This window comes from Gluconacetobacter brunescens (assembly GCF_048695475.1).
Classification (GTDB): Bacteria; Pseudomonadota; Alphaproteobacteria; order Acetobacterales; family Acetobacteraceae; genus Gluconacetobacter.
Map to the genome: position 1 here is coordinate 339,494 of NZ_JBLHEN010000003.1, position 57,014 is coordinate 396,507.

Annotated in this window: 49 protein-coding genes, 1 tRNA gene and 1 riboswitch (1 of these 51 cut by a window edge); of the genes, 25 read left to right on the forward strand and 25 right to left on the reverse strand. The window is 64.3% G+C overall.

The window, feature by feature from the left end; all coding sequences use genetic code 11:
* Positions 1-196, reverse strand: partial view of a family 1 encapsulin nanocompartment shell protein gene (locus ACMAUO_RS19665; protein ID WP_420358591.1) — the start only. It extends 620 nt beyond the left edge of the window; only the first 196 of its 816 coding nucleotides appear in the window; the start codon lies at positions 194-196; its stop codon lies beyond the left edge, outside the window.
* An 11-nt stretch (positions 197-207) separates the two neighbouring features.
* A complete protein-coding gene (locus ACMAUO_RS19670) occupies positions 208-1,242 on the reverse strand; it encodes a Dyp-type peroxidase (RefSeq protein ID WP_420358592.1) in 1,035 nt (344 codons plus the stop codon).
* Between the two features lie 278 nt (positions 1,243-1,520).
* Between ACMAUO_RS19670 and ACMAUO_RS19675 the strand changes: the two genes are divergently transcribed.
* Genes ACMAUO_RS19675 through ACMAUO_RS19685 form a run of 3 tightly spaced genes read left to right on the forward strand, consistent with a single transcriptional unit; the run spans position 1,521 to position 4,112 of the window.
* On the forward strand, positions 1,521-2,954 hold the full coding sequence (locus tag ACMAUO_RS19675) for a cytochrome ubiquinol oxidase subunit I (protein ID WP_420358593.1): 1,434 nt from the start codon (positions 1,521-1,523) through the stop codon (positions 2,952-2,954).
* A 2-nt stretch (positions 2,955-2,956) separates the two neighbouring features.
* Positions 2,957-3,976, forward strand: a complete 1,020-nt coding sequence (gene cydB, locus ACMAUO_RS19680; RefSeq protein WP_420358594.1) for a cytochrome d ubiquinol oxidase subunit II — start codon at positions 2,957-2,959, stop codon at positions 3,974-3,976.
* Positions 3,963-4,112 (forward strand): DUF2474 domain-containing protein, encoded by a 150-nt coding sequence (locus ACMAUO_RS19685; protein WP_420358595.1) that lies wholly within the window; start codon positions 3,963-3,965, stop codon positions 4,110-4,112. The genes cydB and ACMAUO_RS19685 overlap by 14 nt, the downstream gene beginning before the upstream one ends.
* A gap of 4 nt (positions 4,113-4,116) precedes the next feature.
* On the opposite strand, the gene ACMAUO_RS19690 is transcribed toward ACMAUO_RS19685, so the two are convergent.
* From ACMAUO_RS19690 to exbB, 3 genes are read right to left on the reverse strand one after another with little or no spacing between them, the layout of a single operon-like run.
* Positions 4,117-4,965: an energy transducer TonB gene (locus ACMAUO_RS19690; RefSeq protein WP_420358667.1), complete on the reverse strand. Its 849-nt coding sequence runs from the start codon at positions 4,963-4,965 to the stop codon at positions 4,117-4,119.
* Positions 4,966-4,988: 23 nt separating this feature from the next.
* A complete protein-coding gene (exbD, locus tag ACMAUO_RS19695; RefSeq protein ID WP_420358596.1) occupies positions 4,989-5,420 on the reverse strand; it encodes a TonB system transport protein ExbD in 432 nt (143 codons plus the stop codon).
* A gap of 6 nt (positions 5,421-5,426) precedes the next feature.
* Positions 5,427-6,167, reverse strand: a complete 741-nt coding sequence (exbB, locus tag ACMAUO_RS19700) for a tonB-system energizer ExbB (protein ID WP_420358597.1) — start codon at positions 6,165-6,167, stop codon at positions 5,427-5,429.
* A 172-nt stretch (positions 6,168-6,339) separates the two neighbouring features.
* Here exbB and ACMAUO_RS19705 point away from each other — a divergent pair, with 172 nt between their 5' ends.
* The 4 genes from ACMAUO_RS19705 to ACMAUO_RS19720 all read left to right on the forward strand — a co-directional run bounded on the left by ACMAUO_RS19705 (position 6,340) and on the right by ACMAUO_RS19720 (position 10,879).
* The gene (locus tag ACMAUO_RS19705) at positions 6,340-7,023 is read left to right on the forward strand and encodes a Fe2+-dependent dioxygenase (protein ID WP_420358598.1); all 684 of its coding nucleotides are present in this window, start codon (positions 6,340-6,342) and stop codon (positions 7,021-7,023) included.
* 158 nt (positions 7,024-7,181) lie between these two features.
* On the forward strand, positions 7,182-9,470 hold the full coding sequence (locus ACMAUO_RS19710; protein WP_420358668.1) for a TonB-dependent receptor: 2,289 nt from the start codon (positions 7,182-7,184) through the stop codon (positions 9,468-9,470).
* A gap of 11 nt (positions 9,471-9,481) precedes the next feature.
* Positions 9,482-10,186 (forward strand): tetratricopeptide repeat protein, encoded by a 705-nt coding sequence (locus tag ACMAUO_RS19715; protein ID WP_420358599.1) that lies wholly within the window; start codon positions 9,482-9,484, stop codon positions 10,184-10,186.
* Positions 10,187-10,456: 270 nt separating this feature from the next.
* On the forward strand, positions 10,457-10,879 hold the full coding sequence (locus ACMAUO_RS19720; protein ID WP_420358600.1) for a hypothetical protein: 423 nt from the start codon (positions 10,457-10,459) through the stop codon (positions 10,877-10,879).
* A gap of 44 nt (positions 10,880-10,923) precedes the next feature.
* Here ACMAUO_RS19720 and ACMAUO_RS19725 read toward each other — a convergent pair whose 3' ends face one another.
* The 9 genes from ACMAUO_RS19725 to ACMAUO_RS19765 all read right to left on the reverse strand — a co-directional run bounded on the left by ACMAUO_RS19725 (position 10,924) and on the right by ACMAUO_RS19765 (position 20,618).
* On the reverse strand, positions 10,924-11,340 hold the full coding sequence (locus ACMAUO_RS19725; RefSeq protein ID WP_420358601.1) for a c-type cytochrome: 417 nt from the start codon (positions 11,338-11,340) through the stop codon (positions 10,924-10,926).
* A 3-nt stretch (positions 11,341-11,343) separates the two neighbouring features.
* Positions 11,344-12,936 carry a flavin monoamine oxidase family protein gene (locus tag ACMAUO_RS19730; RefSeq protein WP_420358602.1) on the reverse strand — a complete coding sequence of 531 codons (1,593 nt, stop codon included), beginning with the start codon at positions 12,934-12,936 and terminating at the stop codon, positions 11,344-11,346.
* Between the two features lie 194 nt (positions 12,937-13,130).
* A complete protein-coding gene (locus tag ACMAUO_RS19735) occupies positions 13,131-15,131 on the reverse strand; it encodes an FUSC family protein (protein ID WP_420358603.1) in 2,001 nt (666 codons plus the stop codon).
* Between the two features lie 208 nt (positions 15,132-15,339).
* The gene (locus ACMAUO_RS19740) at positions 15,340-16,101 is read right to left on the reverse strand and encodes a class II aldolase/adducin family protein (protein ID WP_420358604.1); all 762 of its coding nucleotides are present in this window, start codon (positions 16,099-16,101) and stop codon (positions 15,340-15,342) included.
* Entirely contained in the window at positions 16,067-17,149 is a 1,083-nt protein-coding gene (locus tag ACMAUO_RS19745; protein ID WP_420358605.1) for an isopenicillin N synthase family dioxygenase, read from the reverse strand. Before ACMAUO_RS19745 ends, ACMAUO_RS19740 begins: the two co-directional genes overlap by 35 nt.
* Before the next feature lies 1 nt (position 17,150).
* On the reverse strand, positions 17,151-18,014 hold the full coding sequence (locus ACMAUO_RS19750) for a sugar phosphate isomerase/epimerase family protein (RefSeq protein WP_420358606.1): 864 nt from the start codon (positions 18,012-18,014) through the stop codon (positions 17,151-17,153).
* Positions 18,015-18,025: 11 nt separating this feature from the next.
* Positions 18,026-18,232 (reverse strand): hypothetical protein, encoded by a 207-nt coding sequence (locus ACMAUO_RS19755; RefSeq protein ID WP_420358607.1) that lies wholly within the window; start codon positions 18,230-18,232, stop codon positions 18,026-18,028.
* Between the two features lie 147 nt (positions 18,233-18,379).
* Entirely contained in the window at positions 18,380-19,138 is a 759-nt protein-coding gene (locus ACMAUO_RS19760; RefSeq protein ID WP_420358608.1) for an amino acid ABC transporter ATP-binding protein, read from the reverse strand.
* Positions 19,128-20,618: an ABC transporter substrate-binding protein/permease gene (locus tag ACMAUO_RS19765; RefSeq protein WP_420358669.1), complete on the reverse strand. Its 1,491-nt coding sequence runs from the start codon at positions 20,616-20,618 to the stop codon at positions 19,128-19,130. The genes ACMAUO_RS19760 and ACMAUO_RS19765 overlap by 11 nt, the downstream gene beginning before the upstream one ends.
* 369 nt (positions 20,619-20,987) lie before the next feature.
* Here ACMAUO_RS19765 and ACMAUO_RS19770 point away from each other — a divergent pair, with 369 nt between their 5' ends.
* Positions 20,988-21,860: a dimethylarginine dimethylaminohydrolase family protein gene (locus tag ACMAUO_RS19770; RefSeq protein ID WP_420358609.1), complete on the forward strand. Its 873-nt coding sequence runs from the start codon at positions 20,988-20,990 to the stop codon at positions 21,858-21,860.
* Between the two features lie 199 nt (positions 21,861-22,059).
* Here ACMAUO_RS19770 and ACMAUO_RS19775 read toward each other — a convergent pair whose 3' ends face one another.
* On the reverse strand, positions 22,060-25,056 hold the full coding sequence (locus ACMAUO_RS19775) for an Rne/Rng family ribonuclease (protein WP_420358610.1): 2,997 nt from the start codon (positions 25,054-25,056) through the stop codon (positions 22,060-22,062).
* A 582-nt stretch (positions 25,057-25,638) separates the two neighbouring features.
* Here ACMAUO_RS19775 and ACMAUO_RS19780 point away from each other — a divergent pair.
* Together ACMAUO_RS19780 and ACMAUO_RS19785 are read left to right on the forward strand one after the other, a co-directional pair.
* Complete coding sequence (locus ACMAUO_RS19780) at positions 25,639-26,532, forward strand: N-acetylmuramoyl-L-alanine amidase family protein (RefSeq protein ID WP_420358611.1); 894 nt, start codon at positions 25,639-25,641, stop codon at positions 26,530-26,532.
* A 398-nt stretch (positions 26,533-26,930) separates the two neighbouring features.
* Positions 26,931-28,511, forward strand: coding sequence for a 2-isopropylmalate synthase (locus ACMAUO_RS19785; protein WP_420358612.1), 1,581 nt, complete (start codon positions 26,931-26,933; stop codon positions 28,509-28,511).
* An 84-nt stretch (positions 28,512-28,595) separates the two neighbouring features.
* On the opposite strand, the gene ACMAUO_RS19790 is transcribed toward ACMAUO_RS19785, so the two are convergent.
* The gene (locus tag ACMAUO_RS19790; RefSeq protein ID WP_420358613.1) at positions 28,596-29,006 is read right to left on the reverse strand and encodes a YMGG-like glycine zipper-containing protein; all 411 of its coding nucleotides are present in this window, start codon (positions 29,004-29,006) and stop codon (positions 28,596-28,598) included.
* A 128-nt stretch (positions 29,007-29,134) separates the two neighbouring features.
* Positions 29,135-29,401, reverse strand: a complete 267-nt coding sequence (locus ACMAUO_RS19795; protein WP_420358614.1) for a YMGG-like glycine zipper-containing protein — start codon at positions 29,399-29,401, stop codon at positions 29,135-29,137.
* Positions 29,402-29,800: 399 nt separating this feature from the next.
* Here ACMAUO_RS19795 and ACMAUO_RS19800 point away from each other — a divergent pair, with 399 nt between their 5' ends.
* The 6 genes from ACMAUO_RS19800 (at position 29,801) to ACMAUO_RS19825 (ending at position 36,133) form a co-directional block, all read left to right on the forward strand.
* Positions 29,801-30,847, forward strand: coding sequence for a rod shape-determining protein (locus ACMAUO_RS19800; RefSeq protein ID WP_420358615.1), 1,047 nt, complete (start codon positions 29,801-29,803; stop codon positions 30,845-30,847).
* Between the two features lie 94 nt (positions 30,848-30,941).
* On the forward strand, positions 30,942-31,847 hold the full coding sequence (gene mreC / locus ACMAUO_RS19805; RefSeq protein WP_420358616.1) for a rod shape-determining protein MreC: 906 nt from the start codon (positions 30,942-30,944) through the stop codon (positions 31,845-31,847).
* A gap of 12 nt (positions 31,848-31,859) precedes the next feature.
* Positions 31,860-32,423 carry a hypothetical protein gene (locus ACMAUO_RS19810; protein ID WP_420358617.1) on the forward strand — a complete coding sequence of 188 codons (564 nt, stop codon included), beginning with the start codon at positions 31,860-31,862 and terminating at the stop codon, positions 32,421-32,423.
* Between the two features lie 37 nt (positions 32,424-32,460).
* Positions 32,461-34,374 (forward strand): penicillin-binding protein 2, encoded by a 1,914-nt coding sequence (mrdA, locus tag ACMAUO_RS19815; protein WP_420358618.1) that lies wholly within the window; start codon positions 32,461-32,463, stop codon positions 34,372-34,374.
* Between the two features lie 197 nt (positions 34,375-34,571).
* Positions 34,572-35,723: a rod shape-determining protein RodA gene (rodA, locus tag ACMAUO_RS19820; protein WP_420358619.1), complete on the forward strand. Its 1,152-nt coding sequence runs from the start codon at positions 34,572-34,574 to the stop codon at positions 35,721-35,723.
* Positions 35,720-36,133 (forward strand): DUF3293 domain-containing protein, encoded by a 414-nt coding sequence (locus ACMAUO_RS19825; protein WP_420358620.1) that lies wholly within the window; start codon positions 35,720-35,722, stop codon positions 36,131-36,133. Before rodA ends, ACMAUO_RS19825 begins: the two co-directional genes overlap by 4 nt.
* A gap of 69 nt (positions 36,134-36,202) precedes the next feature.
* Here ACMAUO_RS19825 and glyS read toward each other — a convergent pair whose 3' ends face one another.
* Both glyS and ACMAUO_RS19835 read right to left on the reverse strand, forming a co-directional pair.
* The gene (glyS, locus tag ACMAUO_RS19830) at positions 36,203-38,263 is read right to left on the reverse strand and encodes a glycine--tRNA ligase subunit beta (protein ID WP_420358621.1); all 2,061 of its coding nucleotides are present in this window, start codon (positions 38,261-38,263) and stop codon (positions 36,203-36,205) included.
* A gap of 3 nt (positions 38,264-38,266) precedes the next feature.
* The gene (locus ACMAUO_RS19835; protein ID WP_420358622.1) at positions 38,267-39,139 is read right to left on the reverse strand and encodes a glycine--tRNA ligase subunit alpha; all 873 of its coding nucleotides are present in this window, start codon (positions 39,137-39,139) and stop codon (positions 38,267-38,269) included.
* Between the two features lie 183 nt (positions 39,140-39,322).
* Between ACMAUO_RS19835 and ACMAUO_RS19840 the strand changes: the two genes are divergently transcribed.
* The 3 genes from ACMAUO_RS19840 (at position 39,323) to ACMAUO_RS19850 (ending at position 41,599) form a co-directional block, all read left to right on the forward strand.
* On the forward strand, positions 39,323-40,057 hold the full coding sequence (locus ACMAUO_RS19840) for a DUF2076 domain-containing protein (RefSeq protein ID WP_420358623.1): 735 nt from the start codon (positions 39,323-39,325) through the stop codon (positions 40,055-40,057).
* A 313-nt stretch (positions 40,058-40,370) separates the two neighbouring features.
* Positions 40,371-40,730, forward strand: a complete 360-nt coding sequence (locus ACMAUO_RS19845) for a YidB family protein (RefSeq protein WP_420358624.1) — start codon at positions 40,371-40,373, stop codon at positions 40,728-40,730.
* Between the two features lie 59 nt (positions 40,731-40,789).
* Positions 40,790-41,599: a transglutaminase-like domain-containing protein gene (locus tag ACMAUO_RS19850; protein WP_420358625.1), complete on the forward strand. Its 810-nt coding sequence runs from the start codon at positions 40,790-40,792 to the stop codon at positions 41,597-41,599.
* A 91-nt stretch (positions 41,600-41,690) separates the two neighbouring features.
* On the opposite strand, the gene ACMAUO_RS19855 is transcribed toward ACMAUO_RS19850, so the two are convergent.
* The 5 genes from ACMAUO_RS19855 to ssb form a co-directional block, all read right to left on the reverse strand.
* A tRNA-Lys gene (locus tag ACMAUO_RS19855) sits at positions 41,691-41,766 on the reverse strand.
* 89 nt (positions 41,767-41,855) lie between these two features.
* Entirely contained in the window at positions 41,856-42,341 is a 486-nt protein-coding gene (locus ACMAUO_RS19860; protein ID WP_420358626.1) for a peptidylprolyl isomerase, read from the reverse strand.
* 56 nt (positions 42,342-42,397) lie between these two features.
* Positions 42,398-42,907 (reverse strand): pantetheine-phosphate adenylyltransferase, encoded by a 510-nt coding sequence (gene coaD / locus ACMAUO_RS19865; RefSeq protein WP_420358627.1) that lies wholly within the window; start codon positions 42,905-42,907, stop codon positions 42,398-42,400.
* Positions 42,900-45,704 (reverse strand): DNA gyrase subunit A, encoded by a 2,805-nt coding sequence (gene gyrA / locus ACMAUO_RS19870; RefSeq protein WP_420358628.1) that lies wholly within the window; start codon positions 45,702-45,704, stop codon positions 42,900-42,902. Before gyrA ends, coaD begins: the two co-directional genes overlap by 8 nt.
* A 174-nt stretch (positions 45,705-45,878) precedes the next feature.
* A complete protein-coding gene (ssb, locus tag ACMAUO_RS19875) occupies positions 45,879-46,457 on the reverse strand; it encodes a single-stranded DNA-binding protein (protein WP_420358670.1) in 579 nt (192 codons plus the stop codon).
* 336 nt (positions 46,458-46,793) lie between these two features.
* On the opposite strand from ssb, the gene uvrA reads away from it, so the two are divergent.
* The 3 genes from uvrA (at position 46,794) to speE (ending at position 51,424) form a co-directional block, all read left to right on the forward strand.
* Positions 46,794-49,673: an excinuclease ABC subunit UvrA gene (gene uvrA / locus ACMAUO_RS19880; protein WP_420358671.1), complete on the forward strand. Its 2,880-nt coding sequence runs from the start codon at positions 46,794-46,796 to the stop codon at positions 49,671-49,673.
* Positions 49,674-49,833: 160 nt separating this feature from the next.
* Positions 49,834-50,295 carry an adenosylmethionine decarboxylase gene (gene speD, locus ACMAUO_RS19885; protein ID WP_420358629.1) on the forward strand — a complete coding sequence of 154 codons (462 nt, stop codon included), beginning with the start codon at positions 49,834-49,836 and terminating at the stop codon, positions 50,293-50,295.
* Positions 50,296-50,554: 259 nt separating this feature from the next.
* Positions 50,555-51,424, forward strand: coding sequence for a polyamine aminopropyltransferase (gene speE, locus ACMAUO_RS19890; protein ID WP_420358630.1), 870 nt, complete (start codon positions 50,555-50,557; stop codon positions 51,422-51,424).
* Between the two features lie 109 nt (positions 51,425-51,533).
* Here the strand turns inward: speE and ACMAUO_RS19895 are convergent, their stop codons facing one another.
* Complete coding sequence (locus tag ACMAUO_RS19895) at positions 51,534-51,839, reverse strand: putative quinol monooxygenase (RefSeq protein ID WP_420358631.1); 306 nt, start codon at positions 51,837-51,839, stop codon at positions 51,534-51,536.
* A 126-nt stretch (positions 51,840-51,965) separates the two neighbouring features.
* Positions 51,966-52,053: riboswitch (glycine riboswitch) on the forward strand.
* A gap of 198 nt (positions 52,054-52,251) precedes the next feature.
* Between ACMAUO_RS19895 and gcvT the strand changes: the two genes are divergently transcribed.
* The 3 genes from gcvT (at position 52,252) to gcvP (ending at position 56,798) form a co-directional block, all read left to right on the forward strand.
* Positions 52,252-53,385 (forward strand): glycine cleavage system aminomethyltransferase GcvT, encoded by a 1,134-nt coding sequence (gene gcvT, locus ACMAUO_RS19900; RefSeq protein ID WP_420358632.1) that lies wholly within the window; start codon positions 52,252-52,254, stop codon positions 53,383-53,385.
* A 50-nt stretch (positions 53,386-53,435) separates the two neighbouring features.
* Positions 53,436-53,801 carry a glycine cleavage system protein GcvH gene (gcvH, locus tag ACMAUO_RS19905; RefSeq protein WP_420358633.1) on the forward strand — a complete coding sequence of 122 codons (366 nt, stop codon included), beginning with the start codon at positions 53,436-53,438 and terminating at the stop codon, positions 53,799-53,801.
* 114 nt (positions 53,802-53,915) lie between these two features.
* The gene (gcvP, locus tag ACMAUO_RS19910; RefSeq protein WP_420358634.1) at positions 53,916-56,798 is read left to right on the forward strand and encodes an aminomethyl-transferring glycine dehydrogenase; all 2,883 of its coding nucleotides are present in this window, start codon (positions 53,916-53,918) and stop codon (positions 56,796-56,798) included.
* Positions 56,799-57,014 lie beyond the last annotated feature (216 nt).

Here is a 57,014-nt window from a genome sequence, read left to right on the forward strand (position 1 = left end):
GGATGCCGTGGCCGGGGGCGTCGATCAGCGTGCCGCGCCCCGTGCCGACCCCCGCAAATGCGGTCCCTTTCGGTTCCGCCGTATCGACGACGCGCCGGCCAGCGAGGTGGCGGCGGATGGTGCGGGAGGCTTCTTCCTCGATCTGCGCCCAGGCCGCGCTGGAAATGGGGGCCAGATGTCGGTGGAGATTGTTCATGTCAGATTTCCTTACTTCAAGGAGCCGATGCCGAGCGAGCCGTCATGTGGGCCTGTGGCTTGCTGATCGGTGGATGACGTGGCGAGAGTGGGCTGGCCGTCAGGTTCTGGCGCTTCGGGGGCCATGTCTGGCGCGCTGTCGAGGAACTCGCCGGTGGGGATGAAGAACAGGGCACCGGTTACGGCCGTGCTGACATCGAGGAGCCGGTCGTAATTGCCGGGTGGCTTGCCGACGAACATGTTCCGCAGCATCTGCTCGGTGCGCGCGGGGGAGCGCGCATAGCCGATGAAGTAGGTGCCGAACGCTCCTTTGCCCACTTCGCCGAAGGGCATGTTGTCGCGCACGATCTGCAATTGCTGCCCGTTTTCCTCGATATTGGTGAGGACATTATGGGCATAGCTGGGCTTGGCCGCGTCCGCGAGCTCGATATCCGACACCTTGCGGCGGCCGATGATATGTTCCTGCACCTCGGTGGGGATGGCATCCCATTTCTTGAGGTCATGCAGGTATTTCTGGACGATGACATAGCTGCCACCTGCGAAAGCGGGGTCTTCGTCTCCGACGATGGCCGCGTCGAGCGCGGGTTGTCCGGTCGGGTTCTCGGTTCCGTCCACGAAGCCGAGCAGGTCTCGCTCGTCGAAATATTTGAACCCGTGGACTTCATCCACGATCTCGCCGGCGCCTTCCAGCCGGGAGACGATGGCGGCCGCGAGTTCGAAACAGAGATCCATCCGCGTCGCGCGGATATGAAAGAGCAGGTCGCCCGGCGTGGCGGGGGCGTGGTGCACGCCCCGGATTTCCTGGAACGGGTGGAGGTCCCGGGGGCGGGGTGTGCCGAAGAGTTGATCCCAGGCATGCGAACCGATGCCCGTGATGCAGCTTAACCTCCCATCGGGGATCCGGAAGCCGACGCCGCGCACCAGAGATGAGAGATCTCCCAGCAGATCGCGGACCTGGGCGTTGATCGAAACGCTCTCATTTAATGTTGCGACAAGAAAGATGGCTGCCTGGGTCAGCTTCGTACCAACGGGTTGCGGTGTAGCCAACGGACTGAAACTCCCTGCGGACGGGCTCGTATATAGAACATTCACTGAGGTTCAGCATAGGCAGATGGCTGTTGATGACAAGCGGCCGGGGTGGAGGACATAACCAGACCGGTCAAAATTCGCTCCTGCTTGTAAGCAGGACATATAGTTTCATAAGGAACAGGTCTTGGACGCCCGGTTGGCGGGTGATCTAGCAGAAATACCGGAGCATTGTGGCATGGCTGAGGGGTTCTGTTCTCTGGATTGCGTGCCGATGTTCCGCTTTTAGGAAGGTGTTGATGCAGACCGCTCCTGACTTCGCGCTGCTTCTCGCGCGCTTTCAATTCGCCTTTACCGTAGGCGTTCATATCATCTTTCCGGCCTTCTCCATCGGGCTGGCGGCTTATCTGGCCGTTCTGGAGGGGCTGTGGCTGAAGACCGGGCGGCAGGTCTTTCTTGACCTGTACCGCTACTGGATCAAGGCGTTCTCGATCGTCTTCAGCATGGGGGTCGTGTCCGGGCTGGTCATGTCCTATGAATTCGGGACCAACTGGTCGGTCTTTTCGAAGAAAGCCGGGCCGATTACGGGTGTTCTTCTGTCCTACGAGGTCATGACCGCCTTCTTCCTGGAGGCCGGGTTCCTCGGCGTCATGCTGTTCGGCATGAACAAGGTCGGGCGAGGGTTGCATTTTGCGGCCACCTGCTGCGTTTCGGTGGGAACGCTGATTTCGATGACCTGGATCCTGGCATCGAATTCGTGGATGCAGACCCCGCGCGGCTATACGATCGACCCGGCCACCGGGCGCTTCATGCCGGATGACTGGCTGGCCATCATCTTCAATCCGTCCTTCCCGTTCCGGCTGGTCCATATGGGGCTGGCGGCGTTTCTCTCCGTTGCATTCGTGGTGGGGGCGACCGGTGCGTGGCATCTGCTGAAGGCGCGGCGGGCTGGTGCGATGGCGCGAGAGCCGGTGCGGGTGATGTTCTCCATGGCCATGTGGATGGCCGCGATCGTGGCGCCGCTGCAGATTCTGGCCGGAGATGCGCATGGCCTGAACACGCTGAAATATCAGCCGGTGAAGATCGCAGCGATGGAAGGCGACTGGGAGACCGAGGGGCGGGCATCGGAGCTTCTGTTCGGTATTCCGAACATGAAGACGGAACGGACGGATTATGCCGTGAAGGTGCCGCTGCTTGGCTCGTTGATCCTGACGCACAGTCTCGACGGCAAGGTGCCGGGGATGAAGGATTTTCCCCGTGACCAGCGGCCGCCGTCGCCGGTCATTTTCTTTTCGTTCCGTATCATGGTCGCGCTTGCCATGCTGATGGCGTTGGTAGGGTTCTGGTCGCTGTGGCTGCGCCGGACCAAGGCCCTGTTTATCAGCCCGATCTTTCATCGTGTGGCATTGTGCATGGCGCCTGCCGGCTTCATCGCGCTGCTGTGCGGTTGGATTACCACCGAGGTCGGGCGGCAGCCCTGGACGGTCTATGGGCTTCTGCGGACGTCCGAGAGTGTTTCGCCGATCGTCCTTTCCAGCATGGCGGTGACGCTGGCGGCTTTCGTCGTGGTCTATGTGATCGTGTTCGGGTCGGGTCTGGTGATCCTGCTCCGTCTGCTGGGTCGCGCGCCGGAAGAGGGCGAGCACAATGCCAGCCCTGCCCATGCCGCCGACGTTCTGGCGACCCATACGCATCCGGGCATCGCCGGCCCCATTCCCGGTGAAGGAGCCTGATCATGATGGATTTCGCACATTGGCTTCCTATCGTGTGGGCTGTCATTCTCGTGGCCGCGATTACGATCTACGTCATTCTCGACGGGTTCGATCTGGGCATCGGGATGCTGTTTGCGCTGGAACGCAATCAGGGACGGCGGGATGTGATGATCAATACCATCGCGCCGGTCTGGGACGGGAACGAGACGTGGATGGTCCTGGGCGGCGCCGTGCTCTACGGCGTGTTTCCGGGAGCTTATGCCACGCTTCTGCCGGCCTTCTACCTGCCGATCGTGCTGATGCTGCTGGCCCTGATCTTTCGCGGCGTGTCGTTCGAATTCCGCATCATGACGCGGGAAACCGCGCGTGAGGCGTTATGGGAAGTCGGTTTCATGGCCGGGTCGGGCATTGCCGCCTTCAGTCAGGGCGTGATCCTTGGCGGCGTGATCCAGGGCATTGCCGTTACCAATGGGGAATTTACCGGCGGGGCGCTCGACTGGCTGACGCCCTTCAGTGTTCTGTGCGGGCTGGCGGTCATGTGCGGATATAGCCTGCTGGGTGCGACCTGGCTTGTTTGGCGGACGACCGGTGTGCTGGAGGCGTCCTGCCGCAAATGGGGTAAGTGGCTGGCCATCGGGCTGTTCCTTGGCATCGTGGCGGTCAGTCTGTGGACGCCGTTACTGCATGCGCCTTATCTGCGGCGCTGGACCGACTGGCCGAATATTCTCTTCGTCGCGCCGGTGCCTGTGCTGGTCGTCGTGCTGGGTGCGCTGCTGGCCCTGGGATTGCGTCGCGGCCATTCCTGGGGGCCGTTCCTGTGTGCTCTCGGCTGGTTCTTCCTGTGCCTCTCGGGGCTCGGGATTACGGTCTGGCCGTATGCCGTGCCGCCCAGCCTGACGCTGTGGGATGTCTCTTCGCCGCCGTCGAGCCAGTTCTTTCAGCTTGTCGGTACCGCTATCCTGCTGCCGATCATCCTGACCTATACGATTTATTCCTACCGTGTGTTCCGCGGGAAAGTGACGGAAGCCGATGGTTATCACTGAGATCGTAAAAGGGAATGGAGATGATGCGCCGAAGCGCCTCGGAGCACGGATAGGCTGGTTCGTGATTATCTGGGCGCTTAGCACAGTGGCGTTTTTCGTGGTGGCGTCTCTGCTCCATCTGATGGTTCCCAAATGATGGGTCAGTTCCTGTACTGGTTCAGATAGAATTCGATTGGGACGGTAAGGGTGATCGCATTGCCCGGAATGCTGTCGGGGGGAATCGGTAGGGGTTCCGCCCTGTGTATAAGGGCAAGCGTCTCTTCATCCAGAGTCGCATAGTGCGAACTGGAACTGATTCGTGCCGACAGCACATGCCCTTTGCGATCCATCGCGAAATGCAGCATGGCGGTACCCTCTTCGTGACGGGTTTGGGATTCGGCTGGATAACGCTTGTATTTTTCAAGGCGTGCCAGCAATTCACCCTGCCATGTGACCGGATCATGGCTTGCCTGCGATGACGCAGCACCGGAAACGGGTGTCGCGGAGGATGGTGCGGAAGGGGCATCCGAGGATGGGGGAGCCGTTGTTTCCTGCGCCGGTGGGGTTTTGTCCGGAACCGGCTTTCGTTCATGCGCCGGGGACAGGATCTGTTTTTTCAGCGGGCGGGGCTTCTCGGGTCGCGCCACCGGAACAGGCGGCGTCGGAGCGGGGGAGGGGGGAGCCGTTATTCTGGGCGGTGGATCCGGTTGCGGTGCGGGTTCGGCCATCGTCTGCTGGGGACCGGGCGGTGTGTCCGTTGACGGCGAGGGGGCAGCCACCGGTTCGGGCGCCAGATCAATGGCGATGGCCGCCGGAGGAGAGGCCACCGGGACCGGTGATGCCGGCTTCAGTCGTATCAGGCCCCATATGCCGGCCGATGACAGGACGACCACGATAAAGGCCGATGTTGCCCAGCGAATGGTGTCGTCATGCCGCTCGCGCCGGGCGCGGGCCTGTCGCAGCAGGGAGAACGCGGGCTGACTGCCCGCTGGCGGGGCAGCGTCTGCTATTTCAGCAGGAAATGCGGTGGTGCTCACGGTGCGTTACCTTCTTCCTGGCCCTGGAGATTGACCAGCGCGACCTTGAGGTATCCGGCGGCCCGCAGCTTATCCATCACGCCCATCAGGGTGCCGTAATCGACGGTCTTGTCGGCGCGCAGGAAGATCCGTTCGTCCTTGTTGCCCCTGGTTGCCGTTGCCAGCGCCGCCGGCATGGCGTCGGCCGCGATGTCGTCTTCGCCCAGTGCCAGGCCGTGATCGGCCTTGACGGTCAGGAACACCGGATTATCCGGACGCGGGACCGGCTTTTCGGTCGAGGACGGAAGGTCCACCGGGACATTCACCGTGGTCAGCGGGGCGGTGACCATGAAGATCACCAGCAGCACCAGCATCACGTCGATGAACGGCGTGACGTTGATTTCGCTCGCCTCGTGCGGGCTTTCATCGGCATGGCGGATATGGATCATCGAGCCTCACTCCCCGGCGATGCGGGAGCCGAAATGCACGACCTGCCCGCTGGCGGTGAGCATCTGCATGCGGCCCAGGTCGCGCGAGACCAAGCGCATGACCAGCGCCGTCAGGTCGGCCACCTGCGCGCGGCAGGCGGCGGACTGGCGGGCGAGATGGTTGTAGATCACCACCGCCGGAATCGCCGCCACCAGACCCAGCGCGGTGGCCAGCAGGGCCTCGGCGATGCCGGGGGCGACGACCGCGAGGCTGGTCGCCTTGCTCGCCGCGATGCCGGTAAAGGAGGTCATGATGCCCCACACGGTGCCGAACAGGCCGATGAAGGGCGAGGTGGCGCCGATGGTGGCCAGCAGGCCGGTGCCGCGCATGAGCCTGCGCCCCTCGGCGGCTTCCAGGCGCTCCAGATGCAGGACGATCCGCTCCTTCAGGCCGTCATGGTCGTCGGGGATGTCGTGCGAGCGGGCGCGTTCTTCCTCGGCGGCTGCAACGAACATGTGCCCGACGCTGCGTGTGGCCTGGCTCCGCTCTTCCGCGATCTGGAGGGAGCCGGCTTCGGCAAGGCTTCGTTCGTCCTGATCGAGGCGCCGTTTGAGGCGGAAGAACTCGACGGATTTCGCGAGAAGGACCGTCCAACTCACCACTGATGCAAAAGCCAGCAGTGACATGACCATACGGACAACCGGGCCGGCATTGAGAAACATCTCCCAAGGAGAAAAAGACATCGCAGCGGACGGCAGTGGGGACATGGTGACGAATACCTTCGACAGGGCGGACCGGTGCGCGGTGATGGAGAACCACGCGACTCGATGAAATTTCGTCGGATATATGGCTTACATGGAGAGAATATGCAACTAAGAGTCGATTGCATAAACGCATCGGCGGAATGTCATTCCGTGTCAATTGTTACTGGAAAGATCAATGCTGTTACATATTCCCCAAGTGCTAACGCCGGATGAACTGGCGTATTGCCGTCGGGTGCTGGATTCGACCGCATGGATCGATGGCAAGGTGACAGCCGGGGACCAGTCGGCCAAGGCAAAGGTCAATCTGCAGGTCCCACAATCCTCCGACGCCAGCCGGGAGTTGGGAACGCTCGTATTGCGGGCACTGGCACGGAGCGATGCCTTTACCAGCGCGGCGCTGCCCCTGCGTGTCTTTCCGCCGCTGTTCAATCGGTACGACACGGGCATGTATTTTGACGCGCATGTCGATAATGCGATTCGTCCAGATCCTGAAACGGGCTTTCGCGTACGCACGGATGTATCGTCCACGCTCTTCCTGACCGGGCCGGAAGAATATGACGGCGGGGAACTGGTGATCCAGGACACATACGGGACCCATAGCGTCAAGCTGCCGGCGGGCGATCTGGTTCTGTATCCTTCGACAAGCCTGCATAGCGTTCGCCTCATTACGCGGGGCAGCCGGTGGGCGTCGTTCTTCTGGACGCAATCGATGGTAAAAGATGATGGATGTCGCACGATTCTCTACGAGTTCGACCGATCGATCATGGCGGCCAGGCAGTCGCTGCCGGATAGCAATCCGGCAGTTCTCGGCCTGACATCCACCTATCACAATCTGGTTCGCAGATGGTCGGAGTTGTGATGAATCTGCAACATCCACGCTGGTGAATCGCGCTGATGCGCGTTCGGATAGGCTTTCTTGTTGCGAATGTATATTATTCGCATATAAGGCGCCCTGTCATGAAAAACAGAGTCTCGTAAATGAATGCGGGTGCTTCCAGCCCGCCGAGTGAGGTGACAATGGATCGGTCTGCTCGTGCCAGTTTCCCGATGAAGCGCTTCGGGATGGCGATTATGTTGGGTGTAACAGCCGGGGTCGGGTTAAGTGAAGGAGAGGCCGATGCCCAGGAACTGAAGACTGAGCCTGAGGCGACGGATTCTGCCATCAAGCTGCCGGCTGTTCGTGTGCGTGGTGAGGACACCACGCACGATATCCCTAATACGAATGAGATGACGCTCGACATCAGTCGGATGCCGACCTCGGTGCGTGAGACGCCGCAGACCCTCAGCGTCGTGCCGCAGGAAATCATCAAGGAACAGCGTCTTTATACGTTGGACCAGGCGCTGGCGAATGTTCCGGGAATTACGCTTTCGACCGGTGAAGGGCGCGGCGGCCTGAATGGCGATCAGTTCCGTATTCGCGGCCAGCAGGCGCGTGGCGATATCTATACCGACGGTTTGAAGGATTTCGGTACATATACGCGGGATATCTTTGATATCGAGAATGTCGAGGTTATCAAGGGGCCGGCTGGTGAATATTTCGGCGCCGCCAATCTTGGCGGGTTGATCAACGAGTCTCTGAAAAAAGCCCATGCGGGCACATCGTATAATTACGATCAGGCCTTCGGGAGCGCCGACCTCTATCGTGGGCAGGCTGACGTCAACTACCAGATCAGTGATAATGTCGCCCTGCGCATCAATGGGATGTACAACCAGAGTGGTGTGCAGGATCGGGATTACGTCTTTTCCAACCGCTACGGCGCGGCGGTCGATCTCGGTGTCGGACTGCATAGCAAGACATCCTGGCACCTGAACTGGCGCTGGCTGCATACGGATAGTATTCCCGATTATGGCGTTCCGATGCTCTTGACGGCGAGCGGCGTCTATCGGCCGATTACCAGCGAGGGTCTGAACCGCGATACGACCTATGCACGTAGCGCCGACCGCGACAATTCCGACATCCACAGCATCACGTCTTCGGTGAAATCGGAAATTTCGTCGTGGTTTACATTGACGAACAATACGCGTCTGACGAAATACGAACGTAATTACGCTTCGACGACTCCGGGAGCGTGCAGCAGCGCGGACTGCGTAAGCCAGTTCCTCGCCGGCGGCAATCCGGCCCTGACCTATGGCGCGGGTGGTGGCGCGGCCTATCTGTCGAAGGGCTGGGGCGCAGAAAACGTCCTGATGGGGAATGCCCGCTTCAATACGGGGTTTGTGAAACACGATCTCAAATTTGGTGTGGACGTGAATTACCAGGACGAGAACCGCTATGTCGGGACCTGGTATGGACGCACCAACACCCAGACGATCCGCAACACATCCCATTCGTCGGGTGGCGCATATATTCGCTTCCCGAATTCCCAGATGGCGAATTCCGATGAGCGGGATGTCGGGCTGTTCCTGTCGGATCATATCCAACTGACGAAGCAACTGGCCCTGTTCGGTTCGGTGCGCTGGGATGCGTTCCAGTCCACTTTCGCCGGTTATCAGTTGTCGGCTACGCCCCTGTCACGCCAGAAGCAGGACGCCGACCGGTGGAGCCCGTCGGGAAGTATCGTTTATTCTCCACTCAAGGATTCGTCCTTCTATTTCACTTTCTCGCGCTCCTACAAGCCGATCGGGACCGACGTATCGTCTCAGGTGACCATTCTTGCCAGCGACACGCCGCAGAATGGCGCCGATTTCAAGCCACAGCGCAGCGATCTGTTCGAGTTCGGGAACAAGACCGATTTCTTCAACAAGCGCCTGGGCATGACCATCGCATTCTTCCAGATCAACCAGAACAATTCTTACTATTATGATCAGAACGGCGATGTCGTTACTGGTTTCAGTGACTCGGGGGTTGGTCTTCGGACGCGAGGCGTCGAGCTGAGCCTGACCGGAAAAATCACCAAGAACTGGGATATTTACGGTTCCTATTCCTATATGGACGGTCGGATCAATCATAGCGCAACATATGACGGGAATCAGGCTCCCGGCGTTTCACACAACAACTTCTCGCTCTGGACATCTTACGATGTTTCGGATCATCTGCTTAATTCGGGATGGGGGCGCATCAAAGTAGCCGGGGGCGCACAATATGCGTCGGGCTACTGGGCGAATGGCGACTTCGCCAATACGGCACGTATTCCCTATCAGTTCTCGCTGAATGGCATGTTGTCGTGGGAAATGAAGCACTATCGGGTTTCGTTCAACGCCAACAACATTACCGACCATCTGAATTATGCATCCTCGTTCAGCACGAGCCGTGTGGTTCCTGGGCCGGGTCGTTCCTTCATTGGAAATATTGGCCTGACCTTCTGATGACATCCGATATGTTGGGGAGGGTGGATGCCCTCTCCGGCAATCCGCCAGATATGGTGGATGTCCAGCTTCTGCTGGGGCAGATTCATCTGGACAAGGGGGACGTCTCGCGTGCGTTCGAGATGTTCGTAGCGGCTGCCCGGAGCGGGCAGCCACGCGCCCTGAACATGCTCGGCCGCGCCTATGAACGCGGTTGGGGTGTGGAGCGAAATATACCGCGTGCGCTTGAATATTTCGAAGCGGCGGCACGGGGAGGGGATGGTTGGGCGGAATTCAATCTGGGTGATTTGCATCTGGCCGGTGACGGCGTGCCGTGCGATATCGGTCGCGCTTATGAACATTACCTTCGTGCGGCCCGTCGGGGTATCGCCAAAGCCCTGAACATGCTTGGCCTGATGCATGAGGAGGGCCGCCCGCATGGACCGGACCCCGGCGGCGCACGTCTTTTCTACGAGGCGGCGGCAGAGGGGGGGGATTGCTGGGCATGCCTCAACATGGGGCGTCTCTGCCTGGATGGGAACGATCCTGATGAGGCTGTCCGGTGGTTCGAGCGTTCGTTGCCGCTTGGGTTTCCGCAATATTGGCGGGCATTGGAGACGGTTCTGGCGGGCGTGGGAGGAACGTGCTTTCAGCATATCCTCATCGACGCGCGCCAGCGCCTGAGCGCCCATATGACTACCTTCGATACATCACGTAGGCGTGAGCGAAATTGCTAACATTTTGTATCATGATTTGTATTTTTACTTCTGTTATGGAGAACAACACACGTTTTTTATGAAAGATAGTTGCTTATGTCTTCCGATTATTCTTCACCGGTATCCGGTGCCACTTCGTCTGGCCGGCCGCGGCGGCCATTCACGGTTTGCATGAACCGGTACGGAACACCACTGACCACGGGGTTCTTTCTCGTCTCCACGGTGACGGGTGTTGCCCTCTTTTTCCATTGGGGACCGGGGGCGTTTCACCCCATGCATGAATGGCTCAGCATGGTATTGCTGCTGCCTTTTGTTCTTCATCTTGTGAAGAACTGGAATTCTCTTTTGAATTACGCCCGTCGCGGGTGGCTGTATATTCCGTTTCTGATCGCACTGCTGGCGAGTGCGTATTTCTTCCTCGCGCCGTCATCGGGGAACAAGGGGGGCAACAGACAGGTTGCCTTCCGTGTGGTGAATCTGGTGACCAGGGCGCCGATCGGCCAAGTGGCACCTCTGTTCGGTGCGGATGCGCCGGAAGCGCTGCGTCGCCTGCATGCGCAGAATTTTATGGTGGATTCAGAGACGCTACCGATTGACGATATTGCCAGGGCGAATAACCGGACGACCAATGAGGTGCTCGCGGCCCTGATGCGGGAGCCGGGAGGAGAGCATGCGCGTGGTCATCGGGGCGGCGAGGCCGGTTCGGGGAATTAACGCTGGGGATACTGGAAAGGCGCCCTCGTGGCGTTCTCCTGCCGTCAGTCGTTGGACTGTCGGGCCGTCTTGACCTGATCCGTCGTCACGGTTTCCGGATAGTGATTGCCGAAATGCGTGCGAATATAAGAGGTGACCAGCACCATCTGCTGGTCACTCAGAATGGTGCGGAAAGGGGGCATGGCGCCTCGGCCATTGATGACCATCGTCAGGATATAGTCGGTGCTGCCGATTGCGGGATTGCCGGCCAAAGCCGGGATACGGCCGGCGCCGACCGCCCCTTTTGCATCGGCCATGTGGCATCCCTGGCATACGGTTGCATAGACCTGGGCGCCGGTTTTCGCCCCGGCGACGACATTGATGCCGCCGCCGCCCGGACCGGGCGCGTCGGCCCGGCATTGCGTCGCCAGCGCCATGCCGGACAGCATGGCCAGGGCGGAAGCGACGATCTGTTTTCTCATGTCTCAGGCCTCCTGTGCGCGTTTGTGCAGCCGGGTGATCGCGTCGATCGAGGACAGAAGGGCTCCCTCCATCCAGCAGCCGACATAGGATGCATGCTCGCCTGCCAGCACCACACGATCATCGACCGCGACGAGTGTCTGGTAATGTTTCTTCCGGGTTTCGTCCGTCCATTTGGCGCAGCAGCCCAGGGTCCATGGCACGCGGCTCCATGCGACGGAGGCGCCGTTCATGAAGTTCTTGCGATAGGCTTCGGGGTGGAAGATGCTCCCCTGCTTCATCGCGACCTCCACACGTTCGGTGGGGGACAGACCGGTCAGGCGGAGCGCGCTGTTGGCGTAGGCGAATGCGCCGAGCAAAACGCCGGGGCGGTTGCTGAAATAATCGTAGTTGGGATAGGAAATCAGCGAAATCTCCTGGTTGGTGAAGCTGTGCCCGCCATAGATATAGTCATCTTCCTCCCAGAAGCGGCGTCGCATTTCCAGGCCGACCTTGACCGCGCTGGTATAGGGCACGGCACTGATCGCTTCGCGTAACGGCGGGCTGAGATTGTTGCTGACCTGATTCAGGATGCCGAGCGGGATTGTGCAGACGCAATAATCCGCCTTCACCTCCTGCGTGGTTCCTGTTCCGGTGTCGGTATAGGTGACGGTTACACCGGTTCTGTCCTGCATCAGCCGGGTGACCTTGGCGCCGTAGGTCAGCATCGGGGCGACCTGTCGGGCAAAGGCCTTGCCGATCATGCCCATGCCGCCGACGGGCTGAAACATCGTTGTCTGGAATTCCTGGTTCATGAAGAACGCCATCTGTTTCCAGACCTGGCTGTCCAGGATGTCGTCGAGTGCGAACGGGTCTGATGCTTCGGGCGCGCCGTTCACGCCGCCGCCCGGCGGGCGGACGAAACCGCGATGTTCGGAGGAGGAGAGGCCCTTGGCATAGCGCATGCTCCGGTCCAGCGTCCCCCATTCGCGGAGGGCTTCCTTCAACCGGTCCAGATCCTCGGCCTTGATCTCGTCATCCAGCGCCTTCTTGTCGATTGCCTTGCCGAGCAGTTCGGCGACATGGCCTTCATAATCGGCGGCCAGGGCGTTGAAGCGCTGCGGCTTGCCGCCGAAGGCGTTCGTATTGTGGATGAACGTGTTGTGATTGTACTGGATGAACGGCTCCAGCGCGACCCCGAAGGCCCGGCAGTAATGCAGCAATGTCCTGTGATGGAAGGGAATGCGCCACGGCCCGGGATTGAGGTAGTTGCCAGGCTGGAAAGCGACATGCTGGGTGGCGCCGCCCAGTTCGGTATAGGTGTCGCCTCCATAGAGGGACCAGTTCCGCCCGCCGGCACGGTTCTGATATTCCAGGATCCGGACCTTGTAGCCGGCCTTGTCGAGTTCATGGGCCGCCAGCATGCCGGCCAGACCGCCGCCCAGAACGACGACCGAGGTTCCCGGCCGGGCGCCGGAAAGTTTGGGGGGGCCGGTAAACTGGGTTTCCGCGGCATGGCCCAGGGATGTCATGGCCTGATAGAGAATGCTGCTGCCGCCCATCACGCCGATGGCGGTCAGTAATTGCCGGCGTGTCGGTTTCGACGAAGGGTCGTGCATGGCGTCCAATGTCCTGTCGGATTCACAGAGTGGAGAAAACGGACGAACGGATTGGTGCCTATCATTCCTGAATTGAAATATTTTACAATATGGGACCCGGCGCCAAACAGGCTTTCAGAGCGGCATGGCAGGCCTTGCGTCGGATTGTCGACAGCACCTTATCTACAGGTGCTGGACCACCTGGTGCCGTTGGTTCAGTGCGCTCGTCTGAGGAACAGCAGCATGTTGCGCAGATGGTCGCCGGTGGAGGAGGGGGCGGACAACTGGTCCGAGAACTGCTGCAGGGCCGTCTGATAGGTTTGTGCCGTTGGGGCCGATGCGTGGTCCGTGTTGCGTTCGAGCCAGCTTGTGCTGGCGACGCCGGCCTGCTGGCGCAGATGAAAGAGAATTTCCGTGCAGATCTTCAGGTCTTCCGACCGGCGGAGCCCTTCGAGGCTGGTCTGCTGGCAGAGGATCTCGGCCTTGTTCGATGTGGTACCGGCCTCGCGGCGTGCCCGTTCGGTTTCCTCGCGGTTGCCGGCGCCGCTCGTAACGAGCGCGGCATAGCGCAGATTGGCCAGGAAAGCGCGGCTGACCAGGTTGGGAAGCGAGGCGGTGGATTTTTCCGGCCAGAGCAGGAGGCAGGCGGCCATGCCGACAAGGCTGCCGATGATGTTGTTTTCGGCGCGGGCAAAGCCAAGCAGCCAGCCGGTGTCGGACCCAAGGAGGTCGGTGACCAGCACGAAAAGCTGCGTCATGAAGGTGACGCACAACGTGTAGTTGACGCTGCGTAGCGCGATGGTGGTGGCCGACAGCGGGAAGATCAGGAGCAGGACCATCCATTTCGGGCACAGCGTGCCCGCGATGGCGGCGAGGATGCCGCCTGCGACGCTGCCAGCCACGCGCTCGATGGTGCGGGAAAGGGTGGTACTTCTGCCCGGTTGGGTGACGACGACGACGGCCATCATTGCCCAGTAGGCATAGGGCAGGTGAAAGGCGAGCGTAATGCCGAAGGCGGCCAGCACCGCGACGGACAGGCGGGCGGCATGGCGCACGAAGATCGGGCTGAGAGGCTGCGATGGCGTCGCCGGGGCGGATGGCGTGGTGCCGCGCCGGGGCTGGTCTTTGGCCAGCCACGCCGTTTGTAGATCGGTCAGGGCGGCGGCGTTCCAGGCGGCGGCACGGGCCGACAAGGCATTGGGGTGAGTCCCGAGGCGCGTGCAGGCGCGGATATAGAGGCTGAGACTGTCCGGAACAGGGCTGCCTTGCGGGATGTCTCGTGCGATGCGGCGAAGGGCGGCGGCGGTGACGCGGATGACGCGGGCGGTCTCGGGTGGCAATGGGGCGGAGAACGCGGCGTGTTCGAACGCGATCAGGGTGACGAAGATGCGGTCGGCGGCCTCGACAGCGGGAAGAAGGGTGGCGCGGGTCGGGCTGATCTGCGCGTCACCGGAGAGTTTTTCGACGGAGGAGCGGACCTGTTCTATCCGCCGCCGGATATCGCGGCGCCAGGTGCTGAGTTCCTTCTGCTGGGTGGGGAGGCTGGCCGTTTGAAGATGCGGCAGGCTGAGCAGGCGGAAGGCCATGCTGGCCTGTTCGCGAAACAGGGCGGCGCAGGCCTGCTTCTGCGGGGTGCTGGGATCGACGGGCCAGGCCAGCAGGCAGATCAGCATGGCCCACACCACGCCCAGGGAAAACAGGCCGGCGAGGGTAAGGGCGCCAATCGGAGTCTGGGGATAACAGACGGCGACGACGGCGACGATGGCGGCAAGCACGCTGACCTGGGTTGCCGCAGCCCCCCAGGCCCGGGCGAGCCCGCATAGCAACGCGCAGAGGCCGAGTCCGACGCAGGCAGCGGCGGTGTTGTATCCCGCCAGGGCGGAGATGATGCCGGTGATGACGGCGCCCGCCAGGCCGAAGGATGTCAGGGCTTTGATTCTGGGGCGGAGAAGGCCTCCAGGGTCTGCTAGGCTGGTCCAGAAAGCGGCGAAGGCGGACCATGCCATGAGGGGCATGTTGATATGCCACGCGACGAGCATGACGGTGCTTACCGCGACGCCCGCCCGCAATCCCTCGCGGATGGCGATCTGTTCCGGCGCGATGGCGATGGCACGCGCGCCCAGCCAGTGCGTGATGAGCGAGGGCATCACGCTGTGGGCCAGCGCCTTCAGAAAGCGTGGCTTGCGGGGTAGCGGGGGGAAGAGGCTGTTTTTCATCGGGCCGGCGCAGGGAGTAGACCACGGATGATATAACAAGAATTCAGGAAAAGAGGAGGGCTCGTTTCGAGCCCTTCCATGCCGAAAGATAGGGCCTCGTCAGGCTAGAGCATTTCCACCGAACACAGGTTCGGTAGAAAATCTCTAGTTTATTGTTTTTACGAGCATCTTCACCTGTTCGAACGCACACGTTCAAACAGGATCTGCTCTAGCGGACGTAATCCGGCTGTTCCCGATCCAGCTTGCGGCGCAGGGCGCGCCAGACCAGTTGACCCTGATCCGGGTCGCTCTCGAATTGTGCGCGGGTGCGCAGCAATTTATCTTCGGAGGGCAGGTGCAGCGGCGCACCGGTTGATTGCGCGGAGATCTGGATGCGGCACGCCTGTTCCAGATAATAGGTGCGATAGAACGCCTGGGCGACCGAGACACCGACTGTCAGCAGGCCGTGATTCTGGAGGATCAGGCCGATATTGTCGCCGAGGTCGCGGACCAGACGCTCGCGTTCGCTCAGATTGTCGTCCGCCGCGATGCCCTCGTAGGGATGGAAGCCGACGCGGCCGTGGAATTCGACATTGATCTGGTTGAACGGCAGGATTCCATGCTGCTGCGCGGCCACGGTCATGCCGGCCAGCGTGTGGGTGTGCATGACGCAGGCGGCGTCGGGGCGGCTGCGATGGACAGCGGAATGGATGACGAAGCCGGCGGGGTTCACCGGCCAGCTCGTCGGCTGTTTCGGCAGACCCTCGGCATCGACCACGACCAGAGAACTGGCCGTGATCTCCTCGAACAGCAGGCCGTACGGATTGACCAGGAATGTATGGCCAGGCCCGGGCAGGCGCACCGAGAGGTGGGTGTAGACAAGGTCCGTCATATCGAACAGCGCCAGTAGCCGGTAGGCGGCTGCCAGATCCTCGCGCAGGGACTGTTCGTCCTGTTCAGCCTGCTGGGGGGTGAATATCTGTGTGGTCATGCGTGCTAGTCTTCCGTTTGAAAGGCCCGAAGGTGGCGGTGCCGCGCGCGCCGGCCGGTAGTGCCAGTTCACCCCGTTCCACCTTGCGGACCAGATACTGATAGGTCTGCATGGCTTGAGACCACACGTGATCGCCGATCCTGATGGCTTCATATGCCTCGCCGCCCTTGTCGAACGCCGGCAGGGGGCGGATCTGGGTATGGTAGTCGCAGGCATAGAACAATGGAAAGGAATAGCGTTCGTCCTTCACGCTGCGTACGCGGTGCGCGGTGGCGACGAATATGCCGGCCGTCATGACTTCCAGCATGTCGCCGATATTGACCACGAACGCGCCGGGGATGGGGGGTGCGTCGATCCACTCCCCGTTGCCGTTCATGACTTCCAGTCCGGGTTGGTCGGCCAGCAGGATGGTAAAACATTCATAGTCGGTATGGGCGCCGATACCTGGCGCGTCATGCGCCGCGCCGTCATGGGGGTAATGAATCATCCGCAGTTTGGAGGGTGGGAATCGCGCCATGTCGTCGAATGCACTCTCCGGCAGGCCCAGCGCGAGCGCGAAACCCTGGAACAGCAGGCGCCCGAGGGCGAACACCGCGCGGTAATAGCCCTCGGCCCGTTCGCGAAACAATGGCAGGGTCGGCCAGTTGTTGGGGCCCAGCAGCGGCGTGCCGGACAACACCAGCGGGTTGTCGGCCGGAACCTCGTACCCGATATCGAAGGCTTCCTTATGGTCCGGGCGATCCTTGTTGTAGACTTCCTCGCCTTCCGGCACGAAACCCTTATGGGTCGCGGACGTGCCGATATAATACGTCATCTTGCGGTCCAGCGGCAGGGCGAAGAAATCTTTCGCGGCCGCGCGTACGCCGTCGATCAGGTCCTGTGGCACACGATGGCCGGAGATGTAGAGGAAACCCACGTTGCGGGCGGCATTGCCCAGCCTGTCCGCCACGCTCTGCCTGTCGGCCGGATCGGCGGAATACAGGCCGGCAATATCGATGACCGGAATGGTGGTGAAGGTTTCTCGCCGGGTGGTTGTGTCCGTCGTCATCTCAGATACCTCCTGGGGCCGGGTTGTTCTGCTGGAATGCGTCGAAATGCCGGCGTTCGGTCTCCGCGATCCATCGGTTCAGGTCCCACAGATCGGCCACCGGGGCGTTGGTGAAAGGCAGGGTATGCAGGTAGCCGTCCGGGCCACATTCCGGCGTCAGCGTCGTGACAGCGTAGCCGCGCCGGGCTTGTGCGGCCCACACCTGCGCCCAGACATGTTGGTGGAAAGCGAGGGCTGCCGCATATTCCGGCGCGCCGGGATGAGGCACCTGCGGGCCCTGATCGTAGCCGATCCGGGCCTGGACATGATGGACGCGAGCGATGAAGGCGCTGAAATCATCCAGCGGATCGTCCAGCAGCCGTTCGCATGTGACGACCCAGTGGCTGATATCCAGCGTGAACTGCGCATCCGGACACTGTTTCAACACCTCCAGTGCGATCCACGGTGAGGAGAGAATGCGCGAGCGGTGCGTTTCGAACACGCAGCACAATCCGGCCCGGTGCCCGATCTCGTGTGCCTGATTGATGAAATCGGCCTGCTGGGCCGGGTTCCAGCGGTCGTTGCCGCCCAGCACGTTGACGAAGCGGGGCTCCATGACGGACGCACGCTCCAGTGCGTGGCGGAGGTCGGCCAGATGGTCGGTCATGCTGGCGCTCTGGCGGGGAATGACGCTGCCGCCGGTCAGGGCTATGGCGATATAGGGCACGCCGTCCTGCCGCAGCTGGCGGCCCTTTTCGGCCGCATCCTGCGCGCTGTCAGGGATGCGTGCCTCGATTCCGTCGAAGGCTGCGGCGCGCATTTCCGCGATGACCTGCGGCCAGGGGCGGGCGTCGCCCCAGAGGGTCTTGAACACTGCGAGGTGCATCGCGGCCGCTTTTACCCCTGAGCCGGGTCACGGCCGACCCGGCGTGGCGTCTGGAAAGACGGTGCCTTGTTGTCGTCGCTGCCGGCGAATGAGCGGATGTTGCCGTGCGGGCATGGCATGGTGTTGCCCCCGATGGATCTGGCTTGCTGGGCCTCGCGCAGATGTCGGGTTCTCTGTGCGATCGTGGTGAGGCACAGGGAACCGGGTTGTGCGGTCATGAGGGCTTTCCCGTCGGGGAGGATCTTGTTCCCATTCAAGAACGAAAAGCAGACGGGGGTCGTTGAGGAGGTTTCAAAGTTTACTTTGCAGTCTTTCCTGTCTTGCCATTCGGGAGGCGGCCTGGTCTGCTTCGCGGTGCGGGCAGGTCAGTGGCGGATCATCTGTGCGAGGAAAGTTTGCGCCCTTTCGGTGCGCGGCGCGGCGAAGAATTCTTCGGGGGGCGCGATTTCCAGCACCGCGCCCCGGTCCATGAAAACGATGCGGTCGGCGATATGGCGGGCGAAGCCCATTTCATGGGTTACGCAGACTGTGGTGATTCCCTGCTCGGCCAGATCGCGCATGATGCCGACGATTCCGGAAATGGATTCCGGGTCGAGGGCGGCGGTGGGTTCGTCGAACAGGATGATCTCGGGGTTCATGCACAGGGCGCGGGCGATCGCGACACGCTGCTGTTGGCCACCCGAAAGCTGGATCGGGAATTTTTCCGCTTGCTCGGCGATATTGACCTGCGAGAGATAGCGGCGGGCCGTGGCCTCGGCATCGGATTTCGTGATACCCCGCACCAGGCGAGGCGCCAGCGTGCAATTGTCGAGGACGCTGAGATGGGGAAACAGATTATAGTTCTGGAACACCATGCCGACCGAGCCACGCAGCGCCGTGAGGTTCGTGCGGTCGTCAATGATGCGGCCATCGATCATCAGGATGCCGCTGTCATGCGGTTCGATACGGTTGAGGCAGCGGATGAAGGTGGATTTGCCCGATCCTGACGGGCCGAGCACGACGATCTTCTCGCCCTTGCGGACATCAAGATCGACCCGGTCGAGGGCGAGGTAATCCTTGTAGAACTTGCTCAATCCACGGATCGAGATCCGCGCGGTCGGGTCGGGGGAGGTGCTAAGCTGCATCGGCGGATGCCTTGTTGCGGTCGGCCCAGACGAAACGGCGTTCGATCCGCTTCTGCAGGAACAGGAAGAAGAAGACCATCGCCAGGTAATAGACCAGGGCGGCGGCATAATATTCGGTGAACTGGAACGTGCGGGCTACCTGGATCTGGGTTACGGCCAGTAGTTCCTGCAGCGAGATGACCGAGGCGAGTGAGGTCGTCTTCAGCAGGCTGATGAATTCGTTGATGGTGGGCGGCAGGGCGATGCGTAGCGCCTGCGGAAAGATGACGTGGCGGTATGTCTGCGCCGTCGTCATCCCCAGCGCGTCGGCGGCCAGGACCTGGCCCGGATCGACGGCGCGCAGCGCGGCACGGTTGATTTCCACCTGGTAGGCGGATTCATTGATTGACAGGGAGAGCCACGTTGCCAGGAACGGGGTGAACCAGTGTTCGCGGAAGATGGGGAAAAATTGCGGCAGGGCGTTCCAGATGAACAGCAGTTGCAGAAGCGTCGGAGCCCCGCGGAATACGGCGACATAGAGACCGAGCAGCCTCCTGATGATCGAATCCCGGCCGTTCAGCTTCATGGCCATGGGAATCGAGATGATGATGGCCGTCAGATGCGACAGAATAGCAATCAGCAGCGTCAGTGCGGCACCCTTGAGGAATGCGGTCGAGAACAGGGCGCTGAAGAAGGTGGCGAAATCGAAGCGCGATGGCGCTTTCTGGTTGATGAAGATGCTCTGATGGTCGCCCGAGACTCCCCATTTCTTTGCCATGGCGGTGATTTCGCCCTGTTGGGTCAGGTCGTCGATCGCTTTCTGCAAAAGTTCGGTGTCGTGCGCATTCTTGCGGATATAGACGGCGAACTGGTGAAAATCCGGATAGTCCGGCGTCAGGATGATCGTGACCTTTCCGCCCAGTTGCTTCTGCCGGTAGTAGAGTTCGACATCCTGACTGATGAAGGCATGGACACGCCCGATCAGGACCTGCTGCACCACCTGATCTTCCGTCGGGTATTGTTGCACGATGATCGGCGGCCGTCCGGCGGCGCGCAGGCGATCATTCTCCCGTTCGATCTGGGCGGCGTAACTGGTGCCGGACTGCACGGCGACGGTCTGGCCGGACAGATCGGCCATGTCGCGGATTTTCGGGGTGCCGACGCGGGCGACAGCTACCACGCTGGAATCCAGATAGGCCACCGCGTCATAATTCCGCAGCCGGCCCGCCTGTCGCAGGACGCCGCTGATGACCATGCCGCAGCGCTGGGCGGAGAGGCTGGGGAACAGCCCTTCGAAATCCATCGTCTGGGGAACGAGCGTGACATGCCAGTAGGCCGCGAGGCGTCTGGCGAGGTCGATATCCATCCCGGCCAGGGCATTGGTGTCGGACCCGTTGACGAACGTCATCGGTGGCAGGGTGGGGTTGGTGCAGAGCGTCAGTTGCCCGTTATGCACAAAGCCGGGGAGATCGTCGGCCTGCGCCCGCGCGGCCGCCAGCATGAAGGTCAGGGCGAACAGGGCCGCCGGGAGTATGCGGTGCCATGAAGCGGCGCGCCGTATGGGGCGGTCGGGAACCGGTGCACACCGGGATCCGGATAGAGCGAGGGCAGACAGGCAGGTGCTCGGCAAGCGGGTCCATCCTTCGTATGGTGGCATGAGGCGGAACGGCCACCGGAATCATAGGCGGAATGTTTCGGCTGGCGCCAGCCGGATCGGGACCTCCTATACACCATTTCGGTTGGTTTTTGATTTGCCAAAACCAAAAGAGAACTCCACGAGATTTAAATCGAGCATCTTGTATGCGCGGCTTAGAGAGGATGGAGAATAGGATTGGCCTCGCCTTACACTCGAGCGGAAGGAGTATGGGACATGACGTCGAATCGGTGGTTTATCGACAGCGAAACCGGCGAACTGTCGGATGTGCTCTTGTGCCCACCCGACAATTACATCTGGATACCGAGCAACGATATTGCGATCCAGACCATGGCGAAGGGTGTGCAGATCGATCGGGCCGCCTTGGCTGCGCAGTTCGGTGAACTGGTCTCGGCGCTCGAAGGGGCGGGGGCGGCCTGCCATTTCCTGAAGCCGCGCGCGGGCATGCCCTATCAGGTCTATACGCGCGACAGTTCGCAGACTACGCCCTGGGGCACGGTCGTCACCCGCATGATGCGCCCGGAGCGCAAGGCGGAAGAGGGGGAGATCCGTACGTTCTATCAGCCGGACGATATCTGGAAGAGTGCGACCCAGGGGCATATCGAGGGGGGGGATATCCATATCATCCGTCCGGGTCTGGTAGTCGTGGGCGTGACGGGTGGCCGCACGGACGAGGCTGGAGCGCGTGAGTTCCTGGGATGGTTCGAGGACGCCGGCTGGACGACGCGGATGATCCGCTTTCCGGAACATTTCCTGCACCTGGACGTCATTTTCACAATGGTGACGGAAAATCTGGCCATCGCGGCGACTGACGTGCTGGATGACGAGGATCTTGACTGGTTCCGCGCGCAGGGCATCCGGCTGCTGTCGGTCAGCTACAAAGAAGCGATGCGGGACATGGGCTGCAACGTGCTGGCACTCGGTCGCGAGCGGGTGGTGAGCCCGCGCCACTCGACGCGGATCAACGAGATGCTGCGGGCCGAGGGGTTGACCGTGATCGACCCCGAGTTGAACCAGTTCTCGCAGGGCGGCGGCAGCATCCATTGCATGACAATGCCGCTGCGGCGCGCTTCGCTGGCCACCGGCTGAGAATCGGGCCGGCAGCCCATGTGCCGCCGGAATGTGTGAAACAGCATCTTATAATGCAGACAGGCCCGCCCCCATGTGGGGGCGGGCCTGTGCTGTTTGTGTAGCGGCTTACCCGTCTATTATGCGCAGTCATCCATGGTGCAAATCATCAGGGCCCCGGCGTCCGATTTGGACGCGGGGCCCTGGTTGCGGTGGCGACTTAGCGGCGCCACCAGCCGGTTCGGCGTGCCGGGGCGGGGGTGGCATCGTCGATGACGATTGGCTGCACCACCGGTCCGTCAGCCGTGGCGGCGGGAGTGCTGTCCGCCGTCTCGGCCTTGGGGGCCGCTTCGGCATCGGCAGCGGCCGTTTTCGTGGCCTTTGTCCGTGCCGGGGCCTTGCGAGCGCGCTTGGGTTTGGCGGAAGCCGGCGTGTCGCCCGTGTCGGCTGCTTCCACGGGGGCCGCTTCGACCGCCTCGACCTTGGCGGTCTTCGTGGTCTTGCGGGCCTTGGTCGCTGTCGTCGCGCGCGTTGCCGGCTTGCGGCCGGGCTTCTTCTTTTCAGGCGCTTCCTTCACGACTTCGGCAACCGCTTCCGGTGTCTCGGCCGGGGCCTCTTCGGCCACCTCCGCTACCGGCGCCGCGGCCTTGACCGTGCGTCGACGGCGGGTCCGGGTCGGCGTGGCGGCTGCCTCCGCCGCAGGCTCGGCGTTTTCGGCCGGTTCCTCATGGATTGCGACCGGAACAGGCTCTGCCGTCGCCTCGACCGTAGCGGGTTCAGTTGCCGACGGTTCGGCGTCTACGCTCTTGCGGGTGCGTGGGCTCCGACGGCGGCGCGCCTTGGGGGCTTCCTCGGCAGGTTCGGTTGCAGGCACGTTCTCGGGCGCTGCTTCCACCTCTGTTTCCACCACCACGGCCACCGGCACGGCTTCGGGCTCCGATACCGCCAGTGTCTCGGCGATATCGACAATCTCCGCCGGTTCGGGTTCGGGGGTCGGGCGCCGGGCAGGGAACACCGCTGGCATGCCGGCTTCGGTCGACTGTTCGATCACGTCGAAGATGTCGATGATGCCGTTGCCGAACGGGTTGGCCGGTGTCGGGCCGCGATACGGCGCCTCTGCTGCCTTGGGTTCGCGCCGGTCACGTCGACGGCGCGGGCGGTCACGGCCCTCCTCCTCGCGCTCCCGGGGGGGAGATGCTTCGGCAGCGGGTTCGATCGCCGTGACGACGGGCTCGGCCGTGTCTTCTTCCGACTCATCATCCTCGCCGCCGGCTTCGAGAAGAGCCGACTGCGGCGCGCCATCGGTGGCTCGCTCGCCGTTCCGGCGCCGCCGACGACGCCGGCGGCGCCGGCGATGGTCGGTACCGTCCTCGGCGCCTTCGGCAGCACGGGGGGCTTCCTCGACGGGTGCCGGGGCTTCGGCCTGGATCAGGATCTCGCGCACCACGGGGGCGGGCGCTTCGGTCTCGAGTTCGGCTTCGGCCTCGATCGGTTCGGGAAGAGCGGCCTGCGCTACCGGCTCGAACCGTTCGGTCTGCGGCCGCACGCGCTCGATGCGCAACTGAGGCGGCAGCAGAGAGGCATCGGGCGAGAACACCACGTGCATCTTGTGCCGCTTCTCGATCTCGTCGAGCCAGGCGCGTTTGTTGTTGAGGATATACAGCGCGATCTCGGCGGCCACATGGACCGTGATCTCGGCCGCGCGGCGGCGGGCGCCTTCTTCCTCGATCGCGCGCAGCACGTGCAAGGCCGCGCTTTCGGTGCCGCGGATAATGCCCGTGCCCTGGCAGTGCGGGCAGGGGGTGAAGCTCGATTCCGCGATCGACGGCCGCAGACGCTGCCGTGACATCTCCAGCAGCCCGAAATGCGAAATCGAGCCGACCTGGATTCGCGCGCGATCGGTCCGTAGCGCGTCCTTCAGCCGCCGCTCGACCATCGCATTGTGCTTGCGGCTTTCCATGTCGATGAAATCGATGACAATCAGGCCGGCGAGATCGCGCAGGCGCAACTGGCGGGCCACTTCCTCGGCGGCTTCCAGATTGGTGCGCAGCGCGGTTTCCTCGATATTGCGCTCGCGCGTCGACCGGCCCGAATTGACGTCGATCGCCACCAGGGCCTCGGCCTGGTTGATGACCAGATAGCCGCCCGAGCGCAACTGCACCGTCGGCGACAGCATCGAATCCAGCAGGCCCTCGACATTGAAATGGGAGAACAGCGGCTGGGCGCCGTCGCGCCAGCATTTCACCTTCGGTGCGCTCTGCGGCATCAGCATGCGCATGAAGTCGCGTGCCGATTTCCAGCCGGGCTCGCCATCCACCAGGATCTCGGTCACGTCGCGGGTATAGATGTCGCGGATCGCGCGCTTGATCAGGCTGGCTTCCTCATAGATCAGCGCGGGAGCCACCGAATTCATCGTCAGGTCGCGGATGTCGTCCCACAGCCGCAGCAGATATTCGCAGTCGCGCATGATCTCGGGCCGGGGACGCTGGGCGCCCGCCGTGCGCACGATCATGGCCATGCCGCGCGGGATCTGCAGTTCCGCGATCACGTCCTTCAGGCGCCGCCGGTCGGCGACCGAAGTGATCTTGCGCGAGACGCCGCCGCCACGCAGCGAATTGGGCATCAGCACGCAGTAGCGGCCGGCCAGCGAAATGTAGGTCGTGAGTGCCGCACCCTTGTTGCCGCGTTCCTCCTTGACGACCTGGACCAGCAGGACCTGACGGCGCCGGATCACTTCCTGGATCTTGTAGTTGCGCAGGAAACGGGCGATGCGGCGCTGCACCATGCTCTCGTCGCCGGTATCGGTCTCGCCGCCGACGGTTTCGGGCAGGGGTTCCGCCTCGCCTTCAGGGGCGTCCTCGGCCGGAGCGTCCGCCCTGGTCGGCGTGGCATCGGTGTCATCTTCAGCCTGCGTTTCTTCAGCGCGGGCTTCCTCTTCCTGAAGAGCCAGCAGCTTCTCACGATCCGCGACCGGAATCTGATAATAGTCGGGATGGATCTCGCTGAAGGCCAGGAAGCCGTGGCGGTTGCCGCCATATTCGACGAAGGCGGCCTGCAGGCTGGGTTCTACCCGGATCACCTTGGCCAGATAGATATTGCCTTTGAGCTGCTTCTTGGCCGAAGCCTCGACGTCGTAATCCTCGAGCCTGTTACCATCCATCACGACCACGCGGGTTTCTTCCGCGTGTGTCGTGTCGATCAGCATGCGCTTGGTCATTAAAAACGGAACTCCGGTATGCCCGCTCCTGCCGTCTGTCCGGCGTCCTCATGGGGGACGCGCCATTGCGACGGGGGGGAGGGGCAAAGATAGAAATTGGAGACAATTCGACGGATCCGGAAGCCGTTGCGGCGAAATCCGCGCAGATCATGCCCGCGCGCGTCCCATGTGACGTGCGCTGTACCGGGCTGTCTGCGAACGCGGATCGCGTGGCGTTCATCCATCCTCATCAGGCGGTGACGCGCACCTGCGCATGCGCGGTGCGGCGTCGGAATAAAGGGCATCGTCATCCTGCGCCGGCCTTGCGGTCGGGGCGGAGCGGCATCCGTGGTCCGTGGGTCACGGTGCGGCCTGCCGGATGGGCCCGATCCTGCCGGCCTGGCCGTTTCCCCGGCGCCAACCAGCGCGGACCCATCACGGTGCAAGCATGACCTAACTGAGGCCGCGCTGCAAGCACTGTCACAATCCGCTATATCAGCCTGACGATCAGCGTCAAAGATTCCTCGCAAGCCGTTGAAATGCAGACAAAGGGAGGAGAGGCTGCTATGGTCACGCGCAGGAATGGCCATAAGGGGCGGTTTCATGGATGCTGATCATTCCGAAGGGACGGTGGCCCGGCAGGTTCGGCGCGCGATCCTGTTGGCCACACTGGGTGCGGGACTGGTTGCGCGGGCAGGCGGTGCGGGGGCCGTGGCGCATCGGACGGCTGCGCGTGGAACGTCCGCCCGAAAGCACCCCCTGCATGCTCCGGCGATCGTGGGGCGGGCGGCGGCGCCCCTGCCGTTGATCATGCTCGATCCCGGCCATGGCGGGAAGGATCCTGGCGCGATCGGGGTGTCCGGCACCTACGAAAAGCATATCGCCGAGGCCGCCGCCGCCGAACTGCAACGGCAGTTGCTGGCCAGTGGCGCCTATCGCGTCGCGATGACCAGGGCTGACGACCGCTTCATCCCGCTGGAAGGGCGGGTGGAGATCGCGCATGCGCATAGTGCGTCACTGTTCATTTCGATGCATGCCGATGCGCTGACCGATCGTTCGGTACGTGGGGCCAGCGTGTATACGCTGTCGGGGCAGGCCTCCGACGCCCAGAGCGCGGCCCTGGCACGGACCGAGAACAGTGCCGATCGGTTCGGCGGCCCGCTTGTGCATGCCAATTCGCCTGAGGTTGCGGCGATCCTGGCCAGTCTGGTGACAGAGGAGACGCGGCGTGGGGCTGCCCATATGGCCAGCAGCGTGGTGGAGTCCTTCAGGCCCCGGATCGGCCTGCTGACCCATCCGGCACGTCACGCGGCATTCGTCGTGCTGAAATCAGCCGATATCCCGTCGGTGCTGGTCGAGATGGGATTCATGTCCAACCGGATGGACGAGGCAGCGCTCCGTCAGGCGGGGCATCGGATGATGGTCGCGGGCGCGATGAAGCAGGCGGTCGATCGCTATTTTGCCTCGGCCGGTGGAGTGACCCGTCTGACCGGGTGATGTTCGGCGTCGCAGGTCTTCCAGGATGCGGCCGATATGACGCCGGAACTGGCCGCGCGAAATATTCATGATGTGGTGGCATTGTGACCCGGCTGAGACGTCAGGCGGGTCGCAAGCCTTTTGGGTTGCAATCGATGGCTCAGTCTGTATGGTGCCGCTCATGAAAACGGCGATCACCATGACGGCACGGCTGTCCGGCGCAAATGCGCCGTTGGTATCGCACGCCCATGCCCGGGCTGGCCTTCTCCTTACCCTTCGACTTATCTGCCCCTGAGCGTTCAGGGTCGGCATGATGCCGGCGCGCCCAGGGGGAGACGGCGGGAGCAATCCCGCATGCGAGGAGGCAACGCCCAGAGGGCGTTTGCAGGCGAACATTCCGGACCTGTCCGAGGTATTTCATGACAATCCACCATCCGTCCTTCGGCCGTATTGACGACGACCGGGTCATCATCTTCGACACGACCCTGCGCGACGGCGAACAATCCCCCGGCTTCTCGATGAATCTGGCCGAAAAGCTCCGGATGGCGGAAGCCTTGGCCGAACTGGGCGTCGATGTGATCGAGGCCGGCTTTCCGGTGGCGTCGAAGGGCGATTTCGAGAGCGTGCATCAGATCGCGTCCACCATCCATGGCCCGGTGATCTGCGCCCTGGCCCGCAGCGGCGGCAAGAACGACATCGTCAGCGCGGGCGAGGCCATCCGCCCCGCTGAACGCGGCCGCATCCATAATTTCATCTCCACCTCGCCGCTGCACATGAAGTACAAGCTGCGGATGGAGCCCGAGACGGTGCTGGAACTGATTGTCGCGGGCAACAAGGCGGCGCGTCAGTTCACGGACGATGTCGAATGGTCGGCCGAGGACGGATCGCGTACCGACCCGGATTTCCTGTGTCGCTGTGTCGAGGCCGCGATCAAGGCCGGAGCGACTACGATCAACATCCCCGATACTGTGGGTTATGCAACGCCGGAAGATATGGCTCGGATCTTCGCTGACCTGAAGGCTCGCGTTCCGGGTGCGGACACGGTGATTTTCTCGGCCCATAATCATAATGATCTGGGCCTGGGCGTGGCCAACACCATCGCCGCGCTGGCGGCCGGTGCGCGGCAGATCGAATGCACGATCAACGGCATCGGCGAGCGCGCGGGCAATGCCGCGCTGGAAGAAATCGTGATGGCGCTGCGGACGCGCCAGGATGTGCTGCCCTACAAGACGGGCATCCGGACGCAGAACCTGCTGCGGACCTCGCGGATGCTGGCGACAATCACCGGGTTCGACGTGCAGCCCAACAAGGCGATCGTCGGACGCAATGCCTTCGCGCATGAAAGCGGCATCCATCAGGATGGCGTGCTGAAGAACGCCGCCACCTACGAGATCATGACCCCCGAGAGCGTGGGCTGGACCCGGTCGTCGCTGGTGCTGGGCAAGCATTCGGGCCGCGCGGCTTTCCGCGACAAGCTGAAGGCCATGGGTTATGGCGAGATGGACGAAGCGCATCTGAACGATGCCTTCGCACGCTTCAAGGATCTGGCCGACCGCAAGAAGGTCGTCTACGACGAGGATCTGGTGGCTCTGGTGGATGACGAAGCGCGCGATCATGCCCGCATTCGCTTTGTTGCGCTGGATATCGAGGCCGGATCCCGCCGTCCGGCCCGCGCGGAACTGACGCTGGAAATCGACGGCGAGACCCGCAGTGCCGAGGCGAACGGGCAGGGGCCGGTTGATGCGGCCTTCAACGCCGTGCGGGCGATCTTCCCGCACGACGCCAGCTTGCAGCTCTATTCTGTCGGGGCGGTGACCGAGGGGAGCGATGCCCAGGCGCGCACGACCGTTCGGCTGGAAGAGGGCGGCAAACTGGTTGATGGCCAGGGGGCGGACAGCGATACGCTGGTTTCGGCGGTAAGGGCCTATGTGCATGCGCTGAACAAGTTGCTGGTCAAGCGCGCCCGGACCGAGCCCGAGGCCCTGAGCGTGACCGCCTGATGGCTGGTATCGCGGATTGAGCGGACAGGCGGGCCCTCCCTCGGGAAGGCCCGTTTTTTATGCCGGTTCCCTGTCCATGCCGGGTCAGTAGTCGTAATAGCCCGCAGGTGGCGGCGGGGGCGGAGGCGGCGGATAGCCGGGCGGCGGATAGGATGGCTGCCCGTATGGTCCGTACTGTCCGTAGGCGGGGGCCGCGTATCCCTGCTGCGGATAATAATATTGTCGCGGCCGGTTCGGCGTGGTGGCGGCACCGGTTGCCGCGCCGACCGCGCCACCGGCCAGCGCACCGATCGCGGCCCCGGGCCCACCGCCAGCCAGTGCGCCGATCGCTGCGCCGCCGCCTGCGCCGATCAGGCCGCCGCCGAGCGCACGCTGGCCGGGATCATATGGATTGCTGCACGCCGCAAGCGACAGGGCCAGGACGCCCAATGTCAGGAAACCGGTCTTGCGGACGGAGGCGCGGGTTGAAGGGGCGGGAGTGCGGGAAGGGCTCATGGAATTCTCATGGTTTAAGGACCATACGGGGCCACGGGTATCACAGGGCGCGCCGGGTCGCGCGCGCTCTCTCTATCGTCGGTAGATGGAGAGAGGAAGCAGTGTCGCCAGCGGATTAGAAATCCGGCTCAATATCTACGCCGGGACGGGGGATTGGGCGTGGTGGCCGCCCCTGTGGCGGCACCGACCGCGCCGCCGCCGAGGGCGCCGATGAGGGCGCCGCTTCCACCGCCCGCAAGCCCGCCGATCGCGGCGCCGCCACCCGCGCCGATCAGTGCGCCCGTTCCGGCACGCGCACCGGGATCGTATGGATTGCCGCAACCCGCCAGCGCCAGAAGTCCTGCGCCGAGTAGGGCTGTCCTGGTAAGGAGAGAGGCTTGGGTCCGGATCGTCATGATCGTCTTCCTTGTCGAAAGGGCGCGCTATTCGCCAGCTACGGGGTATCGTCTTCCGGTGCTTTGAGTTTCCATGCAGGTCATGTGCGTGACGGGGCGTTCCGGTGGCGAAAAAAAGGCGGCCGATGCTTTTTCGCCGGCTGTTTCCCGCTGGGGGGAATGGCGGCCTGAACGGGATATGGGAACGGGCCGTCTCTTTTTCATGGCCGGGAGAGGGTGACGGACTGAAAAGCACGAATTAATGTGACTGGGCCTTGCCCGTGTTCTGTAGCCCCGGTAAGCCCTCGGCCTGATCCGATTGATTGGGGGGCGTCGCGACGGACTGCTGTTCGGCAGGTCGTGTGTCGCTCATTTCGGATCATGTGCCGCCGTGTTGTGCTTGTTTGTCGGGAGTTCTGGATGTTTGCTCGTCTGCTGGGTCTATTGTCGGCCGATATGGCCATCGACCTCGGCACGGCCAATACCCTTGTCTATGTCAAGGGACGCGGCGTTGTCCTGAACGAACCGTCGGTGGTTGCCATCGCCGATGTGCGCGGCAAAAAGCAGGTGCTGGCGGTCGGCGAGGAAGCCAAGCAAATGGTCGGGCGCACGCCGGGCAATATCACGGCGATTCGGCCCCTGCGCGACGGTGTGATTGCCGATTTCGAGGTCGCGGAGGAAATGATCAAGCATTTCATCCGCAAGGTGCATAACCGACGGATGTTCGCCAGCCCGTTGATCATCGTCTGCGTGCCGTCCGGTTCCACGGCCGTCGAGCGACGGGCGATCCAGGAAAGTGCGGAGAGCGCTGGCGCGCGCAAGGTGTTCCTGATCGAGGAACCGATGGCTGCGGCGATCGGTGCCGGCCTGCCGGTGACCGAGCCTTCGGGCAGCATGATCGTCGATATCGGTGGTGGCACCACAGAGGTTGCCGTGATCTCGCTGGGTGGAATTGTCTATGCGCGTTCCGCCCGCGTCGGCGGTGACAAGATGGACGAGGCTATTATCTCCTACATCCGGCGCAATCATAATCTGCTGATCGGCGAAAGCTCGGCCGAGCGCATCAAGATTGAGCTGGGTTCGGCCTTGCCGCCCGACGACCCAAACGATGATGGTGGCTGGCGCGAGGTCAAGGGACGCGACCTGATCAACGGTGTACCGCGCGAGGTGGTGGTGTCGCAGGCGCAGATTGCCGAAAGCCTGGCCGAGCCCGTCAGCCAGATCGTCGACGCGGTGACGACGGCGCTGGAGAACACGCCGCCTGAATTGTCGGCGGATATCGTGGACAAGGGCATCGTCCTGACCGGCGGCGGCGCGTTGCTTTATCGTCTGGACGACGTGCTGCGCCGGGCCACCGGCCTGCCGGTCACGGTCGGTGAGGATGCGCTCTCCTGCGTGGCGCTGGGGACTGGACGCGCCCTGGAAGAGATGAAACGTTTGAAGAATGTCCTGACCAGCATGTACTGACGGCGGGCGGAACGCGGGGGGCCGAGGCGATGGACGTCCGGCATAATGAGGGGTGTGACTGGCGCGGGTACGCACGAAGCCCGGCGAATCCGTCGTGATTCCGCTGTCCATCACCTTGCGTCAGGCGCTGGAGCGGCTGGTTCTTCCGATTCTGATCGTTGCGGCGCTGGGGATCATCCTGCTGGGGCAGGCGGATCGCAGCCTTACCGAACGGGTGCGGATGGGGCTGGCCGATATCCTGGCCCCCGCGTACGGGCTGGTTGTCTGGCCGCAGGAACAGGCGCGCACTCTGCTGGGTCGTATGCGCGACATGGGCCGGATCGAGGCCGAAAATCAGCGCCTGCGTGCGGAAAATGCCAATCTCCGGCATTGGTATGATGTCGCGGCCGCACTGGCGGATGAAAACGCGGCCCTGAAGGCCAACCTGCACTGGATGCCCGATCCGTCGCCCTCCTTCGTGACCGGTCGGGTCGTTCGTGATACCAGCGGCCTGTATGCGCGCAGCGTGCTGGTGGCAGCCAATGTCGATGCCGGAATCCATAAGGACGAGATCGTGCTCGATGGTTCCGGCCTGGCGGGGCGCGTGACCGAGATCGGCAGCCGGTCGGTGCGTGTCCTGCTGATCACCGATGCGTCCAGCCGCATACCGGTCAGACTGGAAGTCAGTCACGGGGCCGCTATAATGGCCGGTGATAATTCGGGTACGCCTCGCCTTATCTACTACCCCCAGGACAATCCCCCTATCGAGGGAGAGCGCGTCGTCACCAATGGCGAGATCGACACAATGCCTCCGGGTCTGCCCGTCGGGCAGATCCATTATGTTCGTCCAGGCCAGCCGGTCGTTATTCCCTTCGCGTCACTGGGGCATCTCGACATCGTCCGGGTCTTCGATTATGGGCGCTCCGCTGTCATTCCCCCCGATGCGCCGGGGCGGATTCCGGTGCGGCGCCCGGCCGACTCCCTCTCACTCCCCTTTCCCTCCCCACTCGGCCGTGGATGAGAGTGTGCATGGATGACGCCCGACCAGGCTCCAGAGTTCCAACCAGGCATCCAGCCCCGGCCCAGCCTGTGGCGGCGGCTGGACATGCTGTCACGTCGCGGCCTGCCGGCCGCGCTGACGGCGGTGGCCGTCCTGCTGCTATCCGCACCATTCGGCCTGCCCGGGCAGGCCGAACTGCTGCCGGGCATCCTGCTGTCGTCGGTTTTCTTCTGGTCGGTGTTCCGGCCGGCCTCGATGCCGTCGCCCATCGTATTCCTGCTGGGAATGTTGGTCGATCTGCTGGGGTTCGGGCCGCCGGGTGTGGTGCTTCTGGTGGTGCTGCTCGTGCATGGGGTGGCGCTGTCGGGCCGTTATGGCTTTTCGCGGGCGCATATCCTCGTGCTGTGGCTGGTGTTCGGCGGGGTATCGCTGGGGGCGACGGCTTTGCAATGGGCGTTGATCTCCGCACTGTCGCTGCATCTGGTGCCGGTGATCGCCTTTGCATTTCAGTGGGTGCTCGGGGTGGGCCTGTTTCCGCTTCTCTGCGTGATGTTCAGTACTCTGGGGCGTTCGATCGCCAACCCGGATCGGGCCTGATGGCGGTTTCCGATTTTGTCCGGGTCTGGATGGGCTGATGATCGGGCGGCGCAAAACCTTGCAGCGTCTGATGTCGCGGCCCGATGCCGATACGCCGTCGCGTGGGGTCTTTACGCGACGCGCCCTGGTCGTGCTGGGGGCCCAGATGGCGGCTTTCGGCCTGCTGGGGCAGCGCCTCTATGGGTTGCAGGTCCTGGAGGGCGATCATTTCGCCCGCATGGCCGAGAATAATCGCGTCAGCCGCCGCCTGATTGCCCCGCCGCGCGGGCGCGTGGTCGACCGGTTCGGGATTGCCGTGGCCTCGAACAAAGTCAATTGGCGCGCCCTGCTGCTACCCGAGGAAACCAGCGACATTCCGGGCACGCTGGATCGCTTTTCCGCCCTCGTGCCGATCGAGGCCAGGGACAGGGCGCGCATCGAGCGGGAGATCCGGCACAAGCGGCGTTTCATTCCTGTCATGCTGCACGATTTCCTGTCGTGGGACGACATGGCGCGGATCGAGTTGAACGCGCCCTCGCTCCCGGGCGTGCTGATCGATGTCGGGACCACCCGGAATTATCCGTTCGGGCCGCTGATGGCGCATGTGGTGGGCTATGTCGCCCCGCCGGGCGACAAGGACGTAGCGCAGGACCAGACGTTGGCGCTCCCCGGCATGCGAGTGGGGCGCTCCGGCATCGAACAGACGCAGGACGGGCTGCTGCGCGGCCAGGTCGGTGCGGTGGAAGTGGAGGTCAACGCGGTCGGGCGCCTGATGTCCGAACTGTCGCGGGATGAGGGGCAGCCGGGCGACGAAATCACCCTGACCATCGATTCGGGCTTGCAGCAGGCGGTGCTGGGGCGGATTGCCGACCAGTCGGCCAGCGCGGTGGTGATGGATTGCCGCAATGGCGAAGTGCTGGCCATGGTCAGCAACCCCTCGTTCGACCCGTCGTTGTTCGACAGCGGGGTGAGTCAGACGCAATGGCAGGAATGGGCCACCGACCCGCGCACGCCCCTGATCAACAAGGCGGTGGCCGGCGTTTATCCGCCGGGCTCGACCTTTAAGCCGGCGGTGGCGATGGCGGCGTTGAAAACCGGCACCCTGTCGCCGACCGATCGGATCTTCTGCCCCGGCTATCTCGATGTTGGCGGGACGCGGTTCCATTGCTGGTCGCGTTATGGTCACGGCTCGCTGACCCTCAAGGAAGGGCTGAAATTCTCCTGCGACGTGTTCTTCTATGAAGTGGCGCGGCGGACCGGGATGGATGCGATTGCTGCCGCGTCGCACAGTTTTGGGTTGGGCACGAACCTGGATATCGAGTTGCCGCATACCCGTCCCGGCCTGATCCCGACGCCGGAATGGCGACGGGCGCACGGCCAGCACTGGAATGGCGGCGATACGATCGTCAGCGGCATCGGTCAGGGATTCGTGCAGGTGACGCCGCTCCAGCTTGCGACCTATGTCTCGCGGATCGCCAGCGGACGGGCGGTACAGCCGCATCTGGTGCGCGCGGTCTCCGGCCGATTGAGCGACGGTGCCGATAGTGGCCATTGGCCGGCGCTGGACATGCCGGAACCTTTCCTGAACCAGCTGCGGGCCGGCATGTACGCCGTGGTCAACGAGGAGCACGGCACCGCTCCCAAGGCGCGCCTGGATATTCCTGGGGTGCAGATGGCTGGCAAGACCGGTTCGGCACAGGTGCGCCACGTCTCGCGGGCCCTGCGCGAGAGCGGGCATTTCGATTCGTCTTCGCTGCCGTGGGAATACCGGCCCCATGCGTTGTTCATCTGTTTCGCACCCTATGACGCGCCGCGCTATGCGGCAGCGGTTGTGGTGGAGCATGGCAATGCGGGCGCTGCGGTTGCTGCCCCGCTGGCGCGCGATATCATGACTGATACGCTGACCCGCGACCCGTCGAACCGTAAGGAACCGCCGGGCCAGGTGGTCGCGGAAGTCGAGGACTTCGGCTAGAGCATTTCCACCGAACACAGGTTCGGTAGAAATGCTCTAGTTTATTGTTTTTACGAGCATCTTCACCTGTTCGAACGCACACGTTCAAACAGGATCTGCTCTAGCCATATCCACGAGGCTCTGGACATGGGGGAACCGGGCGCGCATGTGTGGCCGCCGTCCGCGCGGCATCGCGGGCATGACGCGGGATCGAGAGCATGAATTTCCAGAAACGGCTTCTGCGCGCCGAACCCAATTTCCGCATTCTGGCCAAGCTGTGGCAGGTCAACTGGCTGTATGTGCTGCTGATCTGCGCATTGGCCATGGTGGGGTACTGCGCGCTTTATTCCGCTGCCGGCGGGTCGTCGCGCCCGTTCGCGGGACCGCAGACCATCCGCTTTGCCATTGGGTTGGTGATGATGGTCTGCGTGGCGCTGATGAGCCCCCGTGTGCTGACGCGGTTGGCCTGGCCGCTCTATGGTTTTTCGCTGGTGCTGCTGGTTGCTGTGCTGCGCATGGGGCATGTCGGCAAGGGGGCGGAGCGATGGCTTGTTATCGGCGGCGTGCAGCTCCAGCCGTCGGAACTGGCCAAGATCGCGCTGGTGCTGGTGCTGGCGACCTGGTTCCATCGTGTCAGCTACCGGCGCATGGTCAATCCGCTGTATCTGCTGCCGCCGGCTGCCATGGTGCTGGTGCCGGTGGGACTGGTGCTGAAGGAACCCAATCTGGGTACCGCCGTGATCATTGGCGTGGTGGGTGCCACGATCTTCTTCGGCGCCGGAATGCGGCTGTGGCAGATCGCGCTGCTGCTGCTGCCGCTGCCTTTTCTGGGCAAGCTCGCTTACAGCCATCTGCACGATTATCAGAAGGCACGTATCACGACCTTCCTCAACCCCGAGAGCGATCCGCTGGGGGCGGGTTACAACATCATTCAGTCGAAGATTGCGCTCGGCTCGGGGGGCATGTGGGGGCAGGGTTATCTGCACGGCACGCAAGGCCAGTTGAACTTCCTGCCTGAAAAACAGACGGACTTCATCTTCACCATGATCGCCGAGGAATGGGGCTATGTCGGCGGGATTACAGTAATCGGGCTGCTGATGCTGATGGTGATCGGCGGCATGATGATTGCCATGCGAAGCCGCAACCAGTTCGGGCGGTTGCTGGGGCTGGGAATCGCGACCAATTTCTTCCTGTATTGCGCGGTCAACCTGTCGATGGTGATGGGAACGATCCCGGTCGGTGGCGTGCCGTTGCCGCTGATTTCGTATGGGGGTTCGGCCATGCTGACGGTGATGTTCGGCTTCGGTCTGCTGATGTCCGCCTGGGTGCATCGCAACGACAATTTCGGCGAGGGCGGGGATCGGACGTGACCGGGCTGCGGCCGGTTGATGCAGCGACCGCGCTTGCCTATCGGCGCAGCCTGTATCGAGCGGGCGGGATTGCGGTGCGGGTCGGGCAACGCCCGCTGCCGGATGATCCCGGGGGGCCCGCATGGTGGCGGCGGGGAGATGTGATCTTTATCAGTGCCGCCAATCCGGGTGGCCGTCGCCGGCCGGATGGCTGGAATCGTCGTCGGATGCGGGCACTGGCTGGCTGGCTCGCGGGATGCGAAATCCATGAAGGCGAGGGCAGGCTGGGGCAGTGGGCGGAGCCGCTCTTCGCCGTGCGCATGCCGTTGGCACGCGGGCGGGTGATTGCCCGGCGTTTTGGGCAGAATGCTGTTCTGCTCGTGCGGGGTGGAGGCCCCGGACGATTGGTGTTTCTTGAGGGATATCGGTGAAGCCGTTCTTTTCCTGAAGAAAAAGAACGGAAAGACCCCACCCGGCGACGCGGCCGGGTGGGGAGCGGTTCAGCCCTCGATCTGGCTGAAATCCGCGATCAGCACTGTCATGCGCCGCAGCTCCGCCAGCAGGCGCAGCCGGTTCAGGCGTAGGTCGGTGCGGTCGGCATTGACCGTAACGGCTTCGAAGAACCGGTCCAGCACCGGACGCAGGCGGGCGGCCTCGCGCATTGCGTCCGTATAGCGTTCACTGGCGATCGCGGCCTCGACGGCGGGAATGACGTCCAGAAGCATGTTGGCCAGTTCGCGTTCCTCGGGCTGCTCGTACAGCGCCGGGTCGGGCGTGCCGTCATGCGGGCCGTCCTTGCGGTCTTCGATCCGCAGGATGTTGGCCGCGCGCTTGGTGGCCGCCAGCAGGTTTCGCCCGTCATCGGTGGCCAGCATGGCGGCCAGCGCGTCGGTGCGGGCCAGCAGGCGGGTGATGTCGCTGTCCTCGTTGCCGCTGGAAATCGCAGCCAGGATGTCGTGCCGGGCGCCCTCGGCGCGCAGTTGCACGCGCAGACGCTCGGCGACGAAACCGGGCAGAAGGGCCAGGTCGGGTACGTCGCGCAGGGGCTCGGGCAGGGCATCGGCCGCCAGAACGAACAGCCGGACCAGATCCAGCCGCAGCGCGTTCTCGCGGATGATGCGGATGATGCCCAGGGCGGCGCGGCGGAGCGCGTAGGGATCGCCCGAACCGCCGGGCTTCTCGCCTGCGGCGAAGAAGGCGGTCAGGCTGTCGATCTTGTCGGCCAGTGCCACTGCGATCGAGACCGGTGCTGTCGGCACACCGTCATTCTGGCCGCGCGGCATGTAATGCTCGGCGATGGCGGTGGCGACGCTGGCGGGCTCGCCATCATGCCGGGCGTAGTACGAGCCCATCACGCCCTGAAGCTCGGGGAACTCGCCCACCATGCCGGTGGTCAGGTCGGCCTTGGCCAGCAGCGCGGCGCGTTCGGCTTCGGCGACCGGGGCGCCCACCATTGGAGCCAGCAGGCCGGCCAGACGGACGATGCGTTGCACGCGCTCGCCCTGGCTACCCAGGGCGGCGTGGAAGACGATGGCATCCAGCGCCGCGACCCGGCCGGCCAGGGGGCGGGCGCGGTCCAGGTCCCAGAAATGGCGGGCGTCGGCGAAGCGCGCGCGCAGCACCCGTTCGTTGCCTGCGATGGTCAGTGCACCGCCGTCCGTCGGCTGAAGATTGGCGACGAAGGCGAAGCGCGGGGCGGGGGAGCCGTCATCACGGACCAAGGCGAAATAGCGCTGGTTGACGCGCATCGACACCTGCATGACCTCGGGCGGCAGGTCCATGAAGGTGTCGTCGATCCGGCCCAGGAAGGGCACCGGCCATTCGGTCAGGCCCGCGACTTCATCCACCAGACCCGGATCGGCGACGATGCGCAGCCCTTCCTCGGCGGCCAGGCGGGCGGTGCCTTCCTCGATCAGCGCGCGGCGTTCCGCCGCATCGACCAGAACCTGCCGGGCGCGCAGGCTCTCGCGCCAATCGGCGGGGCCGGTCACGGCGAAGGCGCCGGGCGCGGTGAAGCGGTGGCCCTCGGTCAGCCGGTCGGCGCGCAGGCCGTGGCCGTCATCCTCGCCGTCCGCCAGGGTGACATCGACGACCTCGCCATCCAGCAGGCACAGGATGCGGCGCAAAGGCCGGACCCAGGTAAAGGCGCTGCCCTCGCCCCAGCGCATGGATTTGGGCCAGGGGAAACGCCGCAGGAGAGGCGGCAGAATCTCGGCGATGCGAGTTGCAGCCTCGACCGGCGGGACCGTGCGGTTCAGCACCCAGAAACCGTTCTCCAGCACCAGATCGTCCTGGGTGACGCCGTGCTTGCGGGTGAAGCCGGCCAATGCCTTCTCGGGCGCGCCTTCGCGCGGGCCGCGTTCGGCGATGGTGGTGCCCGGTACCGTGCCGTCCAGGGTCAGCGTCAGGGCAATGCGGCGCGGGCCGGCGAAGGCGGTGGCATCGCGCGGGTTCAGCGGTGCCAGGGCCTCGGTCACCAGCCGCAGCAGGTCGTCCGCCCCGCGCGACTGCATGCGCGCGGGGATTTCCTCGGAGAACAGTTCGAGCAGAAATTCGGGCATGACTTATTCCTCGCCGGCCAGCCATGCGTCGCAGCAGCGCCGGGCCAGGGCCCGTACGCGGCCGATATAAGAGGCGCGCTCGCTGACGCTGATCACGCCGCGCGCGTCCAGCAGGTTGAACAGGTGGCTGGCCTTCAGGCACTGGTCGTAGGCGGGCTGGGCGATGCCGGCATCGGCGAGGGACGTGGCCTCGCGCTCGGCATCGATGAAATGGCGATGCAGCATCTCGGTATCGGCCAGTTCGAAATTATGGCGCGAATAGTCCCGCTCGGCGCGCAGGAAAACATCGCCATAGGTCAGGCCCTGGCCATTGAAATCGAGGTCGTAGACGTTCTCGACCCCCTGGACATACATCGCCAGCCGCTCCAGCCCATAGGTCAGTTCGGTGGATGGCAGCACGGTGGGGATGCCGCCGACCTGCTGGAAATAGGTGAACTGCGTCACCTCCATGCCGTCGCACCAGACTTCCCAGCCCAGTCCCCAGGCGCCGATCGTGGGGTTCTCCCAATCGTCCTCGACGAAGCGGATATCGTGTTCCAGCGGGTCGATGCCGATGGCGCGATAGCTGTCCAGCAGAAGTTTCTGGCTTTCCTCGGGCGTCGGCTTCAGAAGCACCTGGTACTGGTAGTAATGTTGCAGCCGGTTCGGATTTTCCCCGTATCGTCCATCGGAGGGCCGGCGGCAGGGCTGGACATAGGCGGCTTTCCACGGCCGCTTGCCCAGCGCGCGCAGGGTGGTGTGCGGCGAGAGCGTACCGGCCCCGACCTCGGTATCGTAGGGTTGCAGGATGGCGCAGCCCTGTGCGGACCAGAACTGATGCAGTTTCAGGATCAGGTCCTGAAAGGACAGGGGGCGAGGCGCGGAGGCCGGGACCATGGACGGGGATGCTCCGGGTAAGCGATGGAAAACGCATGCCATCCGGCACGCACAGGGGCCGCACCATACAGCCATGAGGCGCGGATCGAAAGGCGGCGCGTGGCGGGGCAGGGTGGGGTTGCGAAATCCATGCACGCGGGCCACATCTATGCTTGGCACTCTTGTCGGAGACAGGACGGAAAGATGAATACCGAAGAACGCGACCTGATCACGAAGTTCGTCGCCCGGGTGGGGGGCGCGCCGCAGGGGGGCTTCGGCAGCGTTCCTGCGACAACGCCCAATCTGCCGCCGATCGACCCGGAGGCCGACCAGTATATCGGCCAGATGTTCCAGCAATATCCCGAGGCGCGCTACCGCGTGACCCAGATGGCGGTGGTGCAGGAAGCGGCGCTGGTGGCGGCGCAGAATCGTATCCAGCAGTTGCAGTGGCAGCTTCAGCAGGCGCAGCAGGCCTTGCAGGCGCAGCAGCAGCGCCCCGCTGGCGGTGGCGGTGGCATTTTCGGTGGTCTGTTCGGCGGTGGCCAGCGCGCGCAGGGCGCGCCTCCGCCGGGTTGGGGCCAGCAGGCGGCTCCGCCGCCGCCTCAGCCGCAGCAGGCTTACCCCATGGGCATGCAGCCGGGGATGTTTCCCGCGCGCGGCTCCGGCTTCCTCGGGTCGGCGCTGACGACGGCGGCTGGCGTTGCGGGTGGCATGATGGTGGGCAACGCCCTGACCGACCTGTTCAGCGGCCATCATGACGGCGGGGGCTTCGGTGGGGCCGGAATGGGTGGCGAGACGGTCATCAACAACAATTACGGGGGTGCTCCGGGGGGCGATCCGTTTGGTGGTGGTGGGACCGATGTCGATCCGGGTTTCGATGCCGGTGGTGGCGATGCCGGCGGCGGCGACTGGGGCGGTGGCGGCGACGACAATTTCTGAGCCCTGCCGGTTTCGGCGATGAAGGAAGGCGGCCCGAAATGGCCGCCTTTTTTCATGTTCGGGGTAGAGCTTCCTTTTGCTCACATTGCCGCGAGGTCGATTGATATTAAACATGAATGAGTGTTATTCAGAAAACGGCCACTAAGGCCATTTCCTCTGTGTCGTCTCATCCGCGGGAAACCGGAGCCGAAAGGCTCCGGTTTTTCCGTTTTGGGACCGTGTTCATCCTCAACCATTCGGGAGGATGGGAACAGGGCGGTTTCCGTCGCGTTGCGGGTATCAGGCCACAATGTTTCGAGAATGGAGAGGCACTATGTCCATCACCGATTCCGCAACGACACTTGGCGATTTCCTGACCGGGGCCCGTTACGATCATTCGGGCCTGGTGACCGCGATGCACGAATATCTGGACGGCGTGAAGCGCGAACATGGGCTAAACGGTTTTGCCGAGCGCGCGGCCGCCGCCGGCTATGGCGATATCGTCGCGCGCTGGAAGGCCGACGACAAGGCCGGCCCCATGACCGAGGAGATGCTGCGCACCCTGATCGCGCCGCCTGACCTGGAGCATTTCGCCGCACAGACCGGTCTGTCGGTGCCCGCCGTGGTCACGATCCTGGCGAAGCAGTTGCCGATCGTGATCTACAAGCGGGCGCATGCGGTCGAACCACACTGACTTGACATCGTGAACGGGTACGGGCGGGGTGGTCGGGACGGCCAGGAAGGGAAGACGGCGTGCTGATTCGTGCCGGTTATGACATTGCCCTGACGGTTCAGGCCCCGACACCGATGGTGCTGATGCTTGAGGTCCACCCGGATCGCGAGCCGGACCTGATGACCCCCCAGACCCCGGTCTTCGATCCGCCCGTGCCCACGCAGCGCTATCTCGACGGGTTCGGCAATCGCTGCACCCGCGTGGTGGCGCCCGTCGGTACATTGCGGACCAGCCTGTCCTTCGTCATTGCCGACAGCGGCCTGCCCGACCGGTGGATGCCCGGCGCGCGCGAAGTGCCGGTGGCGGACCTGCCGGCGGATTGCCTGGTGTTCCTGATGGGCAGCCGGTATTGCGAGACCGATCTGCTGTCCTCCACCGCCTGGTCGATGTTCGGCCATCTGGCGCCGGGGTGGGGACGGGTGCAGGCGATCGTCTCGTTCGTGCACCAGCATATTCATTTCGATTACCAGCAGGCGCGCCCGACCCGTACGGCCTATGAGGCCTATCAGGAAGGGGTGGGCGTGTGTCGCGACTATGCCCATCTGGCGGTGACGCTCTGCCGCTGCATGAATATCCCCGCGCGTTACTGCACCGGCTATCTGGGCGATATCGGGATTCCGCCGGTCGATTATCCGATGGATTTCTCGGCGTGGTTCGAAGTCTGGCTGGAAGGCCAGTGGTTCACGTTCGATGCACGGCACAACATGCCCCGGATCGGACGGATCGTGATGGCACGGGGGCGTGACGCGACGGACGTGGCGCTGACCACGACATTCGGGCCGGCGGTTCTGTCCAACTTTTTCGTGACGACGTATGAGGAGATCGGCTGAGGGGCCGGTTTCCCTGGTTCTTTTCTGAAAAAAGAACCAGAAAACTTCTGATCTGCTCAGGATTTTTTAGGCAGGCAGTGTGCCTGAAAATTGGTGAGCCGGGTGGGATTCGAACCCACGACCATTCGATTAAAAGTCGAATGCTCTACCGACTGAGCTACCGGCTCACCGGGACCGCTTGGCGGTGCGGCCCCGGGTACCGGCTTCGGCCGGTCAAGTCAACCGTCAAAGCTGCCGACGAGACGCGGTTTGTCGTTCAGGCCGCGACCGGACGCATGGAAATGATGCGGTCCGGGTCCTGCACCACGCCGCTCTGGCCCGCGCCGCGCTTGACCTGGTCGATATGCTCCATGCCTTCGACCACCTGGCCGACGATGGTGTACTGGCCGTCGAGATGCGGCGAGGGCTCGAACATGATGAAGAACTGGCTGTTCGCGCTGTCGGGGTTCATGGTGCGGGCCATGCCGACGGTGCCGCGCTCGAACTTCGCCGCGCGGGTGAATTCGGCCTTCAGGTCGGGCAGGTGGCTGCCGCTGGTGCCGGTGCCCGTCGGGTCGCCGCCCTGGGCCATGAAGCCGTGGATGACGCGGTGGAAGGGCGTGTTGTCGTAGAACCCTTCGGTGGCCAGCGTGCGGATCCGCTCGGCAGCCAGCGGCGCCAGGTCGGGGCGGAGCTGGATGATCACATGGCCGGTCTTCAGCTCCACGTCGATCAGGTCGGCCTTCGGTGCGGTGTCAGACATCGTTCGTATTCCAGTTTGCTTGCGTGTCGCGCGGCATGGGGGCCGTGCGACCGGCGTTATCCCCCCAGCCGTGCCAGGATGCGCCGGCGGGTGAAGGGGGGAACGAAGCTGGTGATGTCGCCGCCCAGGCGGGCGACCTCCTTCACCAGCCGCGAAGAGATATATTGGCTGCGCTCGGTGGCCATCAGGAACACCGTCTCGATATCCGGGGCCAGATGATGGTTCATGCCGAACATCTGGACCTCGTAATCGAAATCGGTGACCACCCGCAGCCCGCGCACGATCAGGGTGGCCCCGTGGGTGCGCGCTTCCTCGACCAGCAGGTTGCTGAACCCGATGACCGAGATCTGGCTGCCCGTCCGCTCGGCGATGGGACGGGTTTCCTCCGTGACGCAGGTGATGCGCTCATCCAGCGGCATCAATGGCTGCTTGCCGGAATTTTCCGCCACACCGATGATCAGCCGGTCGACCAGCCGCGCCGCGCGTTCGACGATATCCAGGTGACCGGTGGTCACCGGGTCGAACGTGCCGGGGTAGAAGCCCGTGCGCGGCCGGCTGTCAGGCATCGGGGGTCTCCTCGGGCGTGGCGGCCCCTTCCGTCGCGTCGCCGTCGTCGCCCTCGTTATCGTCATCATCCTCCATGACGGGGAAGACGCTGATGACGTGCTCGGTGGTGTCCAGGCGGAACAGCGTGACACCGCTGGCCTGCCGCGACATGACGCGGATCTGGTCGACCGGCACGCGGATCAGGCGGCCGGCATCGGTGACCAGCATGACGTCCGTGCCGCCGATCACCGGCAGGGTCGCCACGACCTCGGTCCCGCGCTTGCCGGACGTGAAGGTCATGTTGGAGATGCCCTGGCCGCCACGGCCGGTCACCCGGTAATCATAGGCCGAGGACCGGCGCCCGAAGCCCGCATTGCTGACGATCAGCAGGATTTCCTCGCCCAGTTCCAGTTCGGCGAACCGTTCCGGGTCGATCACCGAATCGGCAGGCACGGCCTCTTCGTCCGATGCGTCGGCGGGGGCGTCGGTGGTCTCCTCGGTGTCCTCGCTGGCCGCGAGTTCCGCGCGGCGGCGGGCGTTGGCCATGCGCAGATACGATGCGCGTTCCTCGACCGTCGCCTCCACATGGTTCAGGACGCACAGGCTGTTGACCTCGTCGCCCTCGCCGAGGCGGATGCCGCGCACGCCCGAACTGTCACGCCCGGCGAAGACGCGCAGCGTGTCGTCGGTGATCTGGAAGCGGATGCAGCGCGCGTTGCGGGTGGCCAGGAAGACATCCTGCCCCTCGCGGCAGGTCGCGACGCCGATCAGCCGGTCGCCTTCGTCCAGCTTCATCGCGATCAGGCCCGAGGCGCGGATATTGCGGAAATCGCTCAACCGGTTGCGGCGCACATTGCCCGAGGCGGTGGCGAAGACCAGATGCAGGTTTTCCCACAGCGTCTCGTCCTGCGGCAAGGGCAGGACGGCGGTGATCGAATCGCCGCCCAGGTCGGGGAGCAGATTGATCAGCGCGCGGCCCTTGGCCGTCGGGCTGGCCTCGGGCAGGCGCCAGACCTTCTCGCGATAGGCCTTGCCGCCCGACGAGAAGAACAGCACCCATTGGTGGGTATGGGCGTTGAACGACCGCACCACGATGTCGTCGCCCCGGCGACCGGCGGCGGTGCGGCCGCGCCCGCCGCGATTCTGCGCGCGGAAGATTTCCAGCGGCGTGCGCTTGATGAAGCCTTCGCGCGTGATCGTCACCACCATCTGGCCGGGTTCGATCAGGCTTTCATCCGTCTGGTCGCCGGCATAATCGGCGATCTCGGTCATGCGCGGGGAGGCCAGTTCGGCGCGGATCGCCACCAGTTCCTCGCGCATCACTTCCATGCGGCGGGGACGGCTGGCGATGATGGCCAGAAGCTCGCTGATCTTCTCCGCGACCTCGGAGAGTTCCTGCTGGATCTTCTCGCGCTCCAGGCCGGTCAGGCGCTGGAGGCGCAGTTCCAGGATGCCGCGGGCCTGGGCCTCGGTCAGGTGGACCTTGCCGTCGACGATGACATTGCCTTCGTCGAGGATCAGGGCCAGCAGCGGTTCGATATCCGCGGCGTCCCATGCCGTGGTCATCAGCGCCTCGCGGGCGCTGGCGGCGTCGGGGGCGGCGCGGATCAGCGCGATCACGGCGTCGATATTGGCCACCGCGATGACCAGGCCGACCAGCAGGTGGGCGCGGTCGCGCGCCTTCATCAGGTCGTAGCGGGCGCGGCGCAGGATCACTTCCTCGCGGAAGGTGATGAAGGCTTCCAGCACGTCCTTCAGCCCCATCAGGCGGGGCTGGCCGTTATCCAGCGCCAGCATGTTGACCCCGAACGAGGTCTGGAGCTGGGTGAAGCGGTAAAGGTGGTTCAGCACCACTTCCGGCGTGGCGTCGCGCTTGACCTCGATGACGATGCGCATGCCCGACCGGTCGCTTTCGTCGCGGATGTCGGAGATGCCCTCGATCTGCTTGGAGCGCACCAGATCGGCAATGCGCTCCTGCAGGGTCGATTTGTTCACCTGATACGGGATCTCGGTGATGATGATCGCGTGGCGGTCGCGATGCAGGTCCTCGATCTCGGCGCGGGCGCGGATGATGACCGAGCCGCGCCCGGTCTCGAACGCGCTGCGGATGCCCGCGCGGCCGAGGATGATGCCGCCGGTCGGGAAATCCGGCCCCGGCACGATCGTCATCAGGTCTTCGAGCGTCAGGTCCGGCTGGGCGATCAGCGCCAGCGTGGCGTCGATGATCTCGCCCGGATTGTGGGTCGGGATATTGGTGGCCATGCCGACCGCGATGCCCGAGGCGCCGTTGATCAGCAGGTTGGGGAAGGCGGCGGGCAGGATTTTCGGTTCCTGCTCGCTTTCATCGTAGTTCGGCTGGAAATCGACGGTGTCGCGGTCGATGTCGTCCAGCAGGAAGGACGCGGCCTTGGCCAGGCGTGCTTCGGTATAACGCATCGCGGCCGGGGAATCGCCGTCGACCGAGCCGAAATTGCCCTGGCCGTCGATCAGCTTCACGCGCATCGACCAGGATTGCGCCATGCGGACCATGGCGTCGTAGATCGAGGAATCGCCGTGCGGATGGTATTTACCCATCACGTCACCGACCGCGCGGGCCGATTTGCGATAGGGCTTGTCGTGCGTGAACCCGCTTTCGCGCATCGAATAGAGGATGCGCCGATGCACCGGCTTCAACCCGTCCCGCACGTCCGGCAGGGCGCGGCTGACGATGACCGACATCGCATAGGCGAGGTAGGAGGAACGCATTTCCTCCTCGACGGTTACCGGAACGATGTCGGAGGGGGCCGGCGGCTGCGGCGAGTCGGGAATCTCGGTCAAGGCATATCCGTCATGTCAGTGCCATCTCTCTTGCGCCGGGCGCGCCGGATGGCGGGAACTGGTCCGGCGCAGGTTGGGTGAGACCATCCTAGCATAGAGTGCCGGCCGGGGAAGGCCACCCCGCGCCCGGCGACGGGGCCCTGTCAGGCCCCGTCGCCGGGACGGGGTCTCGCCTTAGAACGGAATTTCGTCGTCCAGGTCGCTGCCGCCGCCATGCGGGGCATCCCAGCCGCCACCGCCGCCGGCCGGTGCGCCGGGGGCGCCATGGCCGCCGCCCGCGTTGCCGCGACCGCCGCCGCCGATCTGGCGGGGAGCGGCGGGGGCCGCATATCCACCGCCGCCACCACCATAACCGCCGCCGCCATAGCCGCCACCGGCGTCATCGCCGGACTCGCCGCCACGGTTGCTGTCGAGCAGCACCAGGTCGCCACGGAAACGGTCCACGACCACTTCGGTCGTGTAGCGTTCCTGCCCGGACTGGTCGGTCCATTTGCGGGTCTGGAGCGAGCCTTCCAGGTAGACCTTGCGGCCCTTGCGCAGGAAGCGCTCGGCGACGTCGGCGATGCGCTCGTTGAAGATGACCACGCGATGCCACTCGGTCTTCTCGCGCCGTTCGCCCGATGCCTTGTCGTTCCAGGTGTCGCTGGTGGCCAGCGTCAGCGAGACGATCTTGGCGCCGTTCTGGCTGTTCCTGACTTCGGGGTCCTTCCCCAGATTGCCCACGAGGATGACCTTGTTGACGCTACCCGCCATAGTGCTGCCCTGCCGCTGTCCGGTCCGGGGCCGCGCATCCGGGCGCTGCCCCATCAAAAAAACCGTCCACCCGGACCGGTGCGGTGGGGGGACGGGACTCACGCGCGATCCTAACCCAGATGGCCGCCGGATGATACCTGCATGTGGGGCGCTCCTGCCGGTGGCGGCGTGCCGTGGCGGCATTTTCCGGAGGGTGGATCTTGGCGGCGGCGGCGGAATCCGGCAGAACAGAGTGTGAACGATGCGGCCCGGCATGCCGGCGCAGAAACGGAGATGCGGGACATCATGGCGAATCGATCCAGCCCGGTTGCGGCCGCGCCGACAGAGTCGACGCCGATGCGCGATGCGCCGGTCATCCGGGTGCGCGGCGCGCGGGCGCACAATCTGAAGAATGTCGATGTCGAGATTCCGCGCGACGCGCTGACGGTGGTGACGGGCCTGTCGGGCTCGGGCAAATCGTCGCTGGCGTTCGATACCATCTATGCCGAGGGGCAGCGGCGCTATGTCGAAAGCCTTTCGGCCTATGCGCGGCAGTTCCTGGAACTGATGGGCAAGCCCGATGTGGACGCGATCGAGGGGCTGTCGCCCGCGATTTCCATCGAGCAGAAGACGACCTCGAAGAATCCGCGCTCGACCGTCGGCACGATTACCGAGATCCATGACTACATGCGCCTGCTGTGGGCGCGGGCGGGGGTGCCTTATTCCCCGGCCACTGGGCTGCCGATCGAGGCGCAGACCGTCAGCCAGATGGTCGACCGGGTGATGGCGATGCCCGAGGGCACCCGGTTGATGCTGCTGGCGCCCGTGGTGCGCGACCGCAAGGGCGAGTGCCGCAAGGAACTGGCGGAATTGCAGCGCAAGGGCTTTGCCCGCGTGAAGGTGGATGGCGAACTGTACGAGATCGCCGATGTGCCCGACCTGAACCGCAAGCTGCGCCATACGGTCGAGGCGGTGGTGGACCGTGTGGTGGTGCGGCCGGGCGTGGAATCCCGCCTGGCGGACAGTTTCGAGACCGCGCTGGGCCTCTCCGACGGGCTGGTCTATGCCGAGGAAGTGGTGCGCGACGGGGCGGAGGCGCCGCCGCATGTGGTGTTTTCCTCGCGGTTCGCCTGCCCGGTCAGCGGCTTTACGCTGGAGGAGATCGAGCCCCGGCTGTTCTCGTTCAACGCGCCGCAGGGGGCTTGCCCGGCCTGTGACGGGATCGGGACCGAGACCTTCTTCGACCCGCATCTGATCGTGCCGGACGAATCGCTGTCGCTGGCGGCGGGGGCCATCGCGCCGTGGCGGAACACGCAGAGCCCTTATTACCAGCAGACGCTGGAAAGCCTGGCCGCCCATTACGGTGTGAAGATGGACACGCCGTGGCGCGACCTGCCGGCGGGCGTGCGCGACGTGATCATGGAGGGTGGTGAGGACGAGGTGACCTTCCAGTACCGCGACGGGCGCAAGAGCTACAGCCTGACCAAGCGGTTCGAGGGCGTGGTGGCCAACCTGCGCCGCCGGGTGGCCGAGACCGACAGCGTGTGGGTGCGCGAGGAACTGTCGCGCTATCAGTCCGACAAGCCGTGCCATGTCTGCCATGGCGCGCGGCTGCGGCCGGAGGCGCTGTCGGTGCGGGTGGCGGACTGCACGATCGCCCAGGCCTCCGACCTGCCGATCCGCCGGGCGCTGGAATGGTTCGGCACCGTGGAGGCGACGCTGACGCCGCAGCGGGCCGAGATCGCGCGGCGGATTCTGCGCGAGATTCTGGACCGGCTGCGGTTTCTGGACGATGTCGGGCTGGATTACCTGACGCTGTCGCGCGGGTCGGCCACCCTGTCGGGGGGCGAAAGCCAGCGGATACGGCTGGCCAGCCAGATCGGGTCGGGGTTGACGGGTGTGCTGTATGTTCTGGATGAACCGTCGATCGGGCTGCATCAGCGCGACAATGAGCGGCTGCTGGGTACGTTGCAGCGGCTGAAGCGGCTGGGGAATACGCTGATCGTCGTGGAGCATGACGAGGATGCGATCCGCTCCGCCGACTGGCTGATCGACATGGGGCCGGGGGCGGGCGTCAATGGCGGCCATGTGGTGGCGATCGGCACGCCGGCGGAGGTGGCGGCCAACCCTGCCAGCCTGACGGGCGATTACCTGTCCGGGCGGAAGCAGATCGCGGTGCCGGCGAAGCGCCGCCCGGTAGACCCCAAGCGGATGCTGGTGCTGGAGGGGGCGAGCGGCAACAATCTGCATGACGTGACCGCGCGGTTCCCGCTGGGTACCTTTACCTGCGTGACCGGGGTCTCGGGTGGCGGCAAGTCCACGCTGGTGATCGATACGCTGTACAAGGCGCTGTCGCGGCACCTGATGGGGTCGGGGCAGAATCCGGCGCCCTATCGGCGGATCGTCGGGATGGAGCTGCTGGACAAGATCATCGATATCGACCAGTCGCCGATCGGGCGCACGCCGCGCTCGAATCCCGCGACCTATACCGACCTGTTCGCGCCGATCCGCGACTGGTTCGCCGAACTGCCGGAGAGCAAGGCGCGGGGCTACAAGCCCGGGCGGTTCTCGTTCAACGTCAAGGGCGGGCGGTGCGAGGCCTGCCAGGGCGACGGCGTGCTGAAGATCGAGATGCACTTCCTGCCCGACGTGTTCGTGACCTGCGATACCTGCAAGGGCGCGCGCTACAATCGTGAAACGCTGGACGTGAAATTCCGTGGCAAGTCGATTGCCGACGTGCTGGCGATGACGGTGGACGAGGCGCTGCCGTATTTCTCCGCCGTGCCGCGCATCCGCGACCGGCTGGCCATTTTGCAGCAGGTCGGGCTGGGTTATGTCGCGCTGGGTCAGCAGGCGACCACGCTTTCGGGCGGCGAGGCGCAGCGGGTCAAGCTCTCGAAGGAACTGGCGCGGCGCGCGACCGGCCGCACATTATATATTCTGGACGAGCCGACGACGGGCCTGCATTCGGAGGATGTGCGCAAGCTGCTGGACGTGCTGCATGCCCTGGTGGACCAGGGGAACACGGTGCTGGTGATCGAGCATAATCTGGACGTGATCAAGACGGCGGACTGGGTGCTGGACATGGGGCCGGAGGGCGGTGACGGCGGCGGCCGGATCGTGGCCGAGGGCACGCCCGAGGATATTGCGGCCTGTGCGGAAAGCCATACCGGGCGGTTCCTGGCCCCGCTTCTGCCGGCGCCGGCCAAAGGGCGGAAACGGCGCGCGAAAGGCTGAATTTTCCCCCCTGGAAGAACCTTATGTGAAAGGGGCGAAAAAAAACGTGGCTGGGGGGCAAAAGTTCTTGCGTTGACAGGGGGAAGGCCTTATCAGCGGCCCCCTTGGCCCAAGGGGGCGATCCCGCCCAACAGGCTGTCTACTGGTTTGGGGGTACGTGATGAACGCACTTGCTCAGCTGGGGATGGTCTCGGAACTCCCGAGCAATATCCAGATGTCTTCAGCTCCGTCTTCGTCTGACGAGGATCGGAAGGATTATTTCGTCGAGCGGGACGGGATGAAGTTTGCGGGGACGCATCTTCTCGTCGACCTCTGGGAAGCCCGGAATCTTGATGATCCGGAGAAGATCGACCGTACGCTGTGCGAAGCGGCGGTGACGGCCGGGGCGACGATCCTGCACAGCCATTTCCATCACTTCACGCCCAATGGCGGTGTGTCGGGCGTGGTGGTGCTGGCCGAGAGCCACATTTCGATCCACACGTGGCCGGAGCGGAATTTCGCCGCCGTCGACATCTTCATGTGCGGCGCGTGCGATCCGCACCTGGCGATCCCGGTGATGCAGCGCCTGTTCCAGGCGGGCCGGGTGGTCGTGGACGAGCAGCGTCGCGGCCGGGTCGCCTGATTGGCGAGGGTGTCGGCACGGCCGGCGCCCGTCCGAGCCTGACCCAAAATGCGCGCTGGCGGCGATCCGACGCGCGTTTCCTGTGCTTCGGTGCTCACGGCCATCAAGGCCGCTCCGCTCCGATGCTCGGAAACACACGACGGGCGCGGCCCTGTGGGCCGCTCTCGCTCGCCAGCCCCCATTTTGGGTCAGGCTTCAAGGGCCGGATTCGTCCGGCCTTTTTTTATGTGTCCATTTTCGTGCCGGGGAGACACAGGCAATGACCGACGCATGGATCGGCGAAACACTCTATGACGGCTGGCAGCAGCGTTTCCGTGTTCGCAAGGAACTGGCCCGTACCAAAAGCCCCTTCCAGGATATCGTTGTTTTCGAAAGCGAGACGCATGGCCGCGTGCTCGTGCTCGATGGGGTGATCCAGATCACCGAGGGTGACGAGTTCGTCTATCAGGAAATGCTGACCCATGTGCCGGTGCTGGCCCATGGTGACGCGAAGAGCGTGCTGATTATCGGGGCCGGCGACGGTGGCGTGCTGCGGCGCGTGTTGCAGCATCGGGGCGTCGAGCGTGCCGTGATGGTCGAGATCGACGGTGCGGTGATCGAACTGTCCAAGCAGTTCCTGCCGGGGATTGCCGGCGATGCCTGGAACGACCCGCGTGCCGATGTGATCGTGGGGGATGGCATCGATTACGTCGCCAAGGCGGAAAGCGGCTCGGTCGATGTCATCATTGTCGACAGCACCGATCCGATCGGGGTGGGCGAGGTGCTGTTCACCGATGCGTTCTACGAGCATTGCGCCCGTATCCTGACGCCCAACGGCATTATCGTGAACCAGTGCGGCGTGCCGTTCATGCAGGCCGACGAACTGCGCGAGACCAGCCTGCGCCGGGCGCAGTTCTTCCCGCATGTCTCGGCCTATGTGGCGGCGGTGCCGACCTATGTTGGCGGCTTCATGACGCTGGGCGTTGCGGCGAAGGGAACCAATCCGGCCCTGCATTCGGTCGAGACGATCCGGGCGCGTGCCGAGCAGGCGGGTATTCTGGGCACCACGGGTTACTGGACGCCGGAGATCCATACCGGCGCCTTCAACCTGCCGCCCTATATCGCCAAGCATCTGCCGGCTTCGAAGTAACAATCGGGGTGCAGGGTCCAAGGCCCCGCACCCCAATCACCTGATAACGAATGGGTTTCCAAAGGGCGACTGCCCTTTGGTGGGTCAAGGGCAAAGCCCTTGGTCGCGTTCAGGCGCGGTGCGTCGCCAGGAACCGTACCGCGACCGTCTGGATGCCCAGGTCGCGCACCGCGTCATCGAAGGCCTTGAAGTGCGGGGTCGTCAGGTGGGTGTCGAATGCCGCGCGGTCGGTATAGACCTCGTGCAGGATGACGGTGTGCGGCGCGCCGTCGGGCAGCAGGACGTCGAAGGCGTGGCATCCGGCTTCGTCCGCCACCGAATGTTCGGCGTCATGGGCGCAGAATTCCAGAAATTTCGTGCGATTCTCGTCGGTTGTCGTGAATTCCGCGATGACGGTCAGTGGTGTGGCGTCCATGGTCGCGCGCCTCCTTGTCGTAATGTGTCCAGGGGCCAACGGTAGGGCGGTGGGGGCTTTCGATCCACCCCCCGGTGGCAGCGTGTGGACGATTGACTTGATTGCGCAACATATGCGAAGCATCGAGGTGCTGACGCGGGAGAGACTGGCGAGAGCCAGCGCCGAAGGAGCAACCGCCCCGGAAACTCTCAGGCCAAAGGACCGCCCGGCTTCGACTTCTGGAGAGAGGCGCCTCGAGCGTCCGCCGACGGGATAGCGATCTCAGGCAAACCGACAGAAGGGGCATTCGGATCCGGTTGTGGATTCAGGAGGCTCTGATCATGTCGCGTTGGCCGTCTTTCCTCATTTTCTCCTCTTCGGATCGGTGCGATCCGTCCCTCGTGCATGGCGCCGCCGGCGCCCGGAGGGCGGCATGAGCGATTCGCTGAAGCGCACGCCGCTTTATGACCTGCATCTGTCGCTGGGCGGACGCATGGTGCCGTTCGCGGGCTATGAGATGCCGGTGCAGTATCGCGCCGGCGTGATGGCCGAACATCAGCACACGCGCAATGCCGCCGGGCTGTTCGACGTGTCGCATATGGGGCAGGCGCATCTGCGCGCGCGCTCTGGCCGGGTCGAGGATGCGGCGCTGGCGCTGGAGCGGCTGGTGCCGGCCGATATCCTGTCGCTGAAGACGGGGCGCCAGCGCTATACGCAGTTGACCGACGGCAATGGGGGCATTCTCGACGACCTGATGGTCTCGCGGCTGGGCGATACGCTGATCCTGGTGGTCAATGCGGCCTGCAAGGATGCGGATCTGGCGCATATCGCCGCCGCGCTGGGTGAGGAGTGCATTGTCGAGCCGCTGCCGGATCGTGCGCTGATCGCGGTGCAGGGGCCGCAGGCCGGGGCCGTGCTGGCGCGTCTGGCGCCCGCGTCGGCGGACATGCGCTTCATGGATGTGGCGGAATTCGAAGTGGCGGGCGTGCCCTGCGTGGCATCGCGTTCCGGCTATACCGGCGAGGACGGGTTCGAACTGGGCATGGCGGCCGATGGGGCCGTGCGGGTGGCCGAGGCGCTACTGGCCGAGCCTGAGGTGGCGCCGGCGGGGCTGGGCGCGCGCGACAGCCTGCGGTTGGAAGCCGGACTGTGCCTGTATGGATCGGATATCGACCGCGAGACGACGCCGGTCGAGGGCGCGCTGGAGTGGTCGATCCAGAAGAGCCGCCGCTCCGGTGGCGCGCGGGCAGGGGGCTTTCCCGGTGCCGATGTCATTCTGGGGCAGATCGAAGGCGGCGTGAGCCGACGCCGCGTTGGTATTGCGGTCGAGGGGCGCGCGCCGGTGCGTGGTGGGGCGCGGCTGTTCGCCGACGATGCGGGCACAAAGCCGGTTGGGCATGTGACCTCCGGCGCGTTCGGTCCGACCTTCGGCGGGCCGGTGGCCATGGGCTATGTCGAGACGGCGTTCGCGGCGACGGGCACGCCGCTGTTTGCCGAACTGCGCGGGCGCTACCTGCTGGCCACCGTGGCGGCGCTGCCGTTCGTTGCCGCCGGTTTTAAACGCTGAGCTTCAAACGCTGAATTTCAAACGCTGACCTGTTGGGTGGAGATCGGAATATGACTGTCTATTACACGAAAGAACATGAGTGGCTGCGCGTCGAGGGGGATGTGGCGGTCGTCGGCATCACCGCCCATGCCGCCGAGGAGCTGGGTGAGCTGGTCTTCGTCGAGGCGAAGGACGAGGGCACCGAGGTTGCGCGGGGTGACAGCGCCGCCGTGGTGGAATCGGTCAAGGCCGCGTCGGATATCTATGCGCCCGTGTCGGGCACGGTTGTCGGCTTCAACGCCGCGCTATCGGACGATCCGTCGCTGGTCAATCGCGATCCGGAGGCCGAGGGCTGGATCCTGAAGCTGCGCATTGCCGACGCCGGGCAGCTTGCCGGGCTGCTGGATGCCGACGCCTACGCCGCCCTGATTGGCTGAAGGCCGGTCCGTCGGCGCGCCGATGGGCGGTCCTGCGCTTCGGGGTGCCGGCGGGTGCATTTGTAGAACAGTTTCCCACCGCCGTTTCTGTTTCTGTCGCGGAGAATATTGATCGTGACCTCCACTTCTCTCTGGCAGGGCACGCAGCCCGCCGCCGATGCCTTCTGTGCCCGCCATGTCGGGCCGGGGGCGCGGGATGTCGCCGCCATGCTGGAGGTCGTGGGCGCGGGCTCGCTCGACGAACTGATGGAACAGACGGTGCCGTCTTCCATCCGCCTGCGCGGCGAGATGGGGCTGGGGGCCGGCCTGTCGGAGCCCGAGGCGCTGGCGCGCCTGCGCACGATTGCCGGGCGCAATCGGGTGATGACCTCCCTGATCGGGCAGGGCTATTACGGCACGGTGCTGCCGGGCGTCATCCAGCGCAATGTGCTGGAAAATCCGGCCTGGTACACGGCCTATACGCCCTATCAGCCCGAGATCAGCCAGGGGCGTCTTGAGGCGCTGCTGAACTTCCAGACCATGGTCCGCGACCTGACGGGGCTGGATGTCGCCAATGCCTCGCTGCTGGACGAGGCGACGGCGGCGGCCGAGGCGATGGCCCTGGCGCGCCGGGTGGCGAAATCGAAGGCCGACGGGTTCTTCGTCGATGCCGACTGCCATCCGCAGACGCTGGCGGTGCTGCGCACGCGCGCCGAGCCGATGGGCTGGCGGATCGTGGTCGGCGACCCCGAGCGTGATCTGGAGCCCGGCGCGGTGTTCGGGGCGCTGTTGCAGTATCCCGGTTCGTCGGGCCGGGTGCGCGATCCGCGCGCATGGATCGAGGCGCTGCATGGGGCGCATGCGGTGGTGGCGATGGCGGCCGACCCGCTGGCGCTGACGGTGCTGGAATCGCCGGGTGCGCTGGGGGCCGATATCGCGGTGGGCTCGATGCAGCGTTACGGCATGCCGATGGGGGCCGGTGGCCCGCATGCGGCGTATATGGCCGTGCGTGATGCCTACAAGCGCAGCATGCCGGGCCGTCTGGTCGGCGTTTCGGTCGATAGCCGGGGCGAGCCGGCCTATCGTCTGGCGTTGCAGACGCGCGAGCAGCATATCCGCCGCGAAAAGGCGACCTCGAACATCTGCACCGCGCAGGTGCTGCCGGCGGTGATTTCCGCGATGTATGCGGTCTATCACGGCCCCGACGGGCTGACGGCGATCGCGCGCCGGGTGCATCGGCTGACGGCGATCCTGGCGGCCGGGCTGCGTGCGCTCTCGGTCCGGGTCGAGACGGATGCGTTCTTCGACACGATTACGGTGGCGACCGGCGGCACGTCCGTCCTGGTCCGGGCCCGTGCCGAGGATGCGGGCATGAATCTGCGCGCGATCGACGAGGACCGGGTCGGGATCAGCCTGGACGAGACGACGACGCCGGAGATCGTCCGCGCCGTGTGGCGCTGCTTCTGCCCCGACGCGCAGCGTCTGGCGGCGATGGAGCAGGGCCTTTCGGCGCCGGACAGCCTGCTGCCGCAGGGGCTGCTGCGGCAGGGTAGCTTCATGACCCATCCGGTGTTCCACGCCCATCGGTCCGAGACCGACATGCTGCGCTATCTGCGCCGCCTGTCCGACCGCGACCTGGCGCTGGACCGCACCATGATCCCGCTGGGGTCGTGCACCATGAAGCTGAACGCGACGGTCGAGATGATGCCGATCACCTGGCCGGGATTCTGCGACATCCATCCATTCGCGCCGGAAGCGCAGCAGCAGGGTTATGCCGAGCTGTTCCGCGACCTGGAACGGATGCTCAAGGATGTCAGCGGCTATGACGCGGTATCGCTCCAGCCCAATTCCGGGGCGCAGGGGGAATATGCCGGGCTACTGGCCATTCGCGCCTATCACCGGTCGCGGGGCGACGAAGGCCGCGATGTCTGCCTGATTCCGGCTTCGGCCCATGGCACCAACCCGGCCTCGGCCCAGATGGCGGGGATGCGGGTGGTGGTCGTGGCCTGCGACGACCAGGGCAATGTGGATATCGATGACCTGAAGGCGAAGATCGCGCAGAATGCCGACCGTCTGGCGGCGATCATGATCACCTATCCGTCGACGCATGGCGTGTTCGAGGAATCGGTGGTCGAGATCTGCGACCTGGTGCATGCGGCCGGTGGGCAGGTCTATCTGGACGGCGCGAACATGAATGCGCAGGTCGGGCTGTCGCGCCCCGGTGCCTATGGCGCCGATGTCAGCCATTTCAACCTGCACAAGACCTTCTGCATCCCGCATGGCGGTGGCGGGCCGGGCATGGGGCCGATCGGGGTGGGGGCGCATCTGGCGCCGTTCCTGCCCGGCGCGCCGCAGGATGGCGGGGCGAACGCGGTCTCGGCCGCGCCGTTCGGCTCGGCGGCGGTGCTGCCGATTTCCTGGGCCTACATGATGCTGATGGGCGATGCGGGGCTGCGTCGCGCCACCGAAATCGCGATCCTGAACTCCAACTATATCGCGGCCCGTCTGTCCGGCCATTATCCGGTGCTGTATCGCGGGACCCATGGCCGGGTGGCGCATGAATGCATCGTCGATCTGCGCCCGATCCGCGATACGGTGGGCGTGACGGTGGACGATATCGCCAAGCGGCTGATCGACCATGGGTTCCACGCGCCGACGGTCAGCTTCCCCGTGGCCGGCACCTTCATGATCGAGCCCACCGAGTCCGAGGGGCGGGGGGAACTCGACCGGTTCTGCGACGCGATGATCGCGATCCGCGACGAGATCCGCGAGATCGAGCAGGGGCGGATCACGGTCGAGCAGAGCCCGCTGCGCCACGCGCCGCATACCGTGCGCGACCTGACCGATCCGGACTGGGACCGCGCCTATGACCGGCGGCTGGGCTGCCTGCCGGGCGATGTGGTGCCGGAGTCGAAATACTGGTCGCCGGTCAACCGGCTGGATAACGCCTATGGCGATCGCAACCTGGTCTGCTCCTGCCCCGATATCTCGGTCTATGCCGAGGAAGGCGCGGCCTGACCTGATACGGAGTGTCGTTTCGTCGGCGTGTCATGCGTGCGGCGCCGGGCCTGGCCCGGCTGCCGCGCGCCTGGCGCCGGGGAACAGGCATTTTGTTTCAAGAGATTGCGACTGATCGCGAATCGCCTTTGGAAGCCGGCCCGGCAGGGCGCATGGTCATGGTGCATCCGGACGAACCCGTCGCCTCGCGCGGCAAAGAAGAAGGGACGGTCCGGG

Excerpts from the sequence above, each read along its gene's own strand:
- ACMAUO_RS19675 (WP_420358593.1), top strand. The coding sequence starts at position 1,521 with ATGCAGACCGCTCCTGACTTCGCGCTGCTTCTCGCGCGCTTTCAATTC.
- cydB (WP_420358594.1), top strand. The coding sequence starts at position 2,957 with ATGATGGATTTCGCACATTGGCTTCCTATCGTGTGGGCTGTCATTCTC.
- ACMAUO_RS19685 (WP_420358595.1), top strand. The coding sequence starts at position 3,963 with ATGGTTATCACTGAGATCGTAAAAGGGAATGGAGATGATGCGCCGAAG.
- exbD (WP_420358596.1), bottom strand. The coding sequence starts at position 5,420 with ATGATCCATATCCGCCATGCCGATGAAAGCCCGCACGAGGCGAGCGAA.
- exbB (WP_420358597.1), bottom strand. The coding sequence starts at position 6,167 with ATGTCCCCACTGCCGTCCGCTGCGATGTCTTTTTCTCCTTGGGAGATG.
- ACMAUO_RS19705 (WP_420358598.1), top strand. The coding sequence starts at position 6,340 with ATGCTGTTACATATTCCCCAAGTGCTAACGCCGGATGAACTGGCGTAT.
- ACMAUO_RS19710 (WP_420358668.1), top strand. The coding sequence starts at position 7,182 with ATGGATCGGTCTGCTCGTGCCAGTTTCCCGATGAAGCGCTTCGGGATG.
- ACMAUO_RS19715 (WP_420358599.1), top strand. The coding sequence starts at position 9,482 with ATGTTGGGGAGGGTGGATGCCCTCTCCGGCAATCCGCCAGATATGGTG.
- ACMAUO_RS19720 (WP_420358600.1), top strand. The coding sequence starts at position 10,457 with ATGGTATTGCTGCTGCCTTTTGTTCTTCATCTTGTGAAGAACTGGAAT.
- ACMAUO_RS19725 (WP_420358601.1), bottom strand. The coding sequence starts at position 11,340 with ATGAGAAAACAGATCGTCGCTTCCGCCCTGGCCATGCTGTCCGGCATG.
- ACMAUO_RS19730 (WP_420358602.1), bottom strand. The coding sequence starts at position 12,936 with ATGCACGACCCTTCGTCGAAACCGACACGCCGGCAATTACTGACCGCC.
- ACMAUO_RS19735 (WP_420358603.1), bottom strand. The coding sequence starts at position 15,131 with ATGAAAAACAGCCTCTTCCCCCCGCTACCCCGCAAGCCACGCTTTCTG.
- ACMAUO_RS19740 (WP_420358604.1), bottom strand. The coding sequence starts at position 16,101 with ATGACCACACAGATATTCACCCCCCAGCAGGCTGAACAGGACGAACAG.
- ACMAUO_RS19745 (WP_420358605.1), bottom strand. The coding sequence starts at position 17,149 with ATGACGACGGACACAACCACCCGGCGAGAAACCTTCACCACCATTCCG.
- ACMAUO_RS19750 (WP_420358606.1), bottom strand. The coding sequence starts at position 18,014 with ATGCACCTCGCAGTGTTCAAGACCCTCTGGGGCGACGCCCGCCCCTGG.
- ACMAUO_RS19755 (WP_420358607.1), bottom strand. The coding sequence starts at position 18,232 with ATGACCGCACAACCCGGTTCCCTGTGCCTCACCACGATCGCACAGAGA.
- ACMAUO_RS19760 (WP_420358608.1), bottom strand. The coding sequence starts at position 19,138 with ATGCAGCTTAGCACCTCCCCCGACCCGACCGCGCGGATCTCGATCCGT.
- ACMAUO_RS19765 (WP_420358669.1), bottom strand. The coding sequence starts at position 20,618 with ATGCTGGCGGCCGCGCGGGCGCAGGCCGACGATCTCCCCGGCTTTGTG.
- ACMAUO_RS19770 (WP_420358609.1), top strand. The coding sequence starts at position 20,988 with ATGACGTCGAATCGGTGGTTTATCGACAGCGAAACCGGCGAACTGTCG.
- ACMAUO_RS19775 (WP_420358610.1), bottom strand. The coding sequence starts at position 25,056 with ATGACCAAGCGCATGCTGATCGACACGACACACGCGGAAGAAACCCGC.
- ACMAUO_RS19780 (WP_420358611.1), top strand. The coding sequence starts at position 25,639 with ATGGATGCTGATCATTCCGAAGGGACGGTGGCCCGGCAGGTTCGGCGC.
- ACMAUO_RS19785 (WP_420358612.1), top strand. The coding sequence starts at position 26,931 with ATGACAATCCACCATCCGTCCTTCGGCCGTATTGACGACGACCGGGTC.
- ACMAUO_RS19790 (WP_420358613.1), bottom strand. The coding sequence starts at position 29,006 with ATGAGCCCTTCCCGCACTCCCGCCCCTTCAACCCGCGCCTCCGTCCGC.
- ACMAUO_RS19795 (WP_420358614.1), bottom strand. The coding sequence starts at position 29,401 with ATGACGATCCGGACCCAAGCCTCTCTCCTTACCAGGACAGCCCTACTC.
- ACMAUO_RS19800 (WP_420358615.1), top strand. The coding sequence starts at position 29,801 with ATGTTTGCTCGTCTGCTGGGTCTATTGTCGGCCGATATGGCCATCGAC.
- ACMAUO_RS19810 (WP_420358617.1), top strand. The coding sequence starts at position 31,860 with ATGACGCCCGACCAGGCTCCAGAGTTCCAACCAGGCATCCAGCCCCGG.
- mrdA (WP_420358618.1), top strand. The coding sequence starts at position 32,461 with ATGATCGGGCGGCGCAAAACCTTGCAGCGTCTGATGTCGCGGCCCGAT.
- rodA (WP_420358619.1), top strand. The coding sequence starts at position 34,572 with ATGAATTTCCAGAAACGGCTTCTGCGCGCCGAACCCAATTTCCGCATT.
- glyS (WP_420358621.1), bottom strand. The coding sequence starts at position 38,263 with ATGCCCGAATTTCTGCTCGAACTGTTCTCCGAGGAAATCCCCGCGCGC.
- ACMAUO_RS19835 (WP_420358622.1), bottom strand. The coding sequence starts at position 39,139 with ATGGTCCCGGCCTCCGCGCCTCGCCCCCTGTCCTTTCAGGACCTGATC.
- ACMAUO_RS19840 (WP_420358623.1), top strand. The coding sequence starts at position 39,323 with ATGAATACCGAAGAACGCGACCTGATCACGAAGTTCGTCGCCCGGGTG.
- ACMAUO_RS19845 (WP_420358624.1), top strand. The coding sequence starts at position 40,371 with ATGTCCATCACCGATTCCGCAACGACACTTGGCGATTTCCTGACCGGG.
- ACMAUO_RS19860 (WP_420358626.1), bottom strand. The coding sequence starts at position 42,341 with ATGTCTGACACCGCACCGAAGGCCGACCTGATCGACGTGGAGCTGAAG.
- coaD (WP_420358627.1), bottom strand. The coding sequence starts at position 42,907 with ATGCCTGACAGCCGGCCGCGCACGGGCTTCTACCCCGGCACGTTCGAC.
- ssb (WP_420358670.1), bottom strand. The coding sequence starts at position 46,457 with ATGGCGGGTAGCGTCAACAAGGTCATCCTCGTGGGCAATCTGGGGAAG.
- uvrA (WP_420358671.1), top strand. The coding sequence starts at position 46,794 with ATGCGCGATGCGCCGGTCATCCGGGTGCGCGGCGCGCGGGCGCACAAT.
- speD (WP_420358629.1), top strand. The coding sequence starts at position 49,834 with ATGAACGCACTTGCTCAGCTGGGGATGGTCTCGGAACTCCCGAGCAAT.
- speE (WP_420358630.1), top strand. The coding sequence starts at position 50,555 with ATGACCGACGCATGGATCGGCGAAACACTCTATGACGGCTGGCAGCAG.
- ACMAUO_RS19895 (WP_420358631.1), bottom strand. The coding sequence starts at position 51,839 with ATGGACGCCACACCACTGACCGTCATCGCGGAATTCACGACAACCGAC.
- gcvT (WP_420358632.1), top strand. The coding sequence starts at position 52,252 with ATGAGCGATTCGCTGAAGCGCACGCCGCTTTATGACCTGCATCTGTCG.
- gcvH (WP_420358633.1), top strand. The coding sequence starts at position 53,436 with ATGACTGTCTATTACACGAAAGAACATGAGTGGCTGCGCGTCGAGGGG.